This window comes from Microbacterium sp. ZW T5_45, from assembly GCF_044987415.1.
Taxonomy (GTDB): Bacteria; Actinomycetota; Actinomycetes; order Actinomycetales; family Microbacteriaceae; genus Microbacterium.
The window spans coordinates 1-55972 of the sequence record NZ_JBJDRJ010000011.1 but is presented as its reverse complement, the minus strand read 5'-3'; the positions used below and the strand labels follow the sequence as shown (position 1 = coordinate 55972).

Sequence of the window (55972 nt, the reverse complement as noted above, 5' to 3'; positions counted from 1 at the left end):
GCCGGACGGATGTCCCAGCGCACCTCGGACGGATCGGCCATCACTCCGGTGTGCGCCATGTCGGTCATGTACGCCTCGAACTGGGACCAGTCCTCGAGCGGCCAGGGGAGCCCTGCCGTCGGAAGCTGCTGGAAGACGAGTGCGCGATTCGAGGCGTAACCGGTGCTCTCTCCGGCCCAGAACGGACTCGATGCCGCGAGCGCCTGGAGATGGGGGAGATACGCGGTGAGGGCGTTGATGATCGGGAAGACCTTGCGGTGGTCCTCGATGCCGATGTGCACGTGGATGCCCCAGATCATCATGTTCCGCCCCCACCACTGGGTGCGCTCGATGAGCTTGTGATACCTCGTCTTGTCAGTGACCTGCTGCTCGTACCACTGCGCGAAGGGATGGCTTCCCGCGGAGAGCAGCTCGATGCCGGTGGGGTCGGTCGCCGCCCGCACAGCCGCGATCGCGGCCGCGATGTCGTCGACCGCGTGTGCGACGGACGTTCCCACGCCGCTGGTCACCTCGATGGTGTTGGTCAGCAGTTCGCCCGTGACGGTGTGGCGCTCGTCCGCGCTCTCCTCCTCGAGGGCGGCGAGCAGATCGGGAGCCCGCCCGACCAGGTCGCCGGTGCGTGGGTCGGCGAGCATGATCTCCCATTCCAGACCGACGGTGGAGCGGGCCGATGGGGCGAATTCGAGCGTCACGAGCACAGTCTGACACGGTGATGCGGCGACACGACGAACCGAGAGTCGCCAGGTTTCGCTCCGTGGCCGCGCATCTGGCAGAATAGAGGTTTGGACGACGTGCTCGACCCTCTATCCAGCACTCGTCCACCCCTTTCAGAGCTTCCGCCGGGTGTGCACCCCACTCTCCAGGCGATCAGTTCGTTTCCTTCCACACAATTCAGGAGAATCGTGGCTGTCAAGATTCGTCTCAAGCGCCTGGGCAAGATCCGTGCGCCCTACTACCGCATCGTCGTCGCCGACTCGCGCACCAAGCGCGACGGTCGTGTGATCGAGGAGATCGGCAAGTACCACCCCACCGAGGAGCCCTCGTTCATCGAGGTCGACTCCGAGCGTGCGCAGTACTGGCTCTCCGTCGGCGCCCAGCCGACCGAGCAGGTCACCGCCATCCTCAAGATCACGGGCGACTGGGGCAAGTTCAAGGGCGACAAGGACGCCGTCTCGACCCTCAAGGTCGCCGGCGAGAAGTCCGCTTTCGAGGCGGACTCCTCCAAGAAGTCCGTGATCAAGCCCAAGGTGGAGAAGAAGGAGGAGGCTCCCGCTGCGGAGGCTCCCGCCGCCGAGGCCGACGCGGAGGCCGCTGAGGCTCCCGCCGCAGACGCAGAGTAATCCGCCGTGCTCGCCGCCGCGCTCGAACACATCGTCAAGGGGATCGTCGATCACCCGGAGGATGTGCGTATCACCGCATCCGCATCGCCGCGAGGCGATCTCCTCGAGGTGCGCGTGCACCCCGATGATCGTGGACGCGTGATCGGGCGCGGCGGCCGCACTGCGAAGGCACTGCGCACGCTCATCACCGCCCTGGCTGATGGCCGTCGCGTCCGCGTCGACGTCGCGGACGACTGACCGTGGTGCAGAAGGACAAGAACCAGGGCAGGAACCAGCTCCGCGTGGGGCGTCTCGTCAAGGCCCACGGCCTGAAGGGCGCGCTCAAGCTCGAGCTGTACACAGACAACCCCGAGCGCCGCTTCGTTCCCGGCGCCGAGTTCACACTGCAGGTGCCGGAGGCGTCTCCGTGGCACGGCAAGACCGTGACGGTTCGTGAGTATCGCGTGATGAACGGCAACCCCGTGGTCTTCCTGGACGACGTGGACGATCGGACCGCTGCCGAGGGTCTCGTGCGTGCGATCCTCTGGATCGACCAGGACGTCACCGAGGTCGAGGAGAACGCATGGTTCGACGGGCAGCTCGTCGGTCTCGACGTGGTGCGTGACGACGTCGTCGTCGGCAAGGTCGCGCGGATCGAGCACTTCCCCGCCCAGGATCTGCTGATCGTACGCGTCGGCGAGACCGACGTCATGGTGCCGTTCGTCGAGGCGATCGTCCCCACCGTCGACGTCGCTGCCGGCCGTGTGATCGTGACCCCGCCTGCCGGGCTCTTCGAAGAGCTTCCGGATGCGGCGGATGGCGAGGATGCAGCTGACGAGGGCGCGGACGATACGCCGGTCGAACAGGATGCTGCCGCCGACGAGACCGAGTGAGCGCCGCTTTGCGCATCGACATCGTCTCGATCTTCCCGTCGTACTTCGACGGACTGGAGCTCTCGCTCCTCGGCAAGGCCCGCAGCGCCGGTATCCTCGACCTGAACGTCCGGGACCTGCGCGAGTGGACGTCCGACAGGCACCGGACCGTCGATGACACCCCATACGGCGGGGGAGCGGGCATGGTCATGAAGCCGGAGCCCTGGGGCCTGGCCATCGACGAGCTCGCCGCGTCATCCGAGCGCCCCACCATCATCTTCCCCTCGCCTGCAGGAGAGGTCTTCACTCAGGCGAAGGCCAGGGATCTGGCGACGAGAGAACATCTGATCTTCGGATGCGGTCGCTACGAGGGCATCGACGAGCGCGTCTTCGAGTACGCGGCTTCGGTCGGCGAGGTGCGACTGATCAGTCTGGGCGACTACGTGCTCAACGGGGGAGAAGTCGCCACCATGGCGATGGTCGAGGCCATAGGCCGATTGATCCCCGGGGTCGTGGGCAATCCGGAGAGTCTGGTCGAGGAGTCTCACGAGGACGGACTCCTCGAATACCCCTCGTACACCAAGCCATCCGTCTGGCGTGACCGCGCGGTCCCCGACATCCTGCTGAGCGGCAATCACGGTGCGATCGCTTCCTGGCGGCGCGAGCAGCAGGTCGAGCGCACCCGAGTCCGTCGACCCGACCTGCTTTCGGACTGAGCTCCCGCGGCGACCGCGGAGGTCAGCGGACTCCGAGGAACGACCTGTCGGTGAGGACGATGGGGCCCTCGTCCGTGATCGCAACGGTGTGCTCGGAGTGCGCCCCACGTGAGCCGTCGACACTGCGCAGCGTCCAGCCGTCAGGGTCGGTGACGAGTTCGTCCGTCGTCGCGAGGAACCAGGGTTCGAGGGCGAGCACGAGTCCTGCGCGCAGCGGGAAGCCGCGCCCGGGACGGCCGTCGTTCGCGACGTGCGGATCTCCGTGCATGGTCCGCCCCACGCCGTGACCGCCGAAGTCCGTGTTGATGGAATAGCCATCGCCGTGCGCGACGGCGGCGACGGATGCCGAGATGTCACCGATGCGGTTCCCCACGACCGCCGCCGCGATCGCCGCGTCGAGGGCGCGCTCCGTCGTGTCGATCAGCCGCAGGTCCTCGTCGCGAGGGCTGCCGACGATGAACGAGACCGCCGAGTCGGCCACCCAACCGTCGACCGCGGCGGCGAAGTCGAGGGTGACCAGGTCGCCGTCGCGCAGGGTGTAGTCGTGGGGGAGTCCGTGCAGGACCGCGTCGTTTACCGAGGTGCAGATCACCTTCCCGAACGGGCTGGCGCCGAACGAGGGGTGGTAGTCGATGTAGCACGACTGTGCTCCCGCCTTGCGGATCATGTCGTGTGCGCGGCGGTCGATCGAGAGGAGGTTGGTGCCGATCTTGGTCTCGTCGCGGAGCGTCGCCAGAGTCTCGGCGACGAAGCGTCCGGCGGCGCGCATCTCGTCGATCTCGGCAGGGGTGCGCAGTTCGATCATGGTGTTCCTCTCTTCCTCTCCATTCTGGCGGATCCATCGAGTGCCCAGCTCCGCCCGCCCGTGCTCACCGCGAGAGCATCCGTGCTCACAGCGAACACCGTGGCTCAGGCATCCGCACCGACGTACGATTCAGAGCATGTGGGTGAGACAGGCGTTCTTCCGGTGGTTGCTCCCGGCCGCGTTCCTGCTGCCGCTCTGGCTCGTCGTCGGCGGCATCGTCTTCCACGCGGGATGGGGCCTGCTGTGGGTGCTGTTCATCGCGGTTCCATCGGTGTTCGCGGGCCAGCTCCTGCTCACGCTCCTCACGCGCTCCCGCCCATCGGTGCGGACCGATCGGGCCGTCTCCTGGTGGGATGTCGCGGGGTTCTCGCTCTGGCACGTGCTGACCATCGCTGTCGGCTGCTTCATCGAGGGCGCCTTCGGCTGGCTGCTGGCCGGGGCGATCCTCGTCGGGATCGCCCTCATCTGGTTGCAGCTGTGGCAGCTCTGGACCGAGGCGCGCGGAAGCGGCGCCCGGCTGCGCGAGACGATCGCATGGTCGACGATCCCCGACCCGACGAGACCGTCCGCGACGGTCGTAGAGCACGAGGTGATCGTCGTGGAGGAGCGCGAGCGTAGGGACTGACCAGCGTTTGGTCGAGGGATGATTCCATGGCAGAATGGATGTTTGTGCCGTGACCGGTTCTGCCTCAGGGGAACCCGCGGAAGCTCTGCTCCGTACGATGCACACCCATTCTTGTTCCTTTGAAAAATGCATGCGACCTGAGGCGAGTGCAGAGAGAGACGATCATGCAGATCCTCGACGCCGTTGATGCGGCATCGCTCCGTTCCGACATCCCGAAGTTCAACGCCGGTGACACCGTCAACGTGCACGTGAACATCACCGAGGGCAACCGCTCGCGTATCCAGGTGTTCAAGGGTGTCGTCATCGGCCGCCAGGGCGATGGAGTCCGCGAGACCTTCACGGTCCGCAAGATCAGCTTCCAGGTCGGCGTGGAGCGCACCTTCCCGGTGCACTCCCCGGTGATCGACCACATCGAGGTCGTCACCCGTGGTGACGTGCGTCGCGCGAAGCTGTACTACCTGCGCCAGCTGCGCGGCAAGAAGGCGAAGATCAAGGAGAAGCGCGACAACTGACGCGCAGGCTCTTCACAGCACCCCGGGACACGATGTCCCGGGGTGCTGTCTTTTGCCGGTGGTGTGCGAACCTAGGTAGTGCCGTCTGCGAGCGGTGCGAGACTGTGAAGGAATCCTGATGACGTCCGACTCCACGACCGAGTCCACCCCGCCGCTCAAAAGGCGTCGAGGCTTCCTGATCTTCCTTCGGGACGTGCTGGTGATCGTCCTGATCGCCGCGCTCGTGTCATTCGTGGTGAAGACGTTCGTGGTCCGATCGTTCTACATCCCCTCGGCCTCCATGGAGAAGACCCTCATGGTGAACGATCGGATCCTCGTCGATGAGCTCACGCCGCGGTGGACGGACTATCAGCGCGGCGATGTCGTCGTCTTCAAGGATCCGGGCGGGTGGCTGGACGCGCAGCCCCAGACCCCTGCCGGACCGCCCCTGGTTGAGGCCATCGACTGGATTCTGACCGTGGTCGGGATCTCGGCATCCGACTCCCAGGACCACCTGGTCAAGAGGATCATCGGGCTGCCGGGCGACCATGTCGTCTGCTGCAACGCGCTCGGCCAGGTCACGATCAACGGCGACCCGGTGGACGAGCTGTCGTATCTGAACCTGCCGGAGGGCGACACCGCGGCGTCGAACGATCCGTTCGACGTCGTCGTCCCCGAGGACTCGCTCTGGCTGCTCGGCGACAATCGGGACCGCTCGCGCGATTCGCGAGAGCATCAGGATCTGCCGAGTGGTGGGTTCGTGCCGATCGAGAACGTCGTCGGCAAGGCGTTCCTCACGACCTGGCCGTTCGACCGCTTCGGCACGATCGACGGTCACCACGACTCCTTCGCCGGCGTTCCGGACCCCGAATGACGGTCGTCTCTCCGACTCTCGCCCTCGAGCGGAAGCTCCTGCGCGAGTACGACCTCATCATCTCGCTCGATGAGGTGGGGAGAGGAGCACTCGCAGGTCCGGTCGCGGTCGGCGCCGCGGTCATGGATGCCTCGGGCGCACGCCGTCGCGTCCCCGAGGGGCTCCGCGACTCGAAGCTCGTCAGCGAGAAGCGGCGGCCTGAGGTGGCGGAGCGCGCCGCCTCGTGGGTCCAGGCATCCGGCGTCGGGTGGTCGACGGCAGCCGAGATCGATGAGATGGGGATCATGCGCGCGCTCGGTCTCGCCGCCTCCCGTGCGGTGCTCAGCGTGATCGATCAGGGCGTCCGCGTCGAGAATGCGCTCGTGCTGCTGGACGGCAATCACGACTACGTCTCGGCGATGCATCCCGACGCGCTGACGGTTCGACCACGGGTGAAAGCCGATCGCGACTGCGCCTCGGTGTCCGCGGCCTCGGTCATCGCGAAGGTCGCGAGGGATGGGCTCATGACCGATCTGCACGGCTCGCATCCCGACTATCAGTGGGATCGGAACAAGGGCTATGCGAGCCTCGAGCATCGTGCGGCGATCACGAGCCGGGGGCTCTCGCCGTATCATCGCTCGTCCTGGGCGATCGCAGCTGCACCGACGTTGTTCTGACGGCTCCGCCGACGGAGGCGTCAGCCAGGCGTCGCCGCCGACCATAGGATGGATTCATCATGGATGAGGAAGCATTCGACGACTACGACCGCGAGCTCGAGCTGGCGCTGTTCCGCGAGTATCGCGATGTCGTCGGTCAGTTCCAGTACGTCGTGGAGACCGAGCGTCGGTTCTATCTGGCCAACGACGTCAACGTGGTGCGACGCGACACCGAGCACGACTTCTACTTCGAGATCTCGATGTCGGACGTCTGGGTCTGGGACATCTACCGCGCGGATCGCTTCGTGAAGGCCGTACGCGTGCTCACGTTCAAGGACGTCAACATCGAGGAGCTCCAGCGGCGCGAGTTCGAATTGCCGCAGGAACTCTCACTCGACGGCGAGTAGTCGTCCACAGTCTCCCTTCGCGAGGAGTTGTTCCCGCTTCTGCGGGATGCCGCCTCCTGTCGTGATCCCGATCCCGGATGCCGGGGATGCTGTCGTCATGGCAGCGAAAGACATCCTCGGCAGGGCGGGCGAAGCTCGCGCAGCCCGCCATCTCGAGGAACGCGGGTACACGATCCTCGACCGCAACTGGCGATGCACGCAGGGCGAGCTCGACATCGTCGCAATCGATCACGGCGTGCTCGCGATCGTCGAGGTGAAGACACGACGCTCGGAGGCGTACGGTCACCCCTTCGAGGCAGTCGACGCGCGAAAACGACGTCGACTGTGGGGACTCGCCCATGCCTGGCTCGAGGCGCATCCCGACCTGCCGAGGGTCCGCGCAGTGCGCCTCGAAGCGATCGGGATCGTCGGTGATCCCGAGTCCGGCGCCCTCGAACACCTCAAGGATCTCTCATGACCACCGCCCGTACCTGGGCCGTGGCGATGACGGGTGTCGACGGGCATCTGGTCGAGGTGGAGGCGGATCTGTCGAACCAGACGCCGGAGTTCCGGATCATCGGTCTCCCGGACAAGTCGCTCGGCGAAGCCGTCCAGAGGGTGCACAATGCGTGCAAGAACTCCGGTCTCGAGCTTCCGCGGCGGCGGTTCACGGTGAATCTGTCGCCCGCGAGTCTTCCCAAGCAGGGGTCCGGCTTCGATCTGGCGATCGCGCTGTCAGCGTTGGCAGCGGGAGGGATGGTGCCGCGTCGTGCGATCGCGCACACCGTACTCGTCGGCGAGCTCGGACTCGACGGTCGCCTCCGTCCGGTCACCGGTGTGCTGCCGGCGGTCTTCGCGGCAGCACGGGCCGGGTTCGACGAGGTCGTGGTGCCCCACGCGAACGCCGATGAAGCGGCACTCGTCCCCGGTATCCGCGTGCAGGCGGCTGCGTCGCTCGCCGAAGTCGCGGCGTCGTTCGGCGCCGATGTCGAGGTTCCGCACCTGGAACCGGTGCCCTCACCCGTGCGTGCCGTGTCGGCCCGACCGGACCTCGATCTCGCGGATGTCGTCGGTCAGGACGATGTGGTCGATGCACTCGTCGCCGCAGCCGCGGGAGGCCACCATCTGCTCCTCAGCGGGCCTCCGGGGGCCGGCAAGACGATGCTGGCACGACGACTGCCCGGGATACTCCCGGAGCTGACAGCCGAGCACGCGCTCGAAGTCGCTTCGATCCGTTCGCTCTCGGGCGAGCCCGTCGCCGCCCTCGATCGCACGCCGCCACTGGAGGCTCCTCACCACAGTACGTCCGTGACGGCACTGGTGGGCGGAGGATCCCGGGTCGCTCGCCCTGGTGCGATCGTCCGAGCTCATCGTGGCGTGCTCTTCCTCGATGAGGCGGCAGAGTTCTCCCGGGTCGCCCTCGACTCCCTGCGTCAGCCGTTGGAATCGGGGTCGATCGACATCCAGCGCACCGGGTTCATCGCGCGCTTCCCTGCGCGCTTCCAGCTCGTGCTCGCGATGAACCCGTGTCCGTGCGGCAACTACGGAGTGCGCGGAGCGGAGTGCGTCTGCCCGTCACTCGCGATCCGCCGCTACGCGACACGGCTCTCGGGACCGCTGCGCGATCGGATCGACATCGAACTCCAGGTCGCCAGGGTGTCGGCCGCGCAGGCGACGTCCGCGGGGACGTCGCAGGTCGATTCCCGCACAGCCGCCCTGCGGGTCGCGGAGGCTCGAGAGCGCGCTGCCGCGCGACTGAGCGGTACGCCGTGGCGGGTCAACAGCGAGGTGCCGGGACCATGGCTGCGTCAGACGGCGCGAAGAGTGTCGGTGGATGCTCGACGCACGCTTGACCGGGCGCTCGAACGGGGCGCACTCACTCTGCGCGGGTACGACCGCGTGCTGCGGCTCGCCTGGACCATGGCGGACCTCGGGGGTGTGGACGCGCCGGGCGCCGACGAAGTCGGCAGGGCGCTCTATCTGAAGAAGGGGCGCGGCGCGTGATCGAAGAGCTGCGGCAGGACCACACCCTGCACGATGCGATCTCGGTGGTGCGTCGAGGAGGCGATGCGGGAGATTCCCTCGCGAGGATCGCATGGAATGTGATCACGGAGCCGGGCGACGGTGTGGCCGGGGCGCTCATCGAGGAGTTCGGCGCTGAGGTGGCACTCGGGATCGCGATGGGCGACGTTGCTGCCGTGTCGGCAACGTCCGTTCCCGCAACGTCCGTTTATGAGGTGTCCGACGTTCACGCCGTGCTGTCGTCGACGCCGGGTAGCGCTTCGAGGGCGTTGTCGGAGGCACGTGCGCGCTGGAGGCCTCGAGCGAGCCTCGGCGCGGTGCGCGACGCCGCGACCGCGGCGGCCGAGGTGGGAGCCCGCCTGCTGCTGCCTGAGGATGACGAATGGCCCCGCGCCGTCGATGATCTCGGCCTGCATGCCCCCGTCGCCCTGTGGGTGCGTGGTGAGGTCGGCCTGCTCGCGTGCGACCCTCGGGTGGCGATCGTGGGTGCGCGGGCGTCGAGCGGATACGGGGAGATGATCGCTGCTGAGTTCGCCGGTGATCTCGCCGCCTCCGGCGCAGTGGTCGTGTCGGGCGGTGCCTACGGGATCGACGGAGCGGCACATCGCGCGGCGCTGGGCGTCGGCGGTGCGACGATCGCGCTTCTCGCCGGGGGCGTCGACAGAGCGTATCCGCAAGGGCATCAGCAACTCCTTCGTGCCATCGCCGCATCCGGAGCGGTGGTGAGCGAGGTCCCGTGCGGCACGGCGCCGACGAAATGGCGGTTCCTCAGTCGGAACAGGATCATCGCCGCGCTGGGCGATGCGACGGTCGTCGTCGAGGCGGGGTGGCGCAGCGGGTCGCTCAACACGGCGGGCCACGCGGCTGCGCTGGGCCGGCCGCTGGGAGCCGTGCCGGGGCCGGTGACCTCCGCCGCGTCGGCAGGATGCCATCGGTTGCTGAGGGAGTACGACGCACGTTGCGTGACGACGGCGGCAGAGGTCAGAGAGCTCTGGGGGGACCTCGGTATCGCAGCGGATCCGCGGACGGTCGGTGATCCCGAGCAGACGCGGCTGCTCGACAGCTTGAGCAGCCGATCGCGGATCCCGGTCGCCGAGATCGCTCGCCGAAGCGGGCTGAGCATCGAGCGGGTCTCCTCCCTCCTCGGACTGCTCGATCTCGAGGGCCGGGTCGACCGGGCGGATGGCGGGTGGCGTCGAACCCCACCCGGGAGGATGTGAAGGGCTGCGTGGGCGGAGAGCGGATGCGGCAGCACGGGAGCATGAGGTGAGCCGTCGCTGAGTACTCGTGCGCGGGTGCCGCGGCGAGGCGGTGACCCTGCTGGCTCGGCACCCGGCATGCTGTTCTCATGCAGTTCGCCGATGCCGCTGACGAGTTCGTCGTGCACCTCGCGCAGGTGCGACGTCTGTCGCCGGCCACGGTGCGGGCGTACCGCTCCGACCTTGCGGATCTAGCTGCCTCTGCAGGCCCCGTGGACATCGGCGCGGTCGACCTGGAATCCCTGCGCGACTGGCTGTGGCGCGCCACGCAGCGCGGCGATGCGCGGTCGACTCTCGCCCGCCGAACGTCGGCCGCTCGCGCGTTCTTCGCATGGGCACAGGAACAGGGACTCATCGACCACGATCCCAGCCTTCGGCTGGTCGCTCCGAAACGGGGACGCACCCTCCCAACCGTGGCATCTCGCGACGCGATGACCGAACTCCTCGACGACCGTCGGACGGCAGCCCTCGGCGGCGACCCGATCGCCCTCCGCGATCACGCCCTTCTCGAACTGCTGTACGGTTCCGGCATCCGAGTCTCAGAGCTCTGCGGACTCGACATCGACGACCTCGAGCAGGAGCGCAGAACCGCGAGAGTCATGGGCAAGGGATCCAAGGAACGCGTGGTGCCGTACGGCGTCCCGGCGCGTGACGCGATCGCGGCCTACCTCGTTCGGGGGCGGCCCGTGCTCACCGCACGGTCGGAACGCGCGTCGGCCGCGGTGTTCCTCGGTCCCCGCGGGGGGAGGACCGGGCCCCGCGCCGTCTACGCGGTCGTCGCGGCCGCGCTCGCTCCCTATGTGGGCGCGGAGACGGTCGGGCCGCACGCGCTGAGACATTCCGCAGCGACGCATCTCCTCGACGGCGGTGCCGACCTGCGCGCCGTGCAGGAGATCCTCGGACACGCGAGTCTCGGCACGACGCAGATCTACACCCACGTGTCGGCGGAACGGCTCACCGCCACCTATCGATTGGCGCACCCTCGCGCCTAAGCGTCTCGAACGCCTCGCACCCCTCGATTGCGAGGCGTGCCGGCAGCGACGGGCAGCCCTCTGCTCCGCGTCGGAACTCGCCACGGCGGCAGAGCAGTCGATCGTCGAGCATCCGCCCGTTCACTTTGCCAGGTCAGATCGCGAATGTCGGGCGAGAAAGCGTGTTCTGAGCCGACAGTCGTCCCTTCGCCCGACATTCCGTACAGAGGCCCTCGCAGTTCCGGAGCGAGCGCAGCGAGCCGAAGTAGCGAAGGGTGCTCGACGACGGGTTGGGGCGAGAGCACCGACGTGTCGCCTGCTACGGCGGAGACATCACTCGCAGCACGGCAGCAGCACAGCGCGCGGGACGCCCCCGAACAGCAGCATCGGATTGATGTAGTCGCCGTCGAGACGCACGCCGATGTGGAGCGTTCCCGGCGCCGAGTGACCGCCGACGACGACCGAACCGATCTCCGCGCCCTGCGCGACGGCGTCTCCCGGTGACAGCGTGGAGACCATCGGCTCGAAGGTCGACACGTAGCCGCCCGGATGCTCGATCGTGAGGAGGGGCCTGTCCACGACGGTTCCGCTGAACGCGACGACGCCGTCAGCCGGGGCGCGGACGACGCCCGACTCAGGAGCGAGGATGTCGATCCCCCGATGACCCGCACCGTACGCGTGCGCCGGTGCCCGGAACGGGATCACGACATGCCGAGCTCCGGGGACGGGCCATGACCACTCATCCGCGTCCGCACGGGGAACCGCCTCAGCACCGCGCTCCGGTTCCACGACCGCGTTGGGCGCCGCTGCGTCCCACCACGCGGGGGCCGGCGTCGCGTGCACGACGGCGTGGGCGCCGCCCGCGAAGAGCCCGGTCAGGGCGATGGCGAGGAGCCGGCGAGGTGTGCGCATCGCCCCATGATGCTCGCCGCAACCCACTCGTGCGTCCGCGGCAGAGCGCCGGTGTCGGTGGTGGGGGAGTTCCCCGCCGATCCGCACGATGTGCACGACGGAACCGCGGCATTGATCCTGTATGCTGGTCGAGCACCTCGAAATCGAGGTGACTACGCGTGCCCTGAGCGACTTCGGTCGCGGCATCCACTCCCACAGGTCCTTCTTCCGAGAAGGCGGGCGTGTGCCGGGCACCAGGAAGTCCGATCGACGATCGGCGACAACCTCAACGGCGCTCCGCGCCAGAACAAGGAGACGACCATGGCTGTGGTCACCATCCGCCAGCTGCTCGACAGCGGCGTGCACTTCGGACACCAGACCCGTCGGTGGAACCCGAAGGTAAAGCGCTTCATCCTCACCGAGCGCAGCGGCATCCACATCATCGACCTCCAGCAGTCGCTCGGCTACATCGACAAGGCCTACGACTTCGTCAAGGAGACCGTCGCTCATGGCGGCACCATCCTCTTCGTCGGCACCAAGAAGCAGGCGCAGGAGATCCTCGCCGAGCAGGCGACCCGCGTCGGCCAGCCCTACGTCAACCAGCGCTGGCTCGGTGGACTCCTCACCAACTTCCAGACGATCGCCAAGCGTCTCGCCCGCATGAAGGAGCTCGAGGAGCTCGACTACGAGAACCCTGCGGCCTCCGGCTTCACCAAGAAGGAACTCCTTCTCAAGAAGCGTGAGCTCGACAAGCTGCACAAGTCGCTCGGCGGCATCCGCAACCTCACCAAGACGCCGTCCGCCCTCTGGGTCGTCGACGCCAAGCGTGAGCACCTCGCGATCGATGAGGCCAAGAAGCTCGGCATCCCCGTGATCGGCATCCTCGACACGAACGCCGACCCGGATGACTTCCAGTACCCGATCCCCGGCAACGATGACGCGATCCGCTCCGTCTCGCTGCTGACCCGCATCATCGCCGACGCCGCGGCCGAGGGCCTGCAGCAGAAGCACAACCCGGATGCCGGCGACGCCGAGCCGCTCGCCGAGTGGGAGCAGGAGCTCCTCGAGACCGGTTCCGCTGCCGAGGCGCCCGCCGAGACCGCTGAGGCGCCCGCCGCTGAGGCTGAGGCTCCGGCAGCCGAGGTCGAGGCTCCCGCAGCCGAGGCCGAGGTCGTCGAGGCTCCGGCCGCAGACGCCGACGCCAAGTAATCCGCGATACCACGCACACACATCTACGAAGCAAGGAGCCACCACACATGGCCAACTTCACCATCGCTGACCTCAAGGCGCTGCGTGAGCAGCTCGGCACGGGAATGGTCGACACCAAGAAGGCGCTCGAGGAGGCCGACGGAGACGTCGAGAAGGCCACCGAGATCCTGCGCCTGAAGGGTGCGAAGGGCAACGCCAAGCGCGCCGACCGTTCGACCAGCGAGGGACTCGTCGTCGCCCGCGAGCAGGAGGGCGCAGTGACGCTCATCGAGCTCGCCTGCGAGACCGACTTCGTCGCGAAGAACGAGCGTTTCATCGCGCTCGCCGACAAGGTCGCCGACGCCGTCGCCGCCGTGAAGGCCGACTCGGTCGAGGCGGCTCTGGCCGCTCCGGCGGGCGACAAGAACGTCGAGACGGTCATCTCGGAAGAGGCCGCCATCATCGGCGAGAAGGTCGAGCTGCGCCAGGTCCGCACCGTGACCGGCGACAAGGTCGAGGTCTACCTCCACCGCACCAGCAAGGACCTGCCGCCGCAGATCGGTGTCGTCGTCGCCTACTCGGGTGACGACGCGGAGACCGCTCGCAGCATCGCGCAGCACATCTCGTTCGCGAACCCGTCGTTCCTGTCCCGCGAGGACGTCCCGGCTGACGCCGTGGAGAAGGAGCGCGAGATCGTGACCGAGATCTCCCGCAACGAGGGCAAGCCGGAGGCGGCTCTGCCCAAGATCGTCGAGGGTCGCGTCTCCGCGTTCATCAAGCAGGTCGCACTGCTCGAGCAGGACTACGCGAAGGACAACAAGCTCTCCGTCGCCCAGGTCGCGAAGGACGCCGGCATCACGGTGACCGACTTCGCGCGCTTCAAGGTCGGCGCGTAGCACAGTCGAAGGGGTTCGGATCGTCTCGATCCGAACCCCTTCTTCATGCCCACGAGGCACTATCTTGAATCGGGATGAGAGGACAACACCCATGACCGAACGCACCGGACGCCGCCGCGTCCTTCTCAAACTCTCCGGCGAGGCCTTCGGGGCCGGTCAGCTCGGTGTCAACCCTGACGTCGTCAGCCAGATCGCCCGCGACATCGCCGCGGCCGTCGACCGCGTCGAGGTTGCGATCGTCGTCGGTGGCGGTAACTTCTTCCGCGGTGCCGAGCTCAGCCAGCGGGGCATGGACCGGGGCCGCGCCGACTACATGGGCATGCTGGGCACCGTGATGAACGCCCTCGCGCTGCAGGACTTCCTCGAGCAGGCCGGAGCTCCCACCCGCGTGCAGTCCGCGATCTCGATGACCCAGGTCGCCGAGCCCTACATCCCGCTCCGCGCCGAACGGCACATGGAGAAGGGGCGCGTCGTGATCTTCGGCGCCGGCGCGGGCCTGCCGTACTTCTCGACCGACACCGTCGCCGCGCAGCGCGCACTCGAGATCGGCGCGCAGGAGGTCCTGGTCGCCAAGAACGGCGTCGACGCCATCTACACCGCCGATCCGAACAAGCACGCGGATGCTGAGCGCATCGACCGCGTGACCTACCGTGAAGCACTCCAGCGGGGCCTGAAAGTCGTCGATTCGACCGCATTCAGTCTGTGCATGGACAACAACATGGACATGCGCGTGTTCGGCATGGAGCCTGCAGGCAACGTCACCAGGGCGCTGCTCGGCGAGCCCATCGGAACTCTCGTCACCGCCTGAGCGCCTCCCGGGGCGCACAGGGTGCGCCCGATAGAATTTCAGAACACCCCGACGATAGGAGCCACCGTGATCGCGGACGTCCTCGCTGACACCACCTCTCGAATGACGCGCGCCGTCGAATCCGCGAAGGAGGACTTCGCCACGGTGCGGACCGGTCGCGCGAACCCGCAGATGTTCCAGAAGGTCCTGGTGGACTACTACGGCACGCCGACGCCCCTCGCTCAGCTCGCCTCTCTCGCCAACCCCGAGGCGCGTTCGCTCGTGATCACGCCCTACGACAAGTCGGCGCTCAAGGCGATCGAGCAGGCCATCCGCGACATGCCGAATCTCGGCGCCAACCCGACCAACGACGGCAACATCGTCCGTGTGACGATGCCGGAACTGACCGCGGATCGTCGCAAGGAGTACGTGAAGCTCGTGAAGTCGAAGGGTGAGGACGCGAAGGTCCACGTCCGCGGCATCCGTCGCAAGGCCAAGGATGAGCTCGACGCGCTCAAGAGCGAACTCGGCGAAGACGAGATCGCGCGGGGTGAGAAGGAGCTCGACGCCCTCACGCGCCAGCACGTCGACCTGATCGACGACGCTCTGAAGCGCAAAGAGGCCGAGCTCCTCGAGGTCTGATCGGCGATGTCCGACGAACCGCGCGACGGCGCATCCGCCTCGCGGCGCGGACGCGGGGACTCACCGACCCCTGCAGCCGGAGTCCCGCTCGATGACAGCGCCTTCCCTGGTTTCGATGAAGCAGCAGTCCCGCCGCGCCCGCCGCTGCCTGCGGATCGACGCGAGGGAGACCCGCTCGACACAGCCGACCACACGGCCATCCGTGATCAGTGGCGGGCGGCGCGGGACGAGTTCGGATCGCACGTGTCGCATGCGCGGGAGCAGCTCGATCAGGCGAACGAGCGGATCAAGCAGCGCAACGAGCGGATCAAGCAGCGTACAGGCCGTGACCTCATCCTCGCGATCGGCATCGGCGTCGCTTTCGGTGCCGCTCTACTCGCGTCCCTGCTCTTCGACAAGGTCTACTTCGTTCCGCTCGCTCTCGCTGCAGCGCTGCTCGGGGTGTACGAGCTAACGCTCGCGCTGCGCGGCGCCGCACGTCGTGTCGATCTCGTCCCACAGCTGATCGCCACGGCTCTCGTCGTCGTCACCGCGTACTTCGTCGAGCCGTGGCTGGTCTGGGTGCTGGTCTTCGTCGCGGTCGTTTTCGTGGTCGTCTGCCGTCTCATCGGACAGATGGCGGCCAGAGACGGACGCACATACGGCGATGTGCTCGAGGATGCCGTCGCCGGCGGACTCGTCCAGGTCTACGTGCCGTTCCTGGCGGCCGTCGCGCTCATCCTGCTCCGGCAGGAAGGCGGGCAGTGGTGGGTCCTCGGTTTCATCGCGATCGCGGTGGCGGCGGACACCGGCGCGTACGCCTCGGGGCTCGCGTTCGGCCGACACCCCATGGCGCCGCGCATCAGCCCCAAGAAGACCTGGGAGGGCTTCGCCGGCGCTGCGGTCGCCTCGATCGCCGCCGGTGTCCTCCTGGCGATCTTCCTGTTGGAGATCCCATGGTGGTGGGGAGCCGTGTTCGGCGTGGTCATCCATCTCACAGCCACGCTCGGTGATCTCGCCGAGTCGATGCTCAAGCGTGACATCGGGATCAAGGACATGAGTTCCTTCCTTCCGGGCCATGGCGGGCTTCTCGACCGCCTCGACAGCATCCTGCCGTCGACGGTCCCGGCGCTGTGCCTCTACTTCCTTCTCTCTCCCTGGGTGGTGCTGTGATGACGTCCGACGATTCGCTCGAGGTCCGCGAGGCGGAGGCGCCGCCGGCGTTCTCCTTGACGACCGGTCGCACTCGCGGATACCACCGCACCGCCGTGGACACCTTTCTGGCCGGAGCCCGAGCGGCTTTCGAGGGCGACGGAGAGATCTCCGCCGCTGAGGTGCGAGTCGCATCGTTCCCGCTCGTCAAGGGCGGCTATGCGGTGGGCGAGGTGGACGCCGCGCTCGGCCGCGTCGAGGACGCCCTCGCCGCGAGGGAGCGGGAGCAGGCCGTGCGCTCCGGGGGAGCGGGAGCGTGGGTGGAACAGGCCCGCGCCGAAGCGCAGGAGATCCTCGATCACCTGGCCCGTCGTCGGCGTCATCGCTTCGCACGCTCGGGCATGCTCACGTTCGGCTACCGTATCGACGAGGTCGATCATGTGTCGACGCGGATCGTCCGCTACCTCCGCGACGGCGAACCGCTCACCGCGGAGCAGCTGCGTTCCGCGGCGTTCCGGATGCAGCGCGGGGGGTATCGGGAAGAACAGGTCGATGCTCTCCTGGACGCGACGATCGACGTGATCCTGGCTGTTCGCTGAACGTTCTCACTGCCGATCCAGCGAAGCGCGGTACACTCGCACACATCGTGAACTCCCGAAAAGACATGATCTCCGACAGCACAGACGTCTCCGCCGTTCCTGCCGCGCGCCCGCGGACAGGCACGCGCAATCGTCGTGCAGCCGGAGTGATCGCATCTCTCGCGGTGATCGGATTCGCCGGCGCTCTGGTCGCTCCCACCGGGGTGGCTCTGGCGGAGCCGCCGGTCGCGGCGTCTCCCGAGTCCGCTTTCTCCCTGGCCCTCGGCGAGACGCAGAACCTCACGGTCACGGCAGAGGGTGCCACGATCGCGCCGATCGAACGAGGCTCCTTCACGGTGTACGTGACACCGACGCCGACGCCGACTCCCACTCCGACCGCGACGACGAAGACCAAGAGCGGCGACGGCGGCGGGAACGAGAACACGTCGACCCCGCTGTTCTACACCGGCGGCGGCGCTCCCGCCGAATGGATGGCTGCCGCCGGCATCGCGGAGTCGGACTGGGGCTACGTCGACTACATCGTCTCGCGCGAGAGCAGTTGGAACCCGAACGCGACCAACAAATCCTCCGGCGCGTGCGGTCTCGTGCAGGCGCTTCCGTGCAGCAAGGTTCCGGGCAACGGGTACGACCCGATCGACAACCTGCGCTGGGCGACGGGATACGCGACGGGGCGCTACGGCAGCTGGGCCGGAGCACACGCTTTCTGGACCAAGAACCACTGGTGGTGACGCGACAGCATGGCCCGTTCGCGTCGACGCCGTCAGGCGCGCCCTGAGCACGACGACTCGATCGAACGGCTCCTGTCGTCGTGGAAGCGCACTGAGGTGAGGCGCGGCGTCGAGTGGACCGTGCAACCGATCTCCGGTGCGCAGGCGCAGAAGACGTACATCTGTCCCGGATGCGGTCGCGGTGTGGAACCGGGGACCGCGCACCTCGTCGCCTGGAGGGCCGATGGAGTCCTCGGCGACGCGGCGGATCTCGCCGCGCGCCGACATTGGCACACCCACTGCTGGAGGATCGCATGACCATCGAGATCCGTGGCCCGATCGAGTTGCCCGCGCGCCGGGAGCAGATCGAGCTGAAGACCGCCGACGATCTCACGCTCGTCGGCGAGCTTGCGCTGCCCGAGGCGAGCGATCCGGTCGCGACGCTCGTGACGCTGCATCCGCTGCCCACGGCGGGCGGGTTCATGGACTCGCACATCCTGCGCAAGGCGGCGGCCCGTCTGCCCGCCCTCGCGGATCTCGCCGTGCTCCGCTTCAACACGCGCGGCACGACGTCGCCTCGCGGCACGAGCGACGGCGCATTCGACGGCGGTGCCGCCGAGCAGTTCGACGTCGCTGCCGCCGTCGACTTCGTCAAGGACCGTGGCCTGCCCAGGCCGTGGCTGCTCGGATGGTCGTTCGGGACCGAACTGGCGTTGAAATACGGTCGCGATCATGAGGTGGAGGGGATCATCCTGCTCTCGCCGCCCCTGCATCGCGCGACACCGGAGGAGGTCGCCGCGTGGCGGTCGTCGGACAAGCAGGTGGTGATCCTGGTCCCCGAGCTGGACGACTATCTGCGGCCGCCCGAGGCCGCCGAGCGCTTCTCCGCGATCCCGCACGCTGTGCTCATCCCCGTCGATGGAGGGAAGCACCTCTGGGTGGGGGAGAGCCAGACGCGGCGCGTGCTCACCGAGGTGGTGGCCGCCGTCAACCCCGCGGCGCTGCCCCTCCCGACGCAGTGGCCCGCGGACTGACGAGCCTCGCCCTCACATCTCGTTCATCCGGGGGATGATCACCTGCCGGTAGATGATCAGGATGCTCGCCGCCACGGGGATGGCGATCAGGGCTCCGAGCAGGCCGAGCAGAGCTCCACCAGCGAGAGCGGCCACGACCACCACTGCTCCCGGCACGGACACCGCACGGCTCATGATCCGCGGGGAGATCACATAGGCCTCGATCTGCATGTAGATGAGGTAGTAGATCCCCGCAGCGATCGCGGTCGCTGGCGATCCCAGGCCGGGGATGAGGCAGGCGAGCACGATGATCGTCGAGCCCGTCAGCGTGCCGACGAGCGGGATCAGTGAGAAGAAGAACGCGACGACGGCGAGGACTGCGGGGAACGGTGCACGGATGATCGACAGGAAGATCATGCTGAGAACGCCGTTGATGATGCCCTGGGTGACCTGTCCCATGACGTAGTAGCCGACGGAGTCTGTGATCTGGTCCGCGAGGTCGATGAACCGCTCCCGCTTCGATGCGGGAGCCAGCTGGTAGACGGCGCGCTTCAGCGATGGGGTCGACGCTGTGAGGTAGATCGTGAGGATCAGCACGATGAAGGCGCCGAAGAGGCCTGCCAGCAGGGCACCGCTCGCACTCAGGACGCCCTGTCCGATCGACCCGCCGATCTCGGCGAGATTCGTGTTCAGCCAGTTCTCCACGTACGCGAACACGGTGTCGACCTGGAGGTTGGGGAAGGTCTCCGTCATCCACTCCTTGAGGTCGTCGATGAGGGTTCCTCGTTGCACGATCGCCGTGATCTGCGCGATCAGCTGGGAGATCTGGTCGACGAGCACCGGCAGCACGATCAGCACGATCCCCGCGAAGATGCCGAGGACTCCGAGGATCGTGACGAGGACGGCGAGCCAGCGGGGGAGCCGTCGGCGCTCGAGGAATGACACCAGCGGGTCGAGTCCGAGACTGAGGAAGAGCGCGGTGCCGACGTACAGCAGGATGGTCGACAGGCTCTGCAGACTCCCGATGAGCATGATGCCCAGGCCCACGCCGAGCGTCGCCACGAGGGCGGTGCGGAACGGGTTGTGAATCTTCATGGAGCTCCTCCCAGAGGCGGCGCGGTCGGCGCCGGATCTGCTGAGGCAAGGCTATCGATCGGATGGCGGTGCCTCGTTCCGACGTGCCGGATCCGGCTGCCGTGTCCCCGCTCGTGGGCAACGTACAGGTGCTTTCGCTAGTCTGAAATGTCGAGTGTTGCGCGCTGGATGCGGTCCGGTGCGCGTGAGGAGACTATTCGTGCGTTTCGTATGGGCCGTCGTGGCCTTCGTCGTGGCCATGGGGTTGATCGGTGCGGGCATCGCTCAGCGCACCATCTTCCAGGGGCCGGATCACCAGACGGCGGCGGTGGAGATCGATCAGCCGGCGCCGTTCATCGTCATCGACTCCGACGTGCTCCGCGCCCACCCCGGTGCGCGCCTCCTCTTCGCCGGCGAGGGCGACATCTTCGCCGCGAACGGCCGGACGGCCGATATGGAGGCATGGCTGTCCGACAGCACGTACAACCACCTGTCGGTGGGCGATGACGGAGGGTTCGACGTCGAGTTCGTCGAGCCCCGTGTCGACGACGCCGACAGCGCCACGGATGGGGACGACACCTCAGCGACGCCGGAGCCGACAGAGACACCGGCCGAAGGTCAGGGCACGGATGAGACCGACGGAGCAGACAGCGCCGATGCCACCGAGACCGCGAACACGGATGGTCGCAGCCCCGTCGGCTCCGATCTCTGGCTCGAGACCTTCACCGGCACCGACAGCCTCGAGACCAAGAGCGCGCTCCCTGACGGTGTGAGCATGCTCGTCGCCTACGACGGCACCACCGACGCGCCGACGGACATCACGGTGACGTGGCCCCTGGACACCTCCACCCCTGCCGCGGGCCCGCTGGTCGCCAGCGGTGTGCTCGTGCTCATCGTGGGTCTCGTCCTCTACGTCCTCGCGATCCGTCATCAGCGCCGTGGTCGTGGACCTCGCCGAAAGGGGCCCGGTCCGCTCCCGGTCACCGAGCCCATCGACGTCGCGGCTCTGCCGCCCGCCGAGCGCGAGGCTCTTGACGCTCCTGCCGATGCCGACGCGTCTGAGGAGCCGAAGACCCCCCGCGAGACCGGACGCGCCGAGGGCACGTCCGAGCGACGCGCCGTCCGGACTCCGCGACGCCGTTGGATCGCCGTTCCCGCCCTCGCGCTCACGGCGGTGCTCGCCGCCGGCTGCTCGGCCGACTCCTGGCCGCAGCTGGACGCGGCCTCCCCGACCCCTTCGCCGACTCCGACGGTGATCGCACCCGAGAACCAGAAGCCGCCGGCGGTCACAGAGGGGCAGGCGAAGCTGATCCTCGAGAAGATCTCCTCGACGCTCGCCGACGCCGACGCCTCGATGGACATCGAACTCGCGAAGACGCGGCTGGAAGGCGCCGCTCTCGCCGCCCGTTCGACCGAGTACGCGCTCCGCACGGCCATCCCCGAGACGGCCGTGCCCGCCGCCATCCCGACAGACGACGTCGAGGTGGTCCTTCCCGAGGCGACCGACCGCTGGCCGCGCACCGTGCTCATGCTCTCGCAGAGCTCCGGAGACGACACGGTTCCCCCCGTCATCCTCACGATGACGCAGCAGGACCCCTGGTCCGACTACAAGATCTCGAACATCGCCGAGATGTCCGCGGACGTCGTTCTGCCCGAGGTCGTCGCGCCGTGGTTGGGCACATCGCTGGTGCCCGATGACTCCGCGTTCCTCACCATCGCGCCTGGGGAGCTCGCAGACGCCTTCGCCGACGTCGTCGACTCGGGGGAGCAGAGCACGTCGTACAGCGCGTTCGACGAGCTGTCCCAGTCCTTCGCGACGTCGATCCGAGACAGTCGCCAGTCCCTTGTCCAGAACCTCATCGACAAGGGGGCGCAGGAGACGGCGAAGACCGCCTTCGACATGACGGCGTCCGACGAGGCACCGGTGTCGCTCGCGACGCTCGACAGCGGGGCGATCGTCGCCGTGTCCCTCATCGAGTCCCAGACGATCACGCCCGCCTCCGAGGACGTCTCGATCCGCTTCGGCGATGACCCCAAGGTCAAGGCCCTCACGGGCGTGACGGAGTCCTCGAAGGGCATCATCGAGCGCTACGGGTTCCAGTTGTTCTTCGCCGTGCCCGCGCAGGGCGATACCGAGCCGATCCGGCTCCTCGCATTCCGTCAAGACCTTCTCTCCGCCGAGGTGATCCAGTGAGTGAGATCTCCGCCGCCGCGCTCCGCGGTGCCGTTGACCTGTCCACCCTTCGCAACCGTCCCGCAGCGTCCGCGCCCGCCGGAGCTGCTCCGGTCGACACAGGCTCGGGCCTCTCCGATGTCGTGGTCGACGCCACCGACGAGACGTTCGGGCAGATCCTCGAGATCTCGCGCACGGTCCCGGTCGTGGTCGACCTGTGGGCGGAGTGGTGCGGCCCGTGCAAGCAGCTCAGCCCGATCATCGAGAAGGTGACGCGTGAGCTCGAGGGCCGCGTGCTCCTGGCCAAGGTCGACGTCGATGCCAACCCGCAGCTCGCCCAGGGCTTCCGCGCGCAGTCGATCCCGATGGTGGTCGCGCTGATCGCCGGACAGCCGGTCCCGATGTTCACGGGTGCGGTGCCGGAGCAGCAGGTGCGTGAGGTCTTCGCGCAGCTGCTGCAGGTCGCCGCCCAGAACGGCGTCACGGGAACCCTCGCGATCGAGGGTGCGTCCGAGACGCCCGAGGCGCCGGAGGAGCCCCCTCTGCCCCCGCTGCACGCCGAGGCGTTCACCGCGATCGAGCGAGGCGACTATGCGGCAGCCATCGTCGCGTACGAGAAGGCCCTCGCGGAGAACCCGCGCGATGAGGACGCGCGTGCCGGTCTCGGACAGGTCCGTCTGCTCGACCGGGTGCAGTCGCTCGATCTGCAGGCGGCTCGCGCTGCAGCTGCGGCCGCGCCGCTCGACGTGCAGGCGCAGTTCGACGTCGCCGATCTGGACCTCGCCGGCGGTCACGTCGACGACGCCTTCGGTCGTCTCCTCGATCTGTTCGCGCAACTGCCGTCCGACGAGCGCGCACCGGTGCGGGAGCGTCTCGTCGAGCTCTTCGGCCTCATCGGCGTGGCGGACCCCCGTGTGGCCGCCGCCCGTAACCGCCTGACGTCGCTGCTGTTCTGAGCACGCGATGCGATACGACGCGAGCCCCGGTCATCCGACCGGGGCTCGCGTCGTATCAAGGCGGTCAGCCCTTCGTGACCGTCGGAACGTGCGGTTCCCGCTGATGCCGCAGCCAGATCGTCGACAACGCCGGCAGCGTGAGCGTGGCGGACGGATGCGATCCGTCTTCGGACGTCGCGACCACCAGGCCCATGTTCCCGGATCCTCGTCCGCCGAAAGCCGCAGCGTCGGTGTTCAGGATCTCGGTCCAGACCCCGTCTTCGGGCAGGTCGAGTCGATAGCCGCTGCGTTCCACGCCTGCGAAGTTGCTGATGACGACGATGCGGCCTCCGTGTGCGTCGCGTCGCTCGAACGCGACGACGGTCGGGTCCCAGGACGGTGCACCGAGGCGGGAGAAGCATGAGCCGTCGCCGTCACGCTCCCAGAGCGGAGCCTGCGCCCGGTACGTGCGGTTCAGCTCGCCGACGAAATCACGGAGTTGCGCGTGCGAGGGCTGATCGAGCAGCCACCAGTCCAGCTCCCGCGACTCGGACCACTCCGCGATCTGACCGAACTCCTGGCCCATGAACAGCAGCTTCTTGCCGGGGTGACCCCACATGTAGGCGAGGTAGGCGCGGACGTTCGCGAGCTTGTGCCAGTGATCGCCCGGCATCTTCGCCAGCAGACTGCCCTTCCCGTGCACGACCTCATCGTGGCTGATCGGCAGCAGATAGTTCTCGCCGAACGCGTAGACGAACGAGAAGGTCATCTCGCCCTCGTGGTGGGAACGGTACATCGGGTCGCGCTCGATGTACTGCAGCGAATCGTTCATCCAGCCCATGTTCCACTTGAACCCGAAGCCGAGTCCCGCATGGTCGGTGGGCGCGGTCACGCCGGGGAACGCCGTCGACTCCTCGGCGATCATCAGGACGCCGGGGTGCAGACGGTAGGCGGTCGCATTCACCTCCTGCAGGAACCGGATGGCCTCGAGGTTCTCGCGGCCTCCGTGGATGTTCGGCTCCCACTCGCCGGCGTTGCGCGAGTAGTCGAGGTAGAGCATCGAGGCGACCGCATCCACGCGGAGTCCGTCGACGTGGAACTCGCTCAGCCAGAACAGCGCATTCGCGACGAGGAACCCGCGGACCTCGGAGCGACCGTAGTCGAAGATGAGTGTGCCCCAGTCCTGGTGCTCGCCTCTGCGCGGGTCCGGGTGCTCGTAGAGGGCCTGACCGTCGAACTTCGCCAATGCGAAGGCATCCTTGGGGAAGTGCCCGGGTACCCAGTCCATGATCACGCCGATGCCCGCCTGGTGCAGACGATCGATGAGATAGCGCAGGTCGTCGGGAGAGCCGAACCGGCTGGTCGCGGCGTAGTAGCCCGACACCTGGTAGCCCCAGGACCCGCCGAACGGGTGCTCGGCGAGCGGCATGAACTCCACGTGCGTGAACCCCGCGGCCGTCACGTGTTCGATGAGCGGATCCGCGATGTCGCGATACCCCAGCCCTCCGCGCCACGAGCCGAGATGGACCTCGTACACCGACAGCGGCTGCGCGACCGCGTGCGTCGCCGCCCGGCGCGTCATCCATGCGCCGTCAGACCAGGTGTGGGTCGATTCGGCGACCACCGACGCGGTCTCGGGCGGCACCTGGGCGGCCTGGGCCATCGGATCGGCCTTGAAGATCCAGGCCCCGGAGCGGGTGCGGATCTCGTACTTGTACTGGGCGCCGACGTCGAGCCCGGGGATGAAGAGCTCCCAGATTCCGCTCACACCCATCGAACGCATGGCGTGCGACTCGCCGTTCCAGCCGTTGTGGTCGCCGACGACCCGCACCGCGGTCGCATTCGGTGCCCAGACCGCGAAGCTCACACCGCTGTCACCGTCGAGCGTGCGTGGATGGGCCCCCAGGACCGTCCAGAGTCGCTCGTGCCGGCCTTCCGCGATCAGGTGCAGGTCGAGCTCGCCGAGGGTCGGGAGATGGCGGTACGGATCACCGAGGACGGTCTCGTCGTCGTCGCCGTACGCCGTCGCCACCCGGTACGCGACCGGGGCGCCGTCGTGCCGGCCTTCCCAGATGCCGTGCGCCACGTGCTCCAGGGCGAGGCGAGTGCCGTCGGCGAAGACCGCCTCGACCGTGCGTGCGAGCGGACGGCGGACCCGCACGATGGTCGCGGTGCGCCCCGCGGCATCCGCGTACGGGTGCGTGCCCAGTACGGAATGCGGATCGTGATGCGATGCGGATGCGACCGCGGCCCAGTCAGCCGACGCCGTCACGTCCTCGAGATAGCTCATGAGCCCGTCCTCACCTTCAGGATGTGCACCGGCTCGCTGAAGGCGTCCAGTCGCACGTAGTTGTGGTCCGTCCACGTCCAGACGGCACCGGTGATGAGGTCCTCGACCTCGAAGCTGTCTCCCGGCGCGACACCCCAGATGGTGGTGTCCAGGTGCACGGTGGTCTCGCGCACGGAGTGCGGGTCGACGTTGGCCACGACGACGATCGTGTCGGACGTGCCGGTGCCGGTGAACGCGGCATCCAGATGCTTGCTGTAGACGAGCACGGCGTCGTCATCGCTCCAGTGCGCGGAGAAGTTGCGCAGCTGACCGAGCGCGGGGTGCTCCCGTCGGATGCTGTTCAGGCGGCGCAGCAGCGGGGCGAGCGAGTCGCCCGCCGCCTCTGCCGCGTCCCAGTCGCGGAGCTTGTATTCGTACTTCTCGTTGTCGATGTTCTCTTCTGAGCCGGGCCGTGCCACGTTCTCGAACAGCTCGTAGCCGGCGTAGACCCCGTACACGGGGCCGGCCGTCGCGGCGATGCAGGCGCGGATCTTGTATGCCGCTCGGCCGCCGAACTGCAGGTACTCCGTGAGGATGTCGTGCGTGTTCACGAAGAGGTTCGGACGCATGTAGTCGCTGGTCTCGTGCGAGATCGATGTGAGGAACTCCTCGAGCTCCTCCTTCGTGTTCCGCCACGTGAAGTAGCTGTAGCTCTGCTGGAATCCCACGGCCGCGAGCGCGCGCATGACCGCGGGCCGAGTGAATGCCTCGGCGAGGAAGATCACGTCGGGATCGGCGGCGTTCACGGTCGCGATGAGCCACTCCCAGAACTGCAGGGGCTTGGTGTGCGGGTTGTCTACGCGGAAGATCTTCACGCCCTGGGAGACCCAGTGCTGCACGACGCGCAGCATCTCCTGGTAGCTCCCCGCCGGGTCGTTGTCGAAGTTCAGCGGATAGATGTCCTGGTACTTCTTCGGGGGGTTCTCCGCGTAGGCGATCGAGCCGTCGGGAAGCGTGGTGAACCACTCGGGGTGCTCGTGCACCCAGGGGTGGTCCGGTGAGGCCTGGAGAGCGAGGTCGAGGGCGACTTCGAGGCCCTCCTCCTGCGCGGCGCGGACGAAGGCGCGGAAGTCGGCGGGCTTGCCGAGGTCGGGATGGATCGCGTCATGACCGCCCTCGGCGGCACCGATCGCATACGGGGAACCGGGGTCGCCCGGCTCGGTGGTGAGAGTGTTGTTGCGTCCCTTGCGGTTCGTCGTGCCGATCGGATGGATCGGCACGAGGTAGATCACGTCGAAGCCCATGGCGGCGACCGCGGGAAGCCTCTTGGCCGCCGTGCGGAACGTGCCGCTCTTGATGCTGCCGTCCTTCAGGCGCTTCGCGCCCTCGGACCGCGGGAAGAACTCGTACCACGCGCCGACGCCTGCGGCTCGCCGCTCGACGAGAAGAGCACGGGCGTCGTCGCCGGACGGCAGACTCGCGAGGGGACGGTCGTGGAAGATGCGGGCGAGCTCGGGGTCGATGGATGCGGCGAAAGCGCGCGCGCCGTCCTGATCCTCGCGCAGAGCGGATGCGGCGGCGCGAAGCGTCTTGCGCTCGGCTGCCGGGCGGTCCTTCTCGGCCGCGGCTCGGGCGAGCAGATCTGCGCCGAGGGCTGCCATCACGTCGACGTCCACGCCGGCCGGGATCTTCAGCTCTGCGGCATGCGCCCACGTGGCGAAGTCGTCGGCGAAGCTCTCGAACCGGAACGACCAGGTGCCCTGCACGTCGAGAGCGATCTCCGCCGCCCAGGTGTCGGTTCCGTCGAGGAGCGGGCGGAGCCGGTGCAGCGTCTCGGATCCGTCGGGGGCGGTCAGCCGCAGCTGGACACCGATGATGTCATGCCCTTCCCGGAACGAGACGACGCGGAACGGGACGACCTCGCCGACGACCGCCTTGGGGACGAATCCCCCGGGGACGTGAGGATGCGGGTCGAGCAGCGGGATCCGCGCGGTGCGAAGCCCTTCGGGGGTCGGCGCCGGGTCCGCGAGCGGACGCGACGGGATCTGGGCGGGGCTCCGGAGAGCCGTGGGTCGAGTACTCACGCGTGCTGCCACACCCCGAATGTACCGCTAGCGACTCTCGTGGTGCGACGCCGTCCCCTGGCGCGCCGTCACGGGGTCACTCGACCCGGAACAGCCGCATGGAGGTGCCTGGTGTGGGCAGGACATCGCCCGGGAGGAAGACCTCTCCGCCATCGCCGGGGCGCTCATCGGCACTCGACCAGAGTGAGACGAAGCGGGTCGCGCCCTCCAGGGCCTCGGGCAGGGTGACGTCGATGGGGGACTCGGTGCCGTGGACGATCAGGAGGATGCGATTGGGCGCCTCGATGTCAGGGGTCGACGCGGCGACGTACTGCAGGGTGCGATTTCCGGGGTCGGACCACCGCTCGCTGTCCATGGTCTCGCCGTTCTGATCGAACCAGTCCATGACGCTCGCGTTGGGGATGTGCTCGCCGAGGCGGGCGTACTTGCTCGGGCGCAGAGCCGGGTTCTCCTGACGCAGTCGGATCAGTCGGGCGACGTGCTGCCGCAGGTCCTCCTGCCACGGCTCGTGATCCCAGGTCAGCCAGGTGAGGGCGGAGTCCTGCGCGTAGGCGTTGTTGTTGCCGCGCTGCGTGCGCCCGACCTCATCGCCGGCGGTCATCATGGGGATGCCGGCCGACAGCAGAAGGGTCCCGAGCAGGTTCCGCATGGCCTTGCGCCGGGTGGCGATGATGGACGGATCGTCCGTGGCGCCCTCGACGCCGTGATTGAACGCACGGTTCGTGTCGGCGCCGTCGCGGTTCTGTTCGCCGTTCGCCTCGTTGTGCTTGACGTCGTAGGACACGAGGTCGTGCAGCGTGAACCCGTCGTGAGCCGTGACGAAGTTGATGCTCGCGAGCGGCCCGCGTTCATCGGTGAAGGTGTTCGACGAGCCGGCCAGACGGGTCGCGAATCCGCCGATGCCCACCGGCGCCGATGCACGGCGGGCGTAGTCGATGTCGCTCAACCAGAAGTTCCGCACGCGGTCGCGGTAGCGATCGTTCCACTCGTGCCAGCCGGCGGGGAAGTTGCCGGTCTGCCATCCGCCGAGTCCGACATCCCACGGCTCGGCGATCAGCTTGACGTCCTTGAGGATCGGGTCCTCGGAGATAGCCGTGAGCAGCGGATGCTCCGGGGTGTAGGTGTGCGCGGCGTCGCGGGCGATCGCCGTGGCGAGGTCGAAGCGGAAGCCGTCGATCTGCATCTCGTCTGCCCAGTACCGCAGCGAGTCCAGCACGAGTCGCGCTGCGGCATCCGTCGACGTGTTCAGCGTGTTCCCGCATCCGGTGGTGTCGATGTACGCGCCGTTCGCATCCTGTCGGTAGTAGCTCGCGTTATCGATGCCACGGAGGCTGGACCGCGGCCCGCCGATGCCTTCCTCGGAGGTGTGGTTGTAGACGACGTCGAGGATGACCTCGAGACCCGCCTCGTGCAGGAGACGGACCATGCCCTTGAACTCCGCGAGCACGGCCTCGGGGCCGCGCTTGCGGGCGTCCTCCGTGGCGTAGGCGTTGTGCGGGGTGAAGAAGTTGAGGGTGTTGTATCCCCAGTAGTTGGTGAGGCCCCGCTCGAGCAGGCGGGGCTCCGGCACGAACGCGTGCACCGGGAGCAGCTCGATCGAGGTGATGCCGAGTTCCCGGAAGTACGCGATCATCGCCGGGTGCGCGAGACCCGCGTACGTCCCGTGCAGTGCTGGAGGCACATCGGGATGACGCTTCGTGAGACCCTTCAGATGCCCCTCGTAGATCACGGTGCGGTCGAGGGGGATGCGCGGCTTCTGCGCACCGCCCCAGTCGAATCCGTCGGCGATGACGACCGAGCGCCATTCCTCATAGCCGTCGCCCTGCGCGAGTCCGCGGGCGTAGGGGTCGAGAAGCAGGGTCTCCGGGTTGAAGGTGTTTCCGGGGCCATGCGGACCGCCGACGCGGAGGGCGTAGCGGGTGCCCGGCTGGAGGAGCGGCGTCGTGACCTGCCACAGGCCGCCAGGGAGACGCTCGAGGTCTGCGGTGTCGACGGCCCAGTCCAGGTCGGTCGCGTCGAAGACCACCAGTTCGATGGACGATGCATTCTGCGACCAGACGCGCAGAGTGCCGACGCCGTCATGAAGGCGCACACCGAGGTCGTCGAGGGCGGAGCCTCCGGGAACGGTGATGTCTCGAATCGCGGGCATGAGTAACACACTAAAGCGCCGGGAGGGATCGTCCGCACCGCGGGCCGGGAGCGATGTGCGCCACGACCCCCGTGGATGGGGGAGAGTTGTAGGTGATGCGCCACTACCTCGACCACGCCGCGACCACGCCCCTCCGTCCGGAGGCGCGTGATGCCTGGTTGCATGCTTCGGAGACCGTGGGGAACGCATCGTCGACCCACGGCGCGGGTCAGGACGCCCGTCGGCTCCTCGAGGAAGCGCGGGAGCGCGCGGCCGCGGTGCTCGGGTCCGAACCGATTGAGGTCGTGTTCACCTCGGGCGGCACCGAGGCGATCAACCTCGCCCTGCAAGGCCTGTGGGAAGCCCGCGCGGCCGATGCCGAGGCGATCGTGCTCCCGGATGCCGAGCATCACGCGACCCTCGACACCGTCGCAGCGCTCACCGCCCGAGGAGCGGTCGTACGTCCCGTGCCGGTGTCCGCCGCCGGCGGGATCGACCTCTCGGCCTTCGCTGCAACGCTCCCCGGTGCCGCGCTCGCGACTGCTCTCGTCGCGAACAACGAGGTGGGCACGATCAATGACGCGGTGGCGCTCTCCGCGGCCGCATCGGATTCCGGTATTCCTCTTCATCTCGATGCGGTGGCGGCGCTCGGCCACCTCCCGCTGTCGTTCTCGCAGCTGCGCGGCGCGGCGGCGGCCGGAGCCGGGCTGATCGCCATGAGCGTGGCGGGCCACAAGATCGGGGCACCTGTCGGGGTCGGGGCGCTCGTCGTCTCGCGCACGGCGAAGCTGGCACCGATCCTCCATGGGGGAGCGCAGCAGCGGGGGCTCAGGGCCGGCACTCAGGACGTGCCGGGGGCTGTCGCCTTCGCGACCGCGCTCGAGCTCGCAGAGAGGGAGCGCGAGTCCGAGGCCTCCAGGCTCGGAGCGCTTCGAGACCGCCTGGTCCGCGGCATCCGGGATCGCGTACCCGAGGCCGAACTTCTCGGAGATCCGAGCCGGCGTCTGCCCGGCAACGCGCACGTCCTGTTCCCCGGGGCGGTAGGAGAGAGCCTGCTGTTCCTGCTCGACATGGCTGGTGTCGCTGCCTCGACGGGCTCGGCGTGCCAGGCAGGAGTCGCGGAGCCGTCGCACGTGGTCATGGCGATGGGGCGCAGTGAACGTGAGGCGCGCAGCGTGCTGCGGTTCACGCTGGGACGCACCTCGACGCAAGCCGATGTGGACGCGGTGCTCGCGGTGATCGCGGACACGTACGTGCGGGCGTCGGGTCCGTCGCGCGCGTGACCCGCCCCGGCAGTCGACACTGCTCGTAGACTGGGATCATGCGGATTCTTGCGGCCATGAGCGGAGGGGTGGATTCCGCCGTCGCCGCGGCGCGCGCGGTCGAGGCGGGTCACGACGTCGTCGGAGTGCATCTCGCCCTGTCCCGTGCCGGCGGCACCCTGCGCACGGGGAGCCGCGGATGCTGCACGATCGAGGATGCCCTCGATGCCCGGCGTGCGGCTGATCTGCTCGGCATCCCCTTCTACGTCTGGGACTTCTCCGAGCGCTTCCGTGACGACGTGATCGACGACTTCATCTCGGAGTACCGTGCGGGCCGCACGCCGAACCCGTGCATGCGCTGCAACGAGAAGATCAAGTTCGCCGCCCTGCTCGAGCGCGCGATCGAGCTCGGCTTCGACGCGGTGTGCACCGGTCACTATGCGACGTTGATCGACGGCGAGAACGGTCTCGAGTTGCACCGCGCAGCCGATGACGCGAAGGATCAGTCGTACGTGCTGGGCGTTCTGACGGCCGAGCAGCTTGCGCACACGTACTTCCCGCTCGGCACGACGCCCTCGAAGGCGCTGGTGCGGGCCGAGGCCGCGCAGCGGGGGCTCAGCGTCGCGCAGAAGCCCGACAGCCACGACATCTGCTTCATCCCCGACGGTGACACGAGAGGCTGGCTGGCGGAAAAGGTCGGCAGCGAGACCGGCGACATCGTCGATCGCTCCGGCGCGGTCGTCGGCAGCCACGAGGGCGCGCACGGGTACACCGTCGGCCAGCGACGCGGTCTGAAGCTCGGCGTGCCCGCCGCCGACGGGAAGCCGCGCTTCGTCCTCGAGATCCGCCCGGTGACGAACACGGTCGTGGTCGGTCCGAAGGAAGCACTCGCGGTGAGCGAGATCGCCGGCGGACGATTCAGCTGGGCCGGTGCACCGCCGCAGGAGCAGACATTCGAGTGCGAGGTGCAGATCCGCGCGCACGCCGAGCCGGTGGCGGCCGTTGCTCACGTGACGGTTGACGGCGTGCGAGTCGAGCCCGCGCATCCGCTCGACGGCGTCGCGACCGGACAGACCGCCGTGCTCTACGTCGCCACGCGCGTGCTCGGGCAGTTCACGATCGATCGCACCGTATCGGCGGTGCCGGTCGGCGTCTAGGCCCGCCCGGCAATGTCCGCGACCGCTCGTAGACTGACGGAGTGCCGGAGAACATCTCGCTGGAAGACGCCCGTACCGAGGCCGAGAGCCTGACCTCGCTCATACTCGAGGCGAAGGACGCGTATTACGGGCGCGACACCTCGGTCGTCGATGATGCGACCTATGACGGCTGGATGCATCGACTCGAAGAACTCGAGCGCCTGCATCCCGAACTGCAGAGCCAGGATTCCCCGACCCAGATGGTGGGGGCGGCCGAGGCGACGGGACTCGCGACCATCGAGCACGCCGAGCGGATGCTCAGCCTCGACAACGTGTTCTCGATCGACGAGCTGCGGGAGTGGGCGGCGAAGACCCGCGCCGCCGCGGGGCGCGAGGTGGACTGGCTCACCGAGCTGAAGATCGACGGTCTCGCCATCAACCTCCGCTACGAGAACGGTGTGCTGACATCTGCGGCGACCCGTGGCGACGGCCGAGTGGGGGAGATCGTCACCGATAACGCCCTGCGCCTCCCAGAGATCCCGCAGCGCCTGAGCGGCACCGGGCATCCCGAGATCGTCGAGGTCCGCGGAGAGGTGTTCATCCCGGTGCAGGCGTTCGAGAGGCTGAACGCCGCGCAGGCGGAGTTCAGGGAGCGCGCCTACGCCGACGCGCTGACGCGCTGGGAGTCTCGGGCCGGGGCGAAGAAGCCGTTCGATGAGGAGAAGGCGAGAGCGGCTGCGGCGCGCAGGTTCCCCGCCTTCGCGAACCCCCGCAACGCCGCGAGCGGGGGTCTGCGTCAGCAGATCGACAAGAAGGACGGCCTCGAGCTCGAAGCAGGACTGCTGCGGATCTCCTCTCTGGCGCTCTACGTGCACGGGGTGGGCGCGTGGCAGGATCCGCCGGTCGCCGCGCAGAGCGAGGTCTATGCCCTGCTCTCCGGATGGGGACTGCCCACGAGTCCGCACACGAGGGTCTGCACGAGCATCGATGACGTCGTGGCGTTCGTCGAGCACTTCGGAGAGCATCGGCACGATGTCGAGCACGAGCTCGACGGGATCGTGGTCAAGGTCGACGAACTCGCTCTGCACGACGAGCTCGGCGCGACGAGCCGGGCTCCGCGTTGGGCGATCGCCTACAAGTACCCGCCGGAGGAGGTGCAGACGACGCTGCTCGACATCGTCGTCTCCGTCGGCCGCACCGGTCGAGCGACGCCCTTCGCCGTCATGGCACCCGCGCATGTCGCGGGATCCGTGGTCCGCCAGGCCACACTGCACAACAAGGACGTCGTCAAGGCCAAGGGGGTGCTCATCGGAGACACGGTCGTGCTGCGGAAGGCCGGCGATGTGATCCCCGAAGTGCTCGGGCCGGTCGTCGAGAAGCGCGACGGCACGGAGCGGGAGTTCGTCATGCCGGTGGGCTGCCCCGAGTGCGGAACGCCGCTGCGGCCCATGAAGGAGGGCGACATCGATCTGCGCTGTCCGAACGCGCGCTCGTGCCCCGCGCAGGTGCGCGGACGCGTCGAGCACATCGGATCGCGGGGCGCGCTCGACGTCGAAGCGCTCGGCGAGGTCACCGCTGCGGCGCTCACACAGCCCACATTTCCGGACGTTCCTCCGCTCGAGACCGAGGCGGGGCTCTTTTCGCTCACCCTCGAGCAGCTCGTGCCGATCGAACTGGTCGTCAAGGACGCCGAGACCGGACTCCCGAAGGAAGACGATGACGGGGTCGTGAAGACCCGCGCGCCGTTCCGCCGGAATCCGACGGCCGCCGAGAAGAAGTCCGGGATCGACGGGCCGCAGCCGTCGTCCGCGGCTACGAAGCTCCTCGCCGAACTTGAGAAGGCCAAGAGCAAGGATCTATGGCGCCTGCTCGTCTCGCTGAACATCCGTCATGTCGGCCCCGTCGCGGCGCGGGCTCTGGCTCAGTGGTTCGGCTCTCTCGATGCGATCCGTGCAGCGTCGCGCGAGGAGCTCGCCGCTGTCGAAGGGGTCGGAGGGATCATCGCCGACTCGTTGCTCGCCTGGTTCGAGGTCGACTGGCATCAGGACATCGTCGCCGACTGGACGGCGGCGGGCGTGCAGTGGGCGACACCGGGGCACCCCGGGCCGGGTGCAGCTGTGGTCGAGGGCGGCGTGCTCGACGGCCTCACCATCGTCGCGACGGGCTCGCTCGACGGTTACACGCGCGACGGTGCGCAGGAAGCGATCATCAAGGCCGGAGGCAAAGCCGCGTCGAGCGTCTCCAAGAAGACCGACTTCGTCGCGGCCGGGCCCGGTGCGGGGTCGAAGCTCGCGAAGGCAGAGGAGCTCGGCATCCGGGTTCTCGATGCCGCGCAGTTCCACATCCTCGTGACCGAGGGCCCGGCCGCGCTCGACGGATGATGACATCGGATGCAGATCACATCCTCGTGGTCCGCATCCGGATACGCCGACGGCCCCGTGTTCCACAGAACACGGGGCCGTCGGCGTATCGTCACTTCTTGTGACGCGGCTTGCGGAAGGGCTGCTCGGCTCCATCGCGGGGTGAGCGCTCGTCGCGGTCGTGCCGCGGACGGTCATCACGGTCACGACGGGGACGGTCGTCACGATCGCGACGCTCGAAGCGATCGCCGCCATCACGGCGCCCGCCCCCACCACGGGGGCCGCGGTCCGGTTTGATCTCGATGAGACGTCCCGAGACTCGGGTGTCGCGCAGCTTCTCCAGCACAGCAGGGTCGAGGTTCGAGGGCAGTTCGACGATCGAGAAGTCCGGACGGATGTTGATCGCGCCGAAGTCGTCACGTCCGAGGCCGCCCTCGTTCGCGAGTGCACCGACGATCTGACGGGGCTCGACACGATGACGCCGTCCCACCTCGATGCGGTAGGGCGCGTAGTCGCCCTTTCCGCGGCGCTCGGCGCGCGGTTCACGCGGCTCGCGGTTGTCGCGGCCGCCCGAGCGCTCGCGCTGCGGGCGGTTGTCGAAGTCCACCGCACGGGAGAGGGCGTCGTTGTTCGGGTCGAGGAGAAGCGGATCATCTCCCTGCGCCACGACGGCCAGGGCCGCAGCGACGTCCGACTCGGGGACGTCGTGGTTGCGGACGTAGTGGGCGATGATGTCGCGGAACGCCTCGATCCGAGAGGCCTCGCCGAGAGCAGCCGTGATGGCGTCGTCGAAGCGGGCGAGACGCGTGGAGTTCACGTCGTCGGTCGTGGGGAGCTGCATCTGCGTCGGCTCCTGGCGGGTGGCGCGCTCGATGTGCTTGAGCAGATAGCGCTCGCGCGGCGTGATGAAGCTGATCGCATCGCCGGTGCGGCCCGCGCGCCCGGTGCGGCCGATACGGTGCACGTACGACTCGGTATCGGTCGGGATGTCGAAGTTGACGACGTGGCTGATGCGCTCGACATCGAGACCGCGCGCGGCCACATCGGTGGCCACGAGGATGTCGAGTTTGGCGGCCTTGAGCTGATTGACGCTGCGCTCGCGCTGCACCTGGGGCACATCGCCGTTGATCGCCGCAGCGGAGTAGCCGCGTGCACGGAGCTTCTCCGCAAGCGTCTCGGTCTCGTTCTTCGTGCGGACGAAGACGATCATCCCGTCGAAGTTCTCGACCTCGAGGATGCGCGTGAGAGCGTCGACCTTCTGCGCGTACGAGACGATGAGATAGCGCTGGGTGATGTTCTTGTTCGTCGCGGTCTTGCTCTTGATCGTGATCTCCTCGGGATCACGGAGATACTGCTGAGCGAGACGGCGGATCGTGGGCGGCATCGTGGCCGAGAACAGCGCCACCTGCTTCTCGGTGGGCGTCTGAGCGAGAATCTGCTCGACGTCTTCGGCGAAGCCCATCTTCAGCATCTCGTCGGCCTCGTCGAGCACGAGGTACTTCAACTCGGAGAGATCCAGCGTGCCCTTGGCGAGGTGGTCCATGATGCGCCCGGGGGTGCCGACGATCACGTGCACGCCTCGTCGCAGAGCGGAGAGCTGCACGCCGTAGCCCTGTCCGCCGTAGACAGGCAGGACGTGGACGCCCTTCATCCGTGAGGCGTAGGACTCGAACGCCTCGCAGACCTGCAGGGCGAGCTCGCGGGTCGGCGCGAGAACCAGGGCCTGGGGGATCTTCTGGCTCACATCGAGGCGCTCGAGCACGGGGAGCGCGAAAGCCGCGGTCTTTCCGGTTCCGGTCTGCGCCATGCCGACGACGTCGCGTCCGGCGAGCAGGGTCGGAATGGTCGCCGCCTGGATGGGCGACGGGGTCTCGTAACCGAGATCCTTGATGGCCTTGAGGACGGCGCCGGTGATACCGAGGTCCTCGAATCCGGGTGTGGAGGGGGCGTCGATGGGCGCAGCGTCTTCTTCAGTCACTGACCAAGGGTAGCGTGCCGGGTGCCACGGCGTCTGGTGCCGTGCTCAGGAACCCGAGGTCACGGCGATGAGCCGCTCCCTGACCTGCCGGCGAAGGACCTTTCCGATCAGCGACTTCGGAAGCTCATCGACCACGAAGAGGCGACGAGGGACCTTGTACGGGGTGAGGATCCCGCGGGCGAACTCACGGATCGCCTCGACGTCGACGTCGGTCGATCCGTTCACGACGATCGCAGCGGCGACCTCTTCGCCCGAGTGCTCGCTCGGCAGCCCGACCACGGCGGCGTCGACCACCTGCGGATGCTGCCGCAGTGCGCTCTCGACCTCGGTCGGTGCGACATTGAAGCCGCCGGTGATGATGAGCTCCTTGATGCGATCCACGATCCGGATGAAGCCCGCGTCGTCCACCGTGACGATGTCGCCGGTGCGGAACCATCCGTCGACGAAGACCTCGTCGGTCTCCTCCGGCTTGCCGTAGTACCCGGAGAACACCTGCGGACCGCGCACCAGCAGCTCACCCGCGCTCCCCGGCGCGACGTCCGCGGTCGGATTCTCCGGATCGACCACGCGGCACTCGGTGCCGGGCAGCGGCAGACCGACGGTCCCAGGAACCCGGTTGTCTGCGACCGGGTTCGCCATCAGCACGGGGGAGCACTCGCTCAACCCGTATCCCTCGACGAGGAAGCCGTGCGTCGCCTCCTCGAACGGTACGACGAGGTCGTGCGGAAGCGCCATTGCGCCCGAGATGGCGACCTCGATCCCGTCGAGGGAGACGCCCTTCGCCTGCGCAGCAGCGAGCAGACGATCCGCGATCGGCGGCACGAGGGGAAGGAAGGTCGCCGGATGCTTCTTCACGACATCGAGCACCAGGTCGGGGTCGAACTTCGGGAACAGCACCAGGCGCGCCCCCATCGACATCGCGGAAGTCAGACACAGAGTGAGTCCGTAGGCGTGGAACATCGGCAGCACCGCGTAGACGACGCAACCGTCTCCGCGCCGGATCGAGGGCACCCACGCGCGGGATTGCGCGGCGTTGGCCAGAAGGTTTCGATGCGTGAGCGCTGCACCCTTGGGTGTTCCGGTGGTGCCGGAGGTGTACTGGATGATCGCGAGGTCGTCCGTCGTCGGCTTCGGGTGCGATGCCGGGATCGGCTCCGACCGGACGAGATGCTCCCAGGTGACCGTTCCGCGCACGCTCTCGGTCAACGCGGCGCGCGACTCACGGGCTTTCGCGACGGGCAGCCGGAGCGCGACGCGGGTGAGGAACGGCATCGCTCGGGTGACATCGACCGAGATCAGGTTCCTGACCGCCAGGTCAGCGGGGAACTCCTGCACGGTCGCGACGACCTTGTTCCAGACGATGGCGTGCGCGGCACCGTGGTCCTCGAACTGCTTGCGCAGCTCGCGTGGCGTATAGAGCGGGTTGTGTTCGACCACGACAGCGCCGAGTCGCAGCACCGCATAGAACGCGACGATGTGCTGGGGACAGTTCGGCAGCACGATCGCGACCGGGTCCCCCGCCTTGACCCCGAGATCGCGCAGACCGGCCGCGGCGCGGTCGATGGCGTCCTGCAGCTGGGCGTACGACGTCTCGCGCCCGAAGAACTGCAGCGCAGGAGCATCCGGGTAGTCGCGCACGGACGCCGCGACGATGTCGATCAGCGATCCGTCCACCGGATCGAGATCCTCAGGCACTCCGTCGGCGTAGCTGGCGGTCCACGGACGAGGCGGCTCGAAGGTCGTCATGCGCACAGCCTATTGGGCCGTCACCGTAGACTTGCAGCGTGTCTGAAATCACCCCTGATCTTGTGCGGCATCTCGGCGTGCTCGCACGTATCCAGCTCGACGACGACGAGGTGACGCGGCTCACGGGCCAGCTCGACGCCATCGTCGACAACATCGCCAAGGTGTCGGAGGTCGCGACCGCCGAGGTCGCTGCGACGAGCCACCCCATCCCGCTGAGCAACGTCTTCCGCCCCGACGAGGTCGGTCAGACGCTCACGCACGAGCAGGTGCTGCAGAACGCGCCCGACCAGGCCGACGGCCGATTCCGGGTGACCGCGATCCTGGGAGAAGAGCAGTGAGCGACATCATCCGTCTGACCGCCGCCGAGCTGGCGGACAAGCTCACAGCCGGCGAGGTCTCGAGCGTCGAAGCGACGCAGGCCCATCTCGACCGCATCGCCGCCGTCGACGGCGACGTGCACGCATTCCTGCACGTGAACGACGGCGCTCTTGCCGCTGCTGCCGAGATCGACGCACGCCGCGCGGCGGGAGAGCAGCTCGGCCCGATCGCCGGCGTTCCGCTCGCCATCAAGGACGTGCTGGTCACGACCGACCAGCCCACGACGAGCGGCTCGCGCATTCTCGAGGGCTACCGCTCGCCCTACGACGCGACGGTCGTGGCGCGCTCGCGCGCCGCCGGCCTGGTGCCGCTCGGCAAGACGAACATGGACGAATTCGCGATGGGCTCCTCGACCGAGCACTCGGCGTACGGTCCGACCCGCAACCCCTGGGATCTCGACCGCATCCCCGGTGGTTCCGGCGGCGGCTCGGCCGCCGCGGTCGCCGCATTCGAGGCGCCGCTCGCGCTGGGATCCGACACCGGAGGCTCCATCCGCCAGCCCGCGCACGTCACCGGCACCGTCGGTGTGAAGCCGACATACGGCGGGGTCAGCCGCTACGGTGCGATCGCGCTCGCGTCGAGCCTCGACCAGGTCGGTCCCGTCACCCGCACGGTGCTCGACTCCGGTCTGCTGCACGACGCCATCGGTGGACACGACCCGAAGGACTCCACCTCGCTCACCGACGCCTGGCCGTCGTTCGCCGAGGCCGCCCGCGAGGGTGCCCGCGGGGACGTGCTCAAGGGGCTCAAGATCGGTGTCGTCAAGGAGCTCCCCGACAGCGGGTTCCAGCCTGGAGTCGCGGCGTCGTTCCGAGCCGCGCTCGCGCTGATGGAGGCGCAGGGGGCCGAGATCGTCGAGATCGGCGCTCCGCACTTCGAATACGGCGTCGCCGCCTACTACCTCATCCTCCCTGCCGAGGCGTCGAGCAACCTCGCGAAGTTCGACTCGGTCCGCTTCGGTCTGCGCGTCACGCCCGAGGGCGGCGCCACGGTCGAGGACGTCATGTCCGCGACCCGCGACGCCGGATTCGGCGACGAGGTCAAGCGCCGCATCATCCTCGGCACCTACGCACTCTCGGCGGGCTACTACGACGCCTACTACGGCAGTGCCCAGAAGGTGCGCACGCTCATCCAGCAGGACTTCGCCGCCGCATTCGCCGCAGTCGATGTGATCGCCACGCCGACTGCGCCGACCACGGCGTTCAAGTTGGGCGAACAGGTCGACGATCCGCTGCAGATGTACCTGAACGACTTCACGACCATCCCCGCCAACCTCGCCGGCGTCCCCGGGATCTCGATCCCCAGCGGACTCGCCGAAGAGGACAGCCTGCCCGTCGGCATCCAGTTCCTCGCCCCCGCGCGCGAGGACGCCCGTCTGTATCGCGTCGGAGCGGCGCTGGAGGCGCTGCTGGTCGACTCGTGGGGTGCACCGCTGCTCACCCGGGCACCCCAGCTGAACGGAGGGAACCGCTGATGGCCACCGCCAAGCTCATGGACTTCGACAAGGCACTCGAGATCTTCGAGCCCGTGCTCGGGTTCGAGGTGCACGTCGAACTCAACACGAACACCAAGATGTTCTCGGATGCGCCGAACCCGGCGAACGAGGCCTACCACGCGGCTGAGCCGAACACGCTCATCGCGCCGGTCGACCTCGGCCTTCCGGGCTCGCTCCCGGTCGTCAACGCCACGGCGATCCGCTCGTCGATCAGCCTGGGTCTCGCTCTCGGCTGCTCGATCGCGGCATCCAGCCGGTTCGCCAGGAAGAACTACTTCTACCCGGACCTCGGCAAGAATTACCAGATCTCGCAGTACGACGAGCCCATCGCCTACGAGGGATCCGTCGAGGTCGAGCTCGAGGACGGGACGCTCGTGCGGATCCCGATCGAGCGGGCTCACATGGAGGAAGACGCCGGCAAGCTGACGCACGTGGGCGGCGCGACGGGTCGCATCCAGGGCGCTGAATACTCGCTCGTCGACTACAACCGCGCGGGAGTGCCGCTCGTCGAGATCGTGACGAAGACGATCTTCGGCACCGAGCATCGTGCTCCGGAGGTCGCGAAGGCCTACGTCGCCGCGATCCGCGACATCGTCCGCGGCCTCGGCATCTCGGAGGCCCGCCTGGAACGCGGCAACCTCCGGTGCGATGCGAACGTGTCGCTGCGCCGTCGCGGCGAGGAGAAGCTCGGCACGCGCACCGAGACGAAGAACGTGAACTCGATGCGCTCCGTCGAGCGCGCCGTGCGGTACGAGATCCAGCGCCAGGCGCAGATCCTCGCCGACGGCGGCACGATCATCCAGGAGACGCGGCACTGGCACGAGGACACCGGTACGACCTCGCCTGGGCGACCGAAGTCGGATGCCGATGACTACCGCTACTTCCCGGAGCCCGATCTTCTGCCCGTGGAGCCGTCGATCGAGCTGATCGAGGAACTGCGTGCGGCTCTTCCCGAGCAGCCGCTCGCGCGACGACGTCGCCTCAAGGCCGACTGGGGCTTCACGGATCTGGAGTTCCAGGACGTCCGCAACGGCGGCCTCCTCGACGAGGTCGAGGCGACGATCGCCGCGGGTGCGTCCCCGGCGTCCGCGCGCAAGTGGTGGACCGGTGAGATCACGCGTCTCGCGAACGCGCAGGAGGCGGATGCCGCGTCTCTGGTCTCTCCGGAGAACGTGGCGGCTCTGCAGAAGCTTGTCGACGCGGGAACGCTCACCGACAAGCTGGCGCGGCAGGTGCTCGAGGGTGTCATCGCGGGTGAGGGCACCCCGCAGGAGGTCGTGGACGCCCGAGGGCTCGCTGTGGTCTCCGACGACGGCGCCTTGATCGCCGCCATCGACGATGCCTTCGCGGCCCAGCCCGACGTCCTCGCCAAGATCAAGGACGGCAAGGTCCAGGCGGCCGGCGCCGTGATCGGTGCGGTCATGAAGGCGATGAAGGGTCAGGCGGATGCCGCGAGGGTGCGCGAGCTGATCCTGGAACGCGCCGCCCAGTAACGCTCCGCTCGAAAGGCCCGCGATCTCCGTGCAGCGGAGGCGCGGGCCTTTCGTCTGCGCAGTCGTCGGGGGACCGATGTCGGTGGTCGGAGGGAGAATGTACTCATGGGACACGGTGACGGCAGAGGGCGGATCGTCTCGCCCGACGGCGCCGATGACTCCGGCACCCGAATCCTGCACGTCGACATGGACGCGTTCTACGTCGGCGTCGAAGTCCTCGACGATCCGAGCCTCAGAGGCCTTCCGATCATCATCGGTGCACCCGACGGGCGATCGGTGGTGTCGAGCGCGTCGTACGAGGCACGGCGATACGGCGTGCGGGCTGCCATGCCGGTGGGGCAGGCCCTGCGCCTGTGCCCGACGGCGCGCATCGTCCCGCCGCACTTCCATCGCTACCAGGAGGTCTCACGGCAGGTGATGTCGATCTTCGAATCGATCACGCCGCTCGTCGAGCCGTTGTCGGTCGATGAGGCCTTCCTCGACGTACATGGTGTGCGGCGACTGTGGGGGAGTCCGGGGAGCATCGCGCGGCTGATCCGCGAGCGCGTGCGGGATGAGGTGGGTATCACCTGCAGCGTGGGCGTCGCGGCGACGAAGCACGTCGCGAAGATGGCCTCGACCATCGCCAAGCCCGACGGGCTCCTGGTCGTCGCGGGTGCCGACACGCTCGATTTCCTCGCGCCGCGTCCTGTTCGAGCCCTCTGGGGCGTCGGACCCAAGGCCGCCGAGTCGCTCGAGGGTCGCGGCATCCGCACGGTTCTCGACATCCGGCAGTCGTCGACGGAGATGCTCGAGCGAGCGGTCGGGTCGGCACTTGGGTCTCGACTCGCCCAGCTGGCGCGGGGTGAAGACGCGCGAGCGGTCGACACCGAGCGAGTGGAGAAGAGCATCGGACACGAGGAGACATTCGATACCGACGTGACGGATCGCACGTTCCTGCGCTCCGAGCTGCTCCGTCTCGCCGACCGCGTCGCCGCGCGACTCCGGCGGGCGGAGTGGGAGACCGCGACGGTCGCCATCAAGATCCGCTTCGATGACTTCCGCACGGTGAACCGTTCCCAGACTCTCGCAGAGCCCACGGCGGTCGGCCAGCGCATCGGCGAGGCCGCGCAGAACCTCTTCGAGCAGATCGAGAGCCGAGATCCTGTCCGGCTCGTCGGTGTGCGTGCGGAGAAACTGCGACCCGCGGGCGGGGGCGGGATGGGGCTCTGGGACGACGACGAGGATTGGCGACGGGTGGAAGGCGCGCTCGACGTCGCGGCGGCACGGTTCGGCACCGCGAGCATCACGCGCGCGCGTCACCTCGGCCGCGGCGATGGGCGCGGCGCGGCTCAGCATCCGAAGGCACACGGCATCGACTGATCGTGTCGGATACGGTGCGGGTCGGCTACCGTGGAGCCATGCCACAGATCGCACTCGAACTCGGTAAGCAGGCGGCGACGCTCGGCGTGAAGAGCGCCTACGGAGAGCCGCAGGATGTCGACGGCGCTACTATCACCCCCGTCGCCCTCGCGATCACCGGGTTCGCCGGAGGAAGTGCCGAGGGCGGCGAAGGTGGAACGGGCGGCGGCATCGCCGTGCCTGTCGGCGTGTACGTGCGGCGCGAGGAGGGTCTGCGGTTCGAGCCGAACATCGTGACGCTTCTCGTGGTGGCCGGCCCCTTCGTATGGATCGCCGGTCGCGCACTCACCCGCATCATCCGTGCCCTCAAGAAGTGACGATCCCGTCGCTGCGGCCCTGACCGCGGCGACGCAGCTCACGGTGGACGACGTCCGTCGTTCCGGATTGCAGTACCCGGTCGTGCTCATCGACGGCCGAAGCGGGGCGGGGAAGAGCTCGCTCGCTGCGCGCATCCGGGAAGCGTGGCCGTTGCAGGGCCCCCCGATACTGATCGCGCTGGATTCGATCTATCCGGGCTGGGACGGCCTCGATGCGGGTGCCGAACACGCGATCGAGGGGATCCTGAGCCCGCGCGTCCGCGGGGTCGCCGGTGCGTGGTCTCGATGGGACTGGGAGAGCTCTGCCATCGCGGAGGAGCATCCGGTGCCGGCCGATCGCGGCCTCATCATCGAAGGCTGCGGCATCCTTCGTGCCGGTGTCTCCGAGCTCGCGCCGGTGCGGATCTGGGTCGAGTCCGGCGAGGTGGAGCGCAAGGAGCGCGCTCTGGCCCGGGACGGAGAAGCCTATCGCCCGCACTGGGAGCGCTGGGCGGCGCAGGAGCGTCGACACATCGAGCGAGACGATCCGAGGTCGCTGGCCACGCGCATCATCGAGGTGCCGTGAGGCGTCAGATCCCCGCCTCGTCGGCGGCCTGCACGAGCAGCTCGAGGCGATATCCGATCCATTCGTAGACCTGGAGGCCCTGATCGGGGATGCGGTGATCATCGTCGTCCGTGATTCCGAGACGGCTTGCGAGCACCAGCCGTACGGAGGTGAGGGTACGAAGCCACGCGTCGATCTCCGCGCTCGGCACACGCAGATCGCGCTCGGCGAACGCGTCATCGTCGGCGCTCGGGTGCAGCCCGCGCAACGCGGTCAGCACCGCGCCGGCATCCGAACGGCGCCGGTCGAGGAGGTCAGCGCGTGTGCCGGCCCGGAAGTCGCGAGCGGCATCATGGTCCTCCGGATACGGCGACGGAGTGAGGCGATCCACGGCAGGATCAGACGCGTCCGTACCCGCGTCCGCGTCGAGGAGGGCGACGAAGTCCGTGAGGAGTCGCGAGAGCTGCTCCGCCTCGATCGGTGCCATCGCGAGGAGCAGTGTGCGGTCGCTCACCGGGGTGCCTTCCTGACCGTCGCCCAGAGTCCGTAGTCGTGCATCGCCTGCGCGTGCACCTCCATCGTCTCTCGGGGACCGGTCGCGACGATCGCGTGTCCGTCATGGTGCACGGCGAGCATGAGTTGCGTCGCACGCTCCGTGCTGTACCCGAAGTAGGTGCGGAACACGCGGACGACGTAGGACATGAGGTTGACAGGATCGTTCCAGACGACGACCTCCCAGGGTTCGAGCGGTGCCGCGGAGAGGTCCGAATCGATGTCGAGATCCGGCGTCGTGATCGGCGTGCTCATGCCCACCCCAGTTCGTGCAGCTGCTCGTCGTCTATTCCGTAGAAGTGCGCGATCTCGTGCACGAGGGTCGTATGAACCTCGTCCCGCAGCTCATCCTCGTCATCGCACTGCGCGAGGTGCGGCTCTCGGTACACGACGATGCGATCGGGCAGTTCGCCCATCCCGTACTGGCCACGCTCGGTGAGGGCCAGGCCGTCGTAGAGCCCCAGCAGATCGAGGCTGCCGTCCTCGGGGCGGTCCTCGACCACGAAGACGACGTTGTCGAGGCCGTCGACCATGTCGTCGGGCAGGCGATCGAGCTCGTCGGTGACGAGCGCGTCGAAGGTGTCGGCATCCATCTGCATCCCGTCCAGCCTATTGCGCGACACGGTTCTCCCGGGCGACCAGCGTGGGACGTCGCATCGGGTGCCGCGTGCGGCATCCGACACCCTCGGAGAGGCACGCGTCTGATCAGTGCAGGAGAGCGAGCATCGCTGCGACCGCGATGAACAGGATGCCGAAGATCGTGTTCAGGGTGCGCTGGCCGCGCGGCGACCGTGTGAGACGTCGGAAGGGTCGTGCCGCGGCGGCGAAGAAGCCCCACATGACGATCACATCGACGATGATCGTCGTCGCGATGATCGTGAGGTACTGGGGGAGCTGCGGCTGATCGAGCTTCACGAACTGGGGGATGAACGCGAGGAAGAAGACGATCGCCTTCGGGTTGAGCAAGTTGACCCAGAGTCCACGGCGGACCATCGACCAGCGTCCTTCGGGTGCCTTCTCAGTCGGTTCGCCGTCGTCGGTGACGACCGTCGGTCGTGTCAGGATCAGTCGGATGCCGAGATAGACGAGGTAGGCGGCGCCCGCGTATCGGATGGCGTTGAACAGGATCTCGGAGCGCGAGACGATGAGTCCGACACCGGCCGCCACGATCACGACGTGCACGATCAGCGCCAGCTGCTGGCCGATGATGCCCCAGATGGAGCGGCGCCATCCCTGTGTGAGCGCGTTCGACATCGTGTTGATCGCTCCGGCGCCCGGAGTGAAACTGATGACGATGCAGGCTGTCAGCAGAGAGACCCAGAGCGCGAAGGACACCGATCGATTCTAGGACCACGGCCGTGCCGACCGGCATCGTGCCACATAGGGTGGCTGCATGACAGAGATGCGCGATGAGGGGCCGTTCTTCCATGGAACCGCTGCGGAGCTCCGACCGGGCGATCTGTTGACCGCGGGGTTCCGTTCCAACTACCGCCCTGAGGTGGTGATGAATCACGTGTACTTCACGGCGAAGAAGGACGGGGCGGGGCTTGCCGCGGAGATCGCTGCGGAGCTCTCGCCGGTCGACGGCATCCGGCCGCATGTGTACGAGGTGGAGCCGCTGGGGAGCTTCGAGGACGATCCGAATGTGACGGATAAGAAGTTCCCGGGCAACCCGACTCGCTCGTTTCGGAGCAGAGAACCACTCCGCGTGGTCCGGGAGATCCACGATTGGGTCCGTCTGACTCCCGAGGCGCTGCAGTCGTGGCGTGAACGCCTGTCGGTGTTGCAGCGGGATCCGAACGCCGAGATCATCAATTGATCCCTCCCGAAAGACGAAAGGTCCCGGCTCGAGAGCCGGGACCTTTCACTGGGGTGAGTAACGGGGCTTGAACCCGCGACCTCCTGGACCACAACCAGGCGCTCTACCAACTGAGCTATACCCACCATGCGCCTGCCGGAGCAGGCAACCCCACGAGTCTATTACATGTTCGGGGTGAACTTTGACACGACGTCGGATGCGATCGCCTTGACCTCGTCGCTCGTCGGTCCCGGTTCGGTCACGAAGACCGCCTGGCGGTAGTACTGGAGCTCGCGGATCGATTCGAGGATGTCGGCCAGCGCCCGGTGTCCACCGTCCTTGGCGGGAGCGTGGAAGAAGGCCCGCGGATACCAGCGGCGTGAGAGCTCCTTGATGCTGGAGACATCGACGTTGCGATAGTGCAGCCAGGTGTCGACCTCCGGCATGTACTTCGCCAGGAACATGCGGTCGGTGCCGATCGTGTTGCCTGCGAGGGGAGCTTTGCGCTCCTGCGGAACGAACCGTCGGATGTACTCGAGCGTCTGCGCTTCTGCCTCGGCCAGCGTGACGCCGTTCGGGATCTCGTCGATCAGGCCCGAGGTCGCGTGCATGTCCGTGACGAACTCGCCCATATGCGCGAGGGCTGCATCGCTCGGCTTGATCACGATCTGGAAGCCCGGATCGACGGGACGAAGCTCGAAGTCGGTGATGACGACCGCGATCTCGACGAGTTCGTCGATCGAGAGATCGAGCCCCGTCATCTCGCAATCGATCCAGACGAGTCGGTCGTTCTCGGACGCATTCACCATGCGCCCATCCTATCGACGGGGCGAAAAGCTGACTCCTCGCGGTACGGTAGAGATAGTGCGCCTCCGTAGCTCAGGGGATAGAGCAGGAGCCTTCTAATCTCTTGGTCGCAGGTTCGAATCCTGCCGGGGGCACTCATCGCGGCTCAGCCGTTGCGAAGAGCACTGACCGCATCGTCGGCTCGCCAGAAGTCGCCCACGAGCTGGAACGAGCCTGTCGCAAGGTGCAGCCGCTCTGCGCGATACCGCATGCCGAGCGGATCCGGTCGCAGGCGCAGGTGGCCGATGACGCGATGGGAGCGATCGACGACGCGCCATAGGTTCGGCGCGGCGCGAACGAGGTGCTCGCGTGGCGACGACAGATCCGGTGTCGCATAGGGGACTTCGGGTAGGGACGTGATCAGGTTGTCGGACATCGGCAACTCCTTTCTGATTCGAACATAAGCGCGACCACCGACATTGCTCGGGGCGGTGCGATTCGGTGCGATGCGAGCTTTCGTCCACAGTCCCGGTCGCGCCACGAGTTGTCCTCCAGACGTGGGTTTCGGGGGGCGCGCCCTCCTCGGGGAGGAGCACTCTGGTTCCATCCGGGGCGCGAACCCGGCGAACCGAGGAGAAATGACATGAACGACGACACACTCACGATCCTGGGTCGGGTGGCGACCGACCCGACAAGAGGGCAGACCGCCAGCGGCATTCCCGTCACGAACTTCAGGGTGGCGAGTACCGCTCGCCGCTTCGATCAGCCGACGCAACGCTGGGTCGACGCGGGAACGAACTGGTACTCCGTGGCGGCCTTCCGGCAGCTCGGAGAACACGCGAAGGCGTCCCTGCGCACGGGAGACAGTGTGATCGTGACCGGACGGCTGAAGATCCGCAGCTGGGAGGCGAACGGTAAGCACGGCATGAGCGTCGACATCGATGCTGAGGCGATCGGCCACGATCTGCGCTGGGGGACCACAGCGTTCCTCTCGGCGTCGCGTGCGGCGGCATCGGGGGAGCACGCCGCGCCAGCCATCGACTCGAGAGCGACCAGGGGAGAGATCGACGGCTTCGCCGCAACGCAGGAGGATCCCGGTGGTGATCAGCCGGGAGATGGTGGGGCGGCGCAGGACGACCTCGACGTGTCGTGGGCGGCGAGCGATGGCGATGACGTGAACACCGCATCCGGCGCTGTCGTGGATGAACCGGTGCCGTTCTGAGCCGGCATGGCGGGGGTGGCGGCCCGGACGGAAGCGCCCCGTAGACTCGGACCCGTGCTCCGTCGACAGGCCAACACCCCCGCTCGCATCGCTCTCATCGGCGCGACCGCGGCACTGACCCTCGTCCTCGCCGCGTGCGGACCCGCCGATCCGGCACCGAGCGCGGCGCCGACGACGGCACCGACGACGGCCGAGGAGCCTGTGTCCGCTCCGGTCCTGGTGCCAGACGGAACGGCCGCGGACAACCTGCCGCTGTTCTCTGCGATCACCGCGCAGGTCTGGGCCTCGGATCAGCGGGCCGAAGGGCGAGCGTACATCGACGCATTGACGGCCGCCGGCTTCGACAAGGCAGCGATGCAGGTCACTCCTGACGCCACCACCGTCGACCGGGCTGTGGAGAGCATGCAGTTCTCCGTGCGATGGGGCGCGACGGAGTGCCTGGTCGGTCAAGTCGGGCCCTCGACCGGTGAGCCGGTCACGATCGTGATGCCGCAGCTCGCAGAGGGACGCTGCCTCGTCGGGAACACCCGTCCGATCGACTGGTGACGCGACAGCGACCCTCGATGTCGCTCACCTGAGGTGCCGCTAGGCTGGAGTGTCGATCTTCGATGCCAACAGAAGGAGCGGTTTTCGGTGGCTGAGTATATCTACTCGATGGTTCGTGCACGCAAGGCGGTGGGCGAGAAGCTCATCCTCGACGACGTGACGATGTCGTTCCTCCCCGGTGCGAAGATCGGCATGGTCGGCCCGAACGGCGCCGGTAAGTCGACGATCCTCAAGATCATGGCGGGTCTCGACACGCCGTCGAACGGCGAAGCCAAGCTGACCCCCGGGTTCACGGTCGGCATCCTCATGCAGGAGCCCGAGCTCGACGAGTCCAAGACCGTCCTCGAGAACATCCAGGACGGAATCGCGATCAAGGCCAAGGTCGACCGCTTCAACGAGATCTCGTTGCTCATGGCCGACCCGGATGCGGACTTCGATTCGCTCCTCGCCGAGATGGGGACGCTCCAGGAGGAGATCGACGCCGCCGACGGCTGGGACCTCGACTCGCAGCTCGACCAGGCGATGGACGCCCTGCGCACCCCGCCCGCGGATGCCGCGATCGCGCCGCTGTCCGGTGGCGAGAAGCGCCGTGTCGCACTCGCGAAGCTCCTCCTCCAGAAGCCCGATCTGCTTCTTCTCGACGAGCCCACCAACCACCTCGACGCCGAGAGCGTGCTCTGGCTCGAGCAGCACCTGCAGGCCTACAAGGGCGCGGTCATCGCGATCACCCACGACCGGTACTTCCTCGACCACGTCGCCGAGTGGATCGCCGAGGTCGACCGCGGCCGTCTGATCGGCTACGAGGGCAACTACTCCACCTACCTCGAGAAGAAGGCCGAGCGCCTCGACATCCAGGGCAAGAAGGACGCGAAGCTCGCGAAGCGCCTCAAGGACGAGCTCGAGTGGGTGCGCTCGAGCGCCAAGGGCCGTCAGACCAAGTCGAAGGCGCGTCTGGCACGCTACGAGGAGATGGCGGCTGAGGCGGAGCGGACCAGGAAGCTCGACTTCGAGGAGATCCAGATCCCCGCGGGTCCGCGTCTCGGCAGCATCGTGATCGACGCCAAGAATCTGAAGAAGGGCTTCGACGGACGCTCGCTCATCGACGGCCTGAGCTTCAGCCTTCCGCCGAACGGCATCGTCGGAGTCATCGGTCCGAACGGTGTGGGAAAGACCACTCTCTTCAAGACGATCGTCGGCCTGGAGCCGCTCGACGGCGGCGACCTCAAGGTCGGCGAGACCGTCAAGATCAGCTACGTCGACCAGTCCCGTGCGAACATCGACCCCGACAAGACGCTGTGGGAGGTCGTGTCCGATGGGCTCGACTTCATCGTCGTCGGCAAGACCGAGATCCCCTCGCGCGCCTACGTCTCGAAGTTCGGTTTCAAGGGGCCCGACCAGCAGAAGAAGGCAGGTGTGCTCTCCGGTGGTGAGCGCAACCGTCTCAACCTCGCGCTGACGCTGAAGGAGGGCGGCAACCTGCTCCTCCTCGACGAGCCCACCAACGACCTCGACGTCGAGACGCTGAGCTCCCTCGAGAACGCCCTCCTCGAGTTCCCCGGTTGCGCAGTGGTCATCACCCACGACCGCTGGTTCCTCGACCGCATCGCGACGCACATCCTCGCCTACGAGGGCACCGACGAGAAGCCCGACCAGTGGTACTGGTTCGAGGGCAACTTCGAGGCGTACGAGCAGAACAAGATCGAGCGCCTCGGACCGGATGCCGCGAAGCCGCACCGTTCCACCCACCGCAAGCTCACGCGCGACTGACCTCGCGATGACCGAGCCGACGCCGGGGCCTCGCCTCCACATCCCGATCCAGCTCCGCTGGGGCGACCTGGACGCCTTCAACCACGTCAACAACACCTCGATGCTGAAACTGCTCGAGGAGGCGCGGGTGCGGGCGTTCTGGCGCGCGGGGCCGGGGGAGGAGGCCCCGTCGACGGCCGTCCTCGACTCAGGTATCGAAGAGGGCATCCTCACGCTCATCGCGCGCCAGGAGATCGAGTACCTCGCACCCGTGCCCTATCAGCGCCGACCGCTCGAGGTGCAGATGTGGTTCGGGAAGCTCGGCGGATCGAGCGTCGAGGTCTGCTACGAGGTGCACAACGACCCTGCATCCGAGCCTCGGGCGATCTACGCGCGGTCGACGGCCGTCATCGTTCTGGTCGACGCGCGGACGGGCCGTCCGACCCGACTCACACAGGAGATGCGCGACGCCTGGGAGCCCTTCACCGGGCCATCGATCGAGTACGCGCACCGCTGAACCGCGCCATTCCCGGAGCCGTGCCGTTCGAAGAGGGACGCCGATCCCCGGGACGCAGCCGCGTAGCCTCCGCTGCTCGCTGCCGCTGCTTCCGAACCGCCCGGTGGAGCCCGAGTCGCCCCCTCGACCTCAGGTCAGGCGGGCACCCTGATCATGATCTCCTGCGCGACGCTGGCGACGAGTGCACCGTCGCGCGCGTGGATTCGTCCCTGAGCGAGGCCACGCCCACCGCGCGCGTTGGGCGACTCCTGCACATACAGCAGCCACTCGTCCACCCGAGCGGGGCGATGCCACCACATCGCGTGATCGAGGCTCGCGATCTTGATGCCCGGAACCGCCCAGCTCGCGCCGTGCGCGCGCAGGATCGACTCCTGGATCGTCATGTCGCTGAGATAGGCGAGAGCTGCCCGGTGCAGTCGCGGATCGTCGGGAAGAGGCGCTCGCATGCGCATCCAGACCGCCTGTCGAGGCTGAGGCTCCTCGTCCGCAGGACCCCACAGGGGAGAACCGACGTGCCGCACATCCACGGCCCGATCGCTCAGCATCCGTGAGACCCCGGATGGCAGACCCGCGACGCGCTCTTCGTCGGGGAGGAGCGATTCCGGATCGGGGACGCCGTCGGGCATCGGCGCCGCGTGCTCGACACCGGGATCCTCGTCCTGGAACGACGCGATCATCGAGAAGATCGGTACGCCGTTCTGATACGCCTGCGACCGACGGGTCGAGAACGAGCGGCCGTCGTGGATCCGATCGACGGCGATGGTGAGACCCTGTGCCGCATCCCCCGGACGGAGGAAGTACCCGTGCATGGAGTGGACGGCGCGCTCCTCGGGCATCGTGCGCTCGGCCGCGATCAGCGACTGTGCGAGCACCTGTCCGCCGTAGATGCGCCCGCCGGGCATCGGATGCGAGACCCCCGTGAAGATGTCCTCGGTCGTCCGTGCCGTCGCCTGGTCGAGATCGAGCACGTCCAGCAGCTGCTCGACGGTGCGTGCGGCGTGTTCCTCAGAGCCCATGACATCCTCTCCACGGCTGCGCGGCGGTCCGCCTTGATAGTTTAGAGGGCGTGCCCCACGCTCTCGTCCTCGCCGATGCCGAGACGTCCAAGGACGTCCTGACCTTCGTGGGCAGGGCCCGCCGCATCTCCGACGAGGGCATCCGGCTGCAGGGCGCCCGCGGGGTGCTCGCGCTCACCGCCGCCGCTCTCGCCCCCCACGGTCTGTTCGACCAGACCCCGACGGTGCTCGCGATGAGGGTCGTCCACGCGGATCCCGAACTCGAATGCGATGTCGTCGTCGCCGAGCTCGCGGCAAGCGAGAACGATCGAGAGCTGCTCTTCCCGGAGACCGGTCTCTCACCGTCCTGGGCCGGCATCGCGCCGCCACGCGGCGATTGGCAGGAGCACGGCACGCTGACGGCATCCGTCATCGCCCAGCGGGCGCAGTGGGGGATCAGCGCGGTCGCGCACGGCACCGCACCTGGCTCCGGAGAGGAAGCGGTGCGCGCGCTGCGGGCCGCGATCTGGGGAGAACCCGACCCGGATCTCCTGGACCTGCCGAGGGGAGTCGCCTTCGCCGCCGACGCCTTCGGTTTCGTCTCGGGGGAGGAGCAGGTCAGAGTCATGCGATCGGGCCGGTGGACGCGACTCGCGTTCCGTCGTGGACACGTGCTCACTCGTGGGCCGGCCGTCGTCGGACTCACGGCGGTGAGGGAGACCGGGGCCTGATCTCGGGCAGCCACCGACCCGCGCAGACCTTCGCCGCCTGCACACCGGCGGCGCGCGGTCCTCAGCCGACCGACGCAGCAGCGCGGCCGGCCTGACGCCCGGAGAACAGGCACCCGCCGAGGAACGTCCCCTCCAGCGCGCGGTAGCCGTGCACGCCGCCACCGCCGAAGCCACTCGCCTCACCCGCGGCGAAGAGCCCGGGCACCGGCACGCCATCCGCGTCGAGGGCACGACCGTTGAGATCGGTCGAGATCCCGCCCAGCGACTTGCGGGTGAGGACGTGCAGCTGGACCGCGATGAGCGGCCCAGCGGACGGATCCTGCAGCCGATGCGGAGCCGCAGTGCGGATCAGCCTGTCGCCGCGATAGCCGCGCATCGAGCGCAGCATCCCGATCTGCGCGTCCTTCGTGAAGTCGTTGTCGATCTCGCGGTCCCGCGCGATGACCTCCTGACGCACGTGAGCGATGTCGAGCAGGTCGCCCCCGGGATGCCGTCGCATACGGTCCAGCAGGGATTCCAGGTCGTCCTCGACGAGAAAGTCCTCACCTTCATCGAGGAACGCCTGCACTGGCCCGGTCGGCCCCTTCGCCAGCCGCGACTTCACCAGCAGTCCGATGTCCTTGCCCGTGAGATCGGGATTCTGCTCGCTCCCCGAAAGGGCGAACTCCTTCTCGACGATCTGGCGCGACGTCACGAACCAGGAATGATCATGGCCGGTCGCGCGCAGATGAGCGAGCGTTCCGAGTGTGTCGAACCCCGGGAAGAGGGGCACGGGCAGGCGGCGGCCCGTCGCATCCAACCACAGCGAAGAAGGGCCGGGGAGGATCCGGATGCCGTGCGCGGGCCACACCGGATCCCAATTCCGGATGCCCTCGACGTAGTGCCACATCCGGTCGCCGTTGACGAGGCGCGCACCGGCGGACTCGGCGACGGCGAGCATGGAGCCGTCGACGTAGGCGGGAACACCCGACAGCATGCGGTCGGGTGGGCTGCCCAGGCGATCAGGCCACGCGGCACGCACGAGCTCATGATTTCCTCCGATGCCGCCGGACGTGACGATCGTCGCGCCCGCCGTGATCGAGAACTCCCCGATCTCCAGGCGATCCGAGGGCTCTCCGCGCTCGGCCCCGCTGCTCGCGAGAACCTGCCCTGCCGCACCGGTGACGGTCCCATCGGTCGTGAGCAGCGTGCCGACTCGGTGCCGCGGGAGGATGGTCAGCCGACCCTCGCGCTCTCCCTGCTCCACCCGGGCGGCGAAGGGAGCGACCACGCCAGGCCCGGTGCCCCACGTGATGTGGAACCGGGGGACCGAGTTGCCCGGGCCCAGAGCGCCGTAGCCACCGCGCTCCGCCCACCCCACCACGGGGAAGAATCCGACTCCCCGTTCGCGGAGCCATGCACGCTTCTCGCCCGCGGCGAACCGGAGGTAGGCCTCGGCCCACTTCCGCGGCCATTCGTCCTCCGGGCGATCGAAACCCGCCGTGCCGAACCAGTCCTGCCTGGCCAGCTCCAGCGAGTCCTTGATCCCCATGCGCCGTTGCTCCGGGGAGTCGACGAGGAACAGGCCGCCGAAGGACCACCACGCCTGCCCGCCGAGGTTGGTCCGCGGCTCCTGATCGACGATGACCACTCTCCGCCCGGCATCCAACGCCTCAGCTGCGGCGACGAGGCCGGACAGCCCCCATCCGATCACCAGAACGTCTGTGGACAGGGGCGTGGTCGTCATGAGCTCTCCGTTGATTCCTCACGTGATCGGGACTCCAACGTGGGGCGCCCGGCAGGGGCCGTTCCGATTCCCGACGGTTCGAATGTGTTCACCATGGCATACGCCGCGCGTTCGAGGTAGTCCCACAGCGTCGCGTCGTGCAGAGGAGACAGGCGTGCCTCGTCGAGCGCCGTACGCATGTGACGCAGCCAACGGTCGCGGGCGTCGGGATCGACGTGGAACGGCATGTGACGCATCCGCAGGCGTGGATGTCCGCGGGTCTCGCCGTAGGTCGTCGGTCCTCCCCAGTACTGCTCGAGGAACATGCGCAGACGGTCCTCGGCGGGCCCGAGGTCCTCTTCGGGGTACATCGGCTTCAGCACCGGATCGAGCGCCACCTCGCGATAGAACACCGAGACGATGGTCCCGAAGGTCTCGGCACCGCCCACCTCGTCGTAGAAGCTCACTTCGCAGTCCCTCCCTCATCCGTCGTCTTCTTGCGTCGCCAGATGCCCCGCTCCGGCACCGTCGGCACACCCGTCACGGCGTTGGGCCGCGTCTTGGGCGGATTGGCGCCCCGCACTCGACGAGCGCCGTCGAGACCCGTGGGGAGGACGGCGGTCATGCTCGGCAGTGCGATGTCGTTCTCGATCATCGCGGCACGGAGTCGCTTGCGCAGCTCCTGCGCGACGTCGTCCTTGGCGTTCGCGCGCGCCTTGATGACGATCCTGACCACCAGGGCGTCACCGCCGATCGACTCGAGGCCCCAGAGCTCGGGCTTCTCGATGATGCGGGTGCGCCACTTCGGGTCCTTGGCGAGGTTCTGAGCCGTCTCCAGCATGGTCCGCTCCACCTGCTCCAGGTCGGAGTCGGCCGGAACGCCGAGATCGATGATCGCCCGAGCCCATCCCTGTGACATGTTCCCGATGCGCAGGACCTCGCCGTTGCGCACGTACCAGAGAGTGCCGTTCACATCGCGCACCTGGGTGATCCGCACGCTCACGTACTCGACGACGCCCGAGGCGAGGCCCAGATCGACGACGTCACCGATGCCGATCTGGTCTTCGGCGACGATGAAGATGCCGTTCAGGACATCCTTCACGATGTTCTGCGCGCCGAAGCCGAGCCCCGCGCCGACGGCGGCGGTGAGCAGCGTCAGCGAGCCGAGCAGGCCGGTATCGATGGCGTTCACAATGAGGACGATCGCGATCACCACGAGCATCACGTTGACGATGTTCTGCAGGATCGTGCCGAGCGTCCGCGTACGCTGCACGAGACGCATGTCCGCGAGCGGTGAGCGCTCGAGGGCCTGCGTGTCGTCGACCGAGGCCTTGTTCTTCGCCGAGTCCACGATCCGATGCACCACGCGTCGGATGACGACGCGCAGGACGAGGGCTATGAGTACGCACGCGACGATGATCAGCGCGATGTTGAGCGCGGTGAGACCGACGGGGACGAGGAAGCCGAGTGCCGCCTGCACCCAATCGGGGAGCGGCGTCTCCGCGGGATCTGTGGTCGTGAGGGGGAGGATCATCGCTTCCAGCGTAGCGACCGGTCCTCTGGGAGGGCTGGATGCCGCGAGCGGAGATGAGAAGGGCTCAGGTCGACGCGAAACGCATCGACCTGAGATGAGAAGGGCTCAGGTTGGGGTGACCCGGTTTTGGTGGAGTCTTGTTCTCGGGTGATTTTGATGAACGAACGAGATAGGCCGCGGGCGCGGCGTGCGGGTGAGCACTATTCGATGGAAGAGCGTTCCGCGGCAGTCAAGCTTG

58 protein-coding genes and 2 tRNA genes (1 of these 60 cut by a window edge) are annotated in these 55972 nt (G+C 67.9%); 40 read left to right on the top strand and 20 right to left on the bottom strand.

The window, feature by feature from the left end; genetic code table 11:
* Positions 1-692, bottom strand: partial view of a glutamate--cysteine ligase gene (locus ACI3KS_RS07900; RefSeq protein WP_404916962.1) — the 5' portion only. The gene continues 499 nt to the left of window position 1, outside the view; 692 of the gene's 1191 nt are visible here — the first part of the coding sequence; its start codon is at positions 690-692; its stop codon lies beyond the left edge, outside the window.
* 210 nt (positions 693-902) lie between these two features.
* Here ACI3KS_RS07900 and rpsP point away from each other — a divergent pair, with 210 nt between their 5' ends.
* Genes rpsP through trmD form a run of 4 tightly spaced genes read left to right on the top strand, consistent with a single transcriptional unit; the run spans position 903 to position 2907 of the window.
* Complete coding sequence (rpsP, locus tag ACI3KS_RS07895) at positions 903-1340, top strand: 30S ribosomal protein S16 (protein ID WP_404916960.1); 438 nt, start codon at positions 903-905, stop codon at positions 1338-1340.
* Between the two features lie 6 nt (positions 1341-1346).
* The gene (locus ACI3KS_RS07890) at positions 1347-1577 is read left to right on the top strand and encodes an RNA-binding protein (RefSeq protein WP_404916958.1); all 231 of its coding nucleotides are present in this window, start codon (positions 1347-1349) and stop codon (positions 1575-1577) included.
* A 2-nt stretch (positions 1578-1579) separates the two neighbouring features.
* Positions 1580-2212, top strand: a complete 633-nt coding sequence (gene rimM, locus ACI3KS_RS07885; protein ID WP_404916956.1) for a ribosome maturation factor RimM — start codon at positions 1580-1582, stop codon at positions 2210-2212.
* 8 nt (positions 2213-2220) lie between these two features.
* Positions 2221-2907, top strand: a complete 687-nt coding sequence (gene trmD, locus ACI3KS_RS07880) for a tRNA (guanosine(37)-N1)-methyltransferase TrmD (protein WP_404917067.1) — start codon at positions 2221-2223, stop codon at positions 2905-2907.
* Between the two features lie 22 nt (positions 2908-2929).
* On the opposite strand, the gene map is transcribed toward trmD, so the two are convergent.
* Positions 2930-3712, bottom strand: coding sequence for a type I methionyl aminopeptidase (map, locus tag ACI3KS_RS07875; RefSeq protein ID WP_404916954.1), 783 nt, complete (start codon positions 3710-3712; stop codon positions 2930-2932).
* Positions 3713-3848: 136 nt separating this feature from the next.
* On the opposite strand from map, the gene ACI3KS_RS07870 reads away from it, so the two are divergent.
* The 9 genes from ACI3KS_RS07870 (at position 3849) to ACI3KS_RS07830 (ending at position 10996) form a co-directional block, all read left to right on the top strand.
* Entirely contained in the window at positions 3849-4337 is a 489-nt protein-coding gene (locus tag ACI3KS_RS07870) for an MFS transporter permease (protein ID WP_404916952.1), read from the top strand.
* A 164-nt stretch (positions 4338-4501) separates the two neighbouring features.
* Positions 4502-4849, top strand: coding sequence for a 50S ribosomal protein L19 (rplS, locus tag ACI3KS_RS07865; protein WP_404916950.1), 348 nt, complete (start codon positions 4502-4504; stop codon positions 4847-4849).
* 118 nt (positions 4850-4967) lie between these two features.
* Entirely contained in the window at positions 4968-5702 is a 735-nt protein-coding gene (gene lepB, locus ACI3KS_RS07860) for a signal peptidase I (RefSeq protein ID WP_404916948.1), read from the top strand.
* Positions 5699-6358 (top strand): ribonuclease HII, encoded by a 660-nt coding sequence (locus ACI3KS_RS07855; protein ID WP_404916946.1) that lies wholly within the window; start codon positions 5699-5701, stop codon positions 6356-6358. The genes lepB and ACI3KS_RS07855 overlap by 4 nt, the downstream gene beginning before the upstream one ends.
* 59 nt (positions 6359-6417) lie before the next feature.
* Positions 6418-6744 carry a DUF2469 family protein gene (locus tag ACI3KS_RS07850; RefSeq protein ID WP_404916944.1) on the top strand — a complete coding sequence of 109 codons (327 nt, stop codon included), beginning with the start codon at positions 6418-6420 and terminating at the stop codon, positions 6742-6744.
* Between the two features lie 97 nt (positions 6745-6841).
* The gene (locus tag ACI3KS_RS07845) at positions 6842-7201 is read left to right on the top strand and encodes a YraN family protein (protein WP_404916942.1); all 360 of its coding nucleotides are present in this window, start codon (positions 6842-6844) and stop codon (positions 7199-7201) included.
* A complete protein-coding gene (locus tag ACI3KS_RS07840) occupies positions 7198-8727 on the top strand; it encodes a YifB family Mg chelatase-like AAA ATPase (protein WP_404916940.1) in 1530 nt (509 codons plus the stop codon). Before ACI3KS_RS07845 ends, ACI3KS_RS07840 begins: the two co-directional genes overlap by 4 nt.
* Positions 8724-9965 (top strand): DNA-processing protein DprA, encoded by a 1242-nt coding sequence (dprA, locus tag ACI3KS_RS07835; RefSeq protein WP_404916938.1) that lies wholly within the window; start codon positions 8724-8726, stop codon positions 9963-9965. The genes ACI3KS_RS07840 and dprA overlap by 4 nt, the downstream gene beginning before the upstream one ends.
* Before the next feature lie 128 nt (positions 9966-10093).
* Positions 10094-10996: a tyrosine recombinase XerC gene (locus ACI3KS_RS07830; protein WP_404916936.1), complete on the top strand. Its 903-nt coding sequence runs from the start codon at positions 10094-10096 to the stop codon at positions 10994-10996.
* Positions 10997-11308: 312 nt separating this feature from the next.
* Here the strand turns inward: ACI3KS_RS07830 and ACI3KS_RS07825 are convergent, their stop codons facing one another.
* On the bottom strand, positions 11309-11887 hold the full coding sequence (locus ACI3KS_RS07825; RefSeq protein WP_404916934.1) for a murein hydrolase activator EnvC family protein: 579 nt from the start codon (positions 11885-11887) through the stop codon (positions 11309-11311).
* A 300-nt stretch (positions 11888-12187) separates the two neighbouring features.
* On the opposite strand from ACI3KS_RS07825, the gene rpsB reads away from it, so the two are divergent.
* From rpsB to ACI3KS_RS07780, 9 genes are all read left to right on the top strand, one after another.
* The gene (rpsB, locus tag ACI3KS_RS07820) at positions 12188-13075 is read left to right on the top strand and encodes a 30S ribosomal protein S2 (protein ID WP_404916932.1); all 888 of its coding nucleotides are present in this window, start codon (positions 12188-12190) and stop codon (positions 13073-13075) included.
* A gap of 47 nt (positions 13076-13122) precedes the next feature.
* Entirely contained in the window at positions 13123-13950 is an 828-nt protein-coding gene (gene tsf / locus ACI3KS_RS07815) for a translation elongation factor Ts (protein ID WP_404916930.1), read from the top strand.
* Positions 13951-14041: 91 nt separating this feature from the next.
* On the top strand, positions 14042-14758 hold the full coding sequence (gene pyrH, locus ACI3KS_RS07810; RefSeq protein ID WP_404916928.1) for a UMP kinase: 717 nt from the start codon (positions 14042-14044) through the stop codon (positions 14756-14758).
* Between the two features lie 66 nt (positions 14759-14824).
* Entirely contained in the window at positions 14825-15379 is a 555-nt protein-coding gene (gene frr, locus ACI3KS_RS07805; protein ID WP_404916926.1) for a ribosome recycling factor, read from the top strand.
* A 6-nt stretch (positions 15380-15385) separates the two neighbouring features.
* Positions 15386-16531, top strand: a complete 1146-nt coding sequence (locus tag ACI3KS_RS07800) for a phosphatidate cytidylyltransferase (protein ID WP_404916924.1) — start codon at positions 15386-15388, stop codon at positions 16529-16531.
* Positions 16531-17109 carry a DivIVA domain-containing protein gene (locus ACI3KS_RS07795; RefSeq protein WP_404916922.1) on the top strand — a complete coding sequence of 193 codons (579 nt, stop codon included), beginning with the start codon at positions 16531-16533 and terminating at the stop codon, positions 17107-17109. Before ACI3KS_RS07800 ends, ACI3KS_RS07795 begins: the two co-directional genes overlap by 1 nt.
* 47 nt (positions 17110-17156) lie before the next feature.
* Positions 17157-17837 carry a transglycosylase SLT domain-containing protein gene (locus ACI3KS_RS07790; RefSeq protein WP_404916920.1) on the top strand — a complete coding sequence of 227 codons (681 nt, stop codon included), beginning with the start codon at positions 17157-17159 and terminating at the stop codon, positions 17835-17837.
* A gap of 9 nt (positions 17838-17846) precedes the next feature.
* The gene (locus tag ACI3KS_RS07785) at positions 17847-18134 is read left to right on the top strand and encodes a hypothetical protein (RefSeq protein ID WP_404916918.1); all 288 of its coding nucleotides are present in this window, start codon (positions 17847-17849) and stop codon (positions 18132-18134) included.
* Positions 18131-18850 (top strand): alpha/beta hydrolase, encoded by a 720-nt coding sequence (locus tag ACI3KS_RS07780; RefSeq protein ID WP_404916916.1) that lies wholly within the window; start codon positions 18131-18133, stop codon positions 18848-18850. Before ACI3KS_RS07785 ends, ACI3KS_RS07780 begins: the two co-directional genes overlap by 4 nt.
* A gap of 12 nt (positions 18851-18862) precedes the next feature.
* Here the strand turns inward: ACI3KS_RS07780 and ACI3KS_RS07775 are convergent, their stop codons facing one another.
* Positions 18863-19924, bottom strand: a complete 1062-nt coding sequence (locus tag ACI3KS_RS07775; RefSeq protein WP_404916914.1) for an AI-2E family transporter — start codon at positions 19922-19924, stop codon at positions 18863-18865.
* 199 nt (positions 19925-20123) lie between these two features.
* Here ACI3KS_RS07775 and ACI3KS_RS07770 point away from each other — a divergent pair, with 199 nt between their 5' ends.
* The gene (locus ACI3KS_RS07770; protein WP_404916912.1) at positions 20124-22097 is read left to right on the top strand and encodes a glycosyl transferase; all 1974 of its coding nucleotides are present in this window, start codon (positions 20124-20126) and stop codon (positions 22095-22097) included.
* Positions 22094-23032: a tetratricopeptide repeat protein gene (locus tag ACI3KS_RS07765; RefSeq protein ID WP_404916910.1), complete on the top strand. Its 939-nt coding sequence runs from the start codon at positions 22094-22096 to the stop codon at positions 23030-23032. Before ACI3KS_RS07770 ends, ACI3KS_RS07765 begins: the two co-directional genes overlap by 4 nt.
* Before the next feature lie 64 nt (positions 23033-23096).
* Here the strand turns inward: ACI3KS_RS07765 and glgB are convergent, their stop codons facing one another.
* The 3 genes from glgB to glgX all read right to left on the bottom strand — a co-directional run bounded on the left by glgB (position 23097) and on the right by glgX (position 29513).
* The gene (gene glgB, locus ACI3KS_RS07760; RefSeq protein WP_404916908.1) at positions 23097-25301 is read right to left on the bottom strand and encodes a 1,4-alpha-glucan branching protein GlgB; all 2205 of its coding nucleotides are present in this window, start codon (positions 25299-25301) and stop codon (positions 23097-23099) included.
* A complete protein-coding gene (locus ACI3KS_RS07755) occupies positions 25298-27364 on the bottom strand; it encodes an alpha-1,4-glucan--maltose-1-phosphate maltosyltransferase (RefSeq protein WP_404916906.1) in 2067 nt (688 codons plus the stop codon). Before ACI3KS_RS07755 ends, glgB begins: the two co-directional genes overlap by 4 nt.
* Positions 27365-27440: 76 nt before the next feature.
* On the bottom strand, positions 27441-29513 hold the full coding sequence (glgX, locus tag ACI3KS_RS07750) for a glycogen debranching protein GlgX (protein WP_404916904.1): 2073 nt from the start codon (positions 29511-29513) through the stop codon (positions 27441-27443).
* Positions 29514-29608: 95 nt separating this feature from the next.
* On the opposite strand from glgX, the gene ACI3KS_RS07745 reads away from it, so the two are divergent.
* The 3 genes from ACI3KS_RS07745 to ligA are packed head-to-tail and all read left to right on the top strand — an operon-like array spanning position 29609 to position 34271.
* Entirely contained in the window at positions 29609-30775 is a 1167-nt protein-coding gene (locus ACI3KS_RS07745) for a cysteine desulfurase family protein (RefSeq protein WP_404916902.1), read from the top strand.
* Between the two features lie 38 nt (positions 30776-30813).
* Positions 30814-31911, top strand: coding sequence for a tRNA 2-thiouridine(34) synthase MnmA (gene mnmA / locus ACI3KS_RS07740; RefSeq protein WP_404916900.1), 1098 nt, complete (start codon positions 30814-30816; stop codon positions 31909-31911).
* 41 nt (positions 31912-31952) lie between these two features.
* Positions 31953-34271, top strand: a complete 2319-nt coding sequence (ligA, locus tag ACI3KS_RS07735; protein ID WP_404916898.1) for an NAD-dependent DNA ligase LigA — start codon at positions 31953-31955, stop codon at positions 34269-34271.
* A gap of 91 nt (positions 34272-34362) precedes the next feature.
* On the opposite strand, the gene ACI3KS_RS07730 is transcribed toward ligA, so the two are convergent.
* Positions 34363-36228 (bottom strand): DEAD/DEAH box helicase, encoded by a 1866-nt coding sequence (locus ACI3KS_RS07730; RefSeq protein WP_404916896.1) that lies wholly within the window; start codon positions 36226-36228, stop codon positions 34363-34365.
* 45 nt (positions 36229-36273) lie between these two features.
* Complete coding sequence (locus ACI3KS_RS07725) at positions 36274-37974, bottom strand: long-chain-fatty-acid--CoA ligase (protein WP_404916894.1); 1701 nt, start codon at positions 37972-37974, stop codon at positions 36274-36276.
* A gap of 38 nt (positions 37975-38012) precedes the next feature.
* On the opposite strand from ACI3KS_RS07725, the gene gatC reads away from it, so the two are divergent.
* From gatC to ACI3KS_RS07695, 6 genes are all read left to right on the top strand, one after another.
* Positions 38013-38312 (top strand): Asp-tRNA(Asn)/Glu-tRNA(Gln) amidotransferase subunit GatC, encoded by a 300-nt coding sequence (gatC, locus tag ACI3KS_RS07720; protein ID WP_404916892.1) that lies wholly within the window; start codon positions 38013-38015, stop codon positions 38310-38312.
* Positions 38309-39826: an Asp-tRNA(Asn)/Glu-tRNA(Gln) amidotransferase subunit GatA gene (gatA, locus tag ACI3KS_RS07715; RefSeq protein ID WP_404916890.1), complete on the top strand. Its 1518-nt coding sequence runs from the start codon at positions 38309-38311 to the stop codon at positions 39824-39826. Before gatC ends, gatA begins: the two co-directional genes overlap by 4 nt.
* Entirely contained in the window at positions 39826-41340 is a 1515-nt protein-coding gene (gene gatB / locus ACI3KS_RS07710; protein WP_404916888.1) for an Asp-tRNA(Asn)/Glu-tRNA(Gln) amidotransferase subunit GatB, read from the top strand. Before gatA ends, gatB begins: the two co-directional genes overlap by 1 nt.
* 105 nt (positions 41341-41445) lie before the next feature.
* Positions 41446-42702 (top strand): DNA polymerase IV, encoded by a 1257-nt coding sequence (gene dinB, locus ACI3KS_RS07705; protein WP_404916886.1) that lies wholly within the window; start codon positions 41446-41448, stop codon positions 42700-42702.
* A 38-nt stretch (positions 42703-42740) separates the two neighbouring features.
* Positions 42741-43058: a hypothetical protein gene (locus tag ACI3KS_RS07700; RefSeq protein ID WP_404916884.1), complete on the top strand. Its 318-nt coding sequence runs from the start codon at positions 42741-42743 to the stop codon at positions 43056-43058.
* The gene (locus tag ACI3KS_RS07695) at positions 43042-43623 is read left to right on the top strand and encodes a hypothetical protein (protein ID WP_404916882.1); all 582 of its coding nucleotides are present in this window, start codon (positions 43042-43044) and stop codon (positions 43621-43623) included. Before ACI3KS_RS07700 ends, ACI3KS_RS07695 begins: the two co-directional genes overlap by 17 nt.
* Positions 43624-43627: 4 nt before the next feature.
* Here the strand turns inward: ACI3KS_RS07695 and ACI3KS_RS07690 are convergent, their stop codons facing one another.
* From ACI3KS_RS07690 to ACI3KS_RS07675, 4 genes are all read right to left on the bottom strand, one after another.
* Positions 43628-44116, bottom strand: a complete 489-nt coding sequence (locus ACI3KS_RS07690) for a DUF2017 family protein (protein WP_404916880.1) — start codon at positions 44114-44116, stop codon at positions 43628-43630.
* The gene (gene clpS, locus ACI3KS_RS07685) at positions 44113-44409 is read right to left on the bottom strand and encodes an ATP-dependent Clp protease adapter ClpS (RefSeq protein WP_404916878.1); all 297 of its coding nucleotides are present in this window, start codon (positions 44407-44409) and stop codon (positions 44113-44115) included. Before clpS ends, ACI3KS_RS07690 begins: the two co-directional genes overlap by 4 nt.
* On the bottom strand, positions 44406-44753 hold the full coding sequence (locus tag ACI3KS_RS07680; RefSeq protein ID WP_404916876.1) for a metallopeptidase family protein: 348 nt from the start codon (positions 44751-44753) through the stop codon (positions 44406-44408). Before ACI3KS_RS07680 ends, clpS begins: the two co-directional genes overlap by 4 nt.
* Positions 44754-44859: 106 nt before the next feature.
* On the bottom strand, positions 44860-45489 hold the full coding sequence (locus tag ACI3KS_RS07675) for a LysE family transporter (RefSeq protein ID WP_404916874.1): 630 nt from the start codon (positions 45487-45489) through the stop codon (positions 44860-44862).
* 58 nt (positions 45490-45547) lie between these two features.
* Between ACI3KS_RS07675 and arr the strand changes: the two genes are divergently transcribed.
* Positions 45548-45973 carry an NAD(+)--rifampin ADP-ribosyltransferase gene (gene arr, locus ACI3KS_RS07670; RefSeq protein WP_404916872.1) on the top strand — a complete coding sequence of 142 codons (426 nt, stop codon included), beginning with the start codon at positions 45548-45550 and terminating at the stop codon, positions 45971-45973.
* Between the two features lie 49 nt (positions 45974-46022).
* Here the strand turns inward: arr and ACI3KS_RS07665 are convergent.
* A tRNA-His gene (locus ACI3KS_RS07665) sits at positions 46023-46098 on the bottom strand.
* 36 nt (positions 46099-46134) lie between these two features.
* Positions 46135-46761: an oligoribonuclease gene (gene orn, locus ACI3KS_RS07660; RefSeq protein WP_404916870.1), complete on the bottom strand. Its 627-nt coding sequence runs from the start codon at positions 46759-46761 to the stop codon at positions 46135-46137.
* 59 nt (positions 46762-46820) lie between these two features.
* Between orn and ACI3KS_RS07655 the strand changes: the two genes are divergently transcribed.
* Positions 46821-46893 (top strand) — tRNA-Arg (locus ACI3KS_RS07655).
* Positions 46894-46904: 11 nt separating this feature from the next.
* Here ACI3KS_RS07655 and ACI3KS_RS07650 read toward each other — a convergent pair.
* On the bottom strand, positions 46905-47174 hold the full coding sequence (locus ACI3KS_RS07650) for a hypothetical protein (protein ID WP_404916868.1): 270 nt from the start codon (positions 47172-47174) through the stop codon (positions 46905-46907).
* A 207-nt stretch (positions 47175-47381) separates the two neighbouring features.
* Here ACI3KS_RS07650 and ACI3KS_RS07645 point away from each other — a divergent pair, with 207 nt between their 5' ends.
* From ACI3KS_RS07645 to ACI3KS_RS07630, 4 genes are all read left to right on the top strand, one after another.
* Positions 47382-47960: a single-stranded DNA-binding protein gene (locus ACI3KS_RS07645; protein ID WP_404916866.1), complete on the top strand. Its 579-nt coding sequence runs from the start codon at positions 47382-47384 to the stop codon at positions 47958-47960.
* Between the two features lie 54 nt (positions 47961-48014).
* Positions 48015-48506 (top strand): DUF6993 domain-containing protein, encoded by a 492-nt coding sequence (locus ACI3KS_RS07640; RefSeq protein WP_404916864.1) that lies wholly within the window; start codon positions 48015-48017, stop codon positions 48504-48506.
* 87 nt (positions 48507-48593) lie between these two features.
* A complete protein-coding gene (ettA, locus tag ACI3KS_RS07635) occupies positions 48594-50273 on the top strand; it encodes an energy-dependent translational throttle protein EttA (protein WP_404916862.1) in 1680 nt (559 codons plus the stop codon).
* 7 nt (positions 50274-50280) lie between these two features.
* Positions 50281-50769: an acyl-CoA thioesterase gene (locus ACI3KS_RS07630; RefSeq protein ID WP_404916860.1), complete on the top strand. Its 489-nt coding sequence runs from the start codon at positions 50281-50283 to the stop codon at positions 50767-50769.
* Between the two features lie 134 nt (positions 50770-50903).
* Here the strand turns inward: ACI3KS_RS07630 and ACI3KS_RS07625 are convergent, their stop codons facing one another.
* Positions 50904-51785, bottom strand: a complete 882-nt coding sequence (locus ACI3KS_RS07625; RefSeq protein ID WP_404916858.1) for an acyl-CoA thioesterase — start codon at positions 51783-51785, stop codon at positions 50904-50906.
* A gap of 50 nt (positions 51786-51835) precedes the next feature.
* Here ACI3KS_RS07625 and ACI3KS_RS07620 point away from each other — a divergent pair, with 50 nt between their 5' ends.
* A complete protein-coding gene (locus ACI3KS_RS07620; protein ID WP_404916856.1) occupies positions 51836-52495 on the top strand; it encodes a hypothetical protein in 660 nt (219 codons plus the stop codon).
* Between the two features lie 61 nt (positions 52496-52556).
* Here the strand turns inward: ACI3KS_RS07620 and ACI3KS_RS07615 are convergent, their stop codons facing one another.
* From ACI3KS_RS07615 to ACI3KS_RS07605, 3 genes are read right to left on the bottom strand one after another with little or no spacing between them, the layout of a single operon-like run.
* Positions 52557-54221, bottom strand: a complete 1665-nt coding sequence (locus ACI3KS_RS07615) for an FAD-binding dehydrogenase (protein ID WP_404916854.1) — start codon at positions 54219-54221, stop codon at positions 52557-52559.
* Entirely contained in the window at positions 54218-54667 is a 450-nt protein-coding gene (locus tag ACI3KS_RS07610) for a globin (RefSeq protein ID WP_404916852.1), read from the bottom strand. The genes ACI3KS_RS07615 and ACI3KS_RS07610 overlap by 4 nt, the downstream gene beginning before the upstream one ends.
* Complete coding sequence (locus tag ACI3KS_RS07605) at positions 54664-55734, bottom strand: mechanosensitive ion channel family protein (RefSeq protein ID WP_404916850.1); 1071 nt, start codon at positions 55732-55734, stop codon at positions 54664-54666. The genes ACI3KS_RS07610 and ACI3KS_RS07605 overlap by 4 nt, the downstream gene beginning before the upstream one ends.
* Between the last annotated feature and the right edge of the window lie 238 nt (positions 55735-55972).

Excerpts from the sequence above, each read along its gene's own strand:
- ACI3KS_RS07780 (WP_404916916.1), top strand. The coding sequence starts at position 18,131 with ATGACCATCGAGATCCGTGGCCCGATCGAGTTGCCCGCGCGCCGGGAG.
- ACI3KS_RS07795 (WP_404916922.1), top strand. The coding sequence starts at position 16,531 with ATGACGTCCGACGATTCGCTCGAGGTCCGCGAGGCGGAGGCGCCGCCG.
- ACI3KS_RS07615 (WP_404916854.1), bottom strand. The coding sequence starts at position 54,221 with ATGACGACCACGCCCCTGTCCACAGACGTTCTGGTGATCGGATGGGGG.
- ACI3KS_RS07855 (WP_404916946.1), top strand. The coding sequence starts at position 5,699 with ATGACGGTCGTCTCTCCGACTCTCGCCCTCGAGCGGAAGCTCCTGCGC.
- ACI3KS_RS07850 (WP_404916944.1), top strand. The coding sequence starts at position 6,418 with ATGGATGAGGAAGCATTCGACGACTACGACCGCGAGCTCGAGCTGGCG.
- ACI3KS_RS07785 (WP_404916918.1), top strand. The coding sequence starts at position 17,847 with ATGGCCCGTTCGCGTCGACGCCGTCAGGCGCGCCCTGAGCACGACGAC.
- ACI3KS_RS07605 (WP_404916850.1), bottom strand. The coding sequence starts at position 55,734 with ATGATCCTCCCCCTCACGACCACAGATCCCGCGGAGACGCCGCTCCCC.
- dinB (WP_404916886.1), top strand. The coding sequence starts at position 41,446 with ATGGGACACGGTGACGGCAGAGGGCGGATCGTCTCGCCCGACGGCGCC.
- glgX (WP_404916904.1), bottom strand. The coding sequence starts at position 29,513 with ATGCCCGCGATTCGAGACATCACCGTTCCCGGAGGCTCCGCCCTCGAC.
- ACI3KS_RS07745 (WP_404916902.1), top strand. The coding sequence starts at position 29,609 with ATGCGCCACTACCTCGACCACGCCGCGACCACGCCCCTCCGTCCGGAG.
- gatB (WP_404916888.1), top strand. The coding sequence starts at position 39,826 with ATGGCCACCGCCAAGCTCATGGACTTCGACAAGGCACTCGAGATCTTC.
- orn (WP_404916870.1), bottom strand. The coding sequence starts at position 46,761 with ATGGTGAATGCGTCCGAGAACGACCGACTCGTCTGGATCGATTGCGAG.
- map (WP_404916954.1), bottom strand. The coding sequence starts at position 3,712 with ATGATCGAACTGCGCACCCCTGCCGAGATCGACGAGATGCGCGCCGCC.
- ACI3KS_RS07800 (WP_404916924.1), top strand. The coding sequence starts at position 15,386 with ATGTCCGACGAACCGCGCGACGGCGCATCCGCCTCGCGGCGCGGACGC.
- rplS (WP_404916950.1), top strand. The coding sequence starts at position 4,502 with ATGCAGATCCTCGACGCCGTTGATGCGGCATCGCTCCGTTCCGACATC.
- lepB (WP_404916948.1), top strand. The coding sequence starts at position 4,968 with ATGACGTCCGACTCCACGACCGAGTCCACCCCGCCGCTCAAAAGGCGT.
- ACI3KS_RS07625 (WP_404916858.1), bottom strand. The coding sequence starts at position 51,785 with ATGGGCTCTGAGGAACACGCCGCACGCACCGTCGAGCAGCTGCTGGAC.
- pyrH (WP_404916928.1), top strand. The coding sequence starts at position 14,042 with ATGACCGAACGCACCGGACGCCGCCGCGTCCTTCTCAAACTCTCCGGC.
- ACI3KS_RS07650 (WP_404916868.1), bottom strand. The coding sequence starts at position 47,174 with ATGTCCGACAACCTGATCACGTCCCTACCCGAAGTCCCCTATGCGACA.
- ACI3KS_RS07645 (WP_404916866.1), top strand. The coding sequence starts at position 47,382 with ATGAACGACGACACACTCACGATCCTGGGTCGGGTGGCGACCGACCCG.
- tsf (WP_404916930.1), top strand. The coding sequence starts at position 13,123 with ATGGCCAACTTCACCATCGCTGACCTCAAGGCGCTGCGTGAGCAGCTC.
- ACI3KS_RS07700 (WP_404916884.1), top strand. The coding sequence starts at position 42,741 with ATGCCACAGATCGCACTCGAACTCGGTAAGCAGGCGGCGACGCTCGGC.
- rpsB (WP_404916932.1), top strand. The coding sequence starts at position 12,188 with ATGGCTGTGGTCACCATCCGCCAGCTGCTCGACAGCGGCGTGCACTTC.
- ACI3KS_RS07725 (WP_404916894.1), bottom strand. The coding sequence starts at position 37,974 with ATGACGACCTTCGAGCCGCCTCGTCCGTGGACCGCCAGCTACGCCGAC.
- ACI3KS_RS07775 (WP_404916914.1), bottom strand. The coding sequence starts at position 19,924 with ATGAAGATTCACAACCCGTTCCGCACCGCCCTCGTGGCGACGCTCGGC.
- mnmA (WP_404916900.1), top strand. The coding sequence starts at position 30,814 with ATGCGGATTCTTGCGGCCATGAGCGGAGGGGTGGATTCCGCCGTCGCC.
- glgB (WP_404916908.1), bottom strand. The coding sequence starts at position 25,301 with ATGAGCTATCTCGAGGACGTGACGGCGTCGGCTGACTGGGCCGCGGTC.
- ACI3KS_RS07840 (WP_404916940.1), top strand. The coding sequence starts at position 7,198 with ATGACCACCGCCCGTACCTGGGCCGTGGCGATGACGGGTGTCGACGGG.
- ACI3KS_RS07680 (WP_404916876.1), bottom strand. The coding sequence starts at position 44,753 with ATGCAGATGGATGCCGACACCTTCGACGCGCTCGTCACCGACGAGCTC.
- ACI3KS_RS07845 (WP_404916942.1), top strand. The coding sequence starts at position 6,842 with ATGGCAGCGAAAGACATCCTCGGCAGGGCGGGCGAAGCTCGCGCAGCC.
- ACI3KS_RS07630 (WP_404916860.1), top strand. The coding sequence starts at position 50,281 with ATGACCGAGCCGACGCCGGGGCCTCGCCTCCACATCCCGATCCAGCTC.
- arr (WP_404916872.1), top strand. The coding sequence starts at position 45,548 with ATGACAGAGATGCGCGATGAGGGGCCGTTCTTCCATGGAACCGCTGCG.
- ACI3KS_RS07870 (WP_404916952.1), top strand. The coding sequence starts at position 3,849 with ATGTGGGTGAGACAGGCGTTCTTCCGGTGGTTGCTCCCGGCCGCGTTC.
- ACI3KS_RS07825 (WP_404916934.1), bottom strand. The coding sequence starts at position 11,887 with ATGCGCACACCTCGCCGGCTCCTCGCCATCGCCCTGACCGGGCTCTTC.
- clpS (WP_404916878.1), bottom strand. The coding sequence starts at position 44,409 with ATGAGCACGCCGATCACGACGCCGGATCTCGACATCGATTCGGACCTC.
- ACI3KS_RS07830 (WP_404916936.1), top strand. The coding sequence starts at position 10,094 with ATGCAGTTCGCCGATGCCGCTGACGAGTTCGTCGTGCACCTCGCGCAG.